The sequence below is a fragment of the bacterium genome (assembly GCA_030019025.1).
GTDB lineage: Bacteria > Hydrothermota > Hydrothermia > UBA1063 > UBA1063 > UBA1063.
Map to the genome: position 1 here is coordinate 1 of JASEFR010000004.1, position 57,671 is coordinate 57,671.

Below are 57,671 nucleotides of genomic sequence, written 5' to 3' on the forward strand. Positions count from 1 at the left end.
GCGGTTTTTATTTTTGTGCATTTATAAAGAAGTCCGTACAAAGTTTCAAGAAACTTTTGCCCGCCATTGGGATAATTGTCCCAAGGATTTTCACCATCAAGGATAATTGAGACCACCCTGTTTTCAACCTTTGAGAGTTCCCTCAACCGCTCAAAAAGATCGAGAGCGGACTCCACCTCTCCTCTCTGTGTATATTCAAAGCCTATTTTGTCTGAAAGTACTCGATCCCTAAAGAAAATTCTCAATCCGTTAATTGTATAAGGCTTATAAATCTTCTCCCGATCATAGGTTTTTAAAGATTTGAAAAGAATTTCTTCATCGGTTGCAATCCATTTTATCCCGTGTTCCTTATAAATTTGTATGGTGTCCATTGAGACTGAACCCTCTGCAGGCCACATTCCCTGAACTTCCACGTTTAATTTTTCTTTCATAAATTGAATAGCCTTAGCCACGTGCTTCCTCGCATTCTCAGGTTCAGAAAAAGAAAAATCAGGCCTACGGGTATAGGGATTTGAAATTTCTGCATTCCTGGAATCATAAATTACAGGTAAAATGGGATGGTAATAGGGGGTTGCTGATATTTCTATGCGCCCGGAATCGTATAACTCCTTGTATAGTCCTACGGTCTTTCCGATAAGAGGGAGCATCTCACTGTAAAGAATCCTAACATCTTCATCGGTATATTTATGCCCTTTTTCTTTCAACTCCCTGAGAACGGGGTGACTTTCAATAATAAATGGACTTATTCCACTGAAAAGCCAGTAAAATTTTAAATCTCTTAAATCCTGAAGGGTGAAGTATTTCCAGCGAGATTCAATTTCGTAAGGTTTACCCCTTTTTCTCAAGAGATAATAATAGCGAGGGAAGGGCCTAATCCTCGTCTTCTCGCTCACATTGAAGAAGTGGAATAGAATGAATTTAACTTCCTCTTCAGTTAAAGAATCGGCAGGTTTCAATGCGAGGTTTATGAATTTGCATTCAGCCCGCCCTTCCGCATAATCCATAAGCTGCTCAACAAGGACAGGAACTAAGTTAAAAGTAACCTTAACTTCATTAAATTTAGAGAGAATATAAGGCATCTCATAGTACTCTCTGAGAGCATGTTGAATAACCCAGGGTAGGTAATAAACCCTTCTACCATTTTCATTTACGAAATAGGCTGGCTGGTGCATGTGCCAAAGAAATAAAACTCTCATGCTTCCCTGGCTTCCTCAATTATCCTTTTGTAAATCTTTAAAACTTTTTCGAATTCTTCCCTATTCTTAAATTGAGCATACACGCTGATGGATGGATGGTATTCCTCAGGCCTTATTAAAATCCAACCGTTCTCTTTAAATATCTTTATTCCATCAACAAAGGAAACATCCTCACCCTTTATAGACTCCGCAATTTCCCTCATTACCGTTCCCTTTTTCTCGAGGGAACAAGGTACCCTTTCGTGGTAAATCTCATAGGAAGGAATACTTCTTGATAGTTCTTTGACATTGATCTTGGAAGACGCTATTATCTCAAGGATTTTTCCAAAAGCAAACATTGGGTCTGAAACGCTGTGGAGTTCAGGGAATATCAAATGTCCTTCTCCAGTACCAGCAAAAATAACATCATGTTTTCCAGCTTCTATTTCTGCTATTCGCAGAGAAGACTGGATAAACTTAACGTTTTCACCGCTATTCTCACAAACTCTGACAACTTCATCAGGAACAAAAGGTGGAAGGAGAATGGTTCCCTTCAGGCCTGCATTAATTACAAGAAATACGACAAAGACAAGTAGGTCAACGCCACTCCAAACTTTGCCATCGGAATCAATAAGGGCAAGTTTTTCTCCTCCGGGATAGAAATAGACACCAAGATCATAATTCATATTAGTAATCAAATGAGAAATCCTCTCCAAGGAACGTTTAAGATCCTCTTGATTCTTAGACTTCCGCTCAACGTCAACGTGAGCATTTAGGCTTATGTATTCTACAAGAAATTCATTAACGATATACGGGAAAAAGTCAGCCAATACTCCGTAGGCGTAATCAAAAACCACTTTCAATGGTGCCTCTTTTAACACATTTAGATTGAGTGACTTTAGATAGGATTCTCTGTAAAATTCAAAGATCCTACTTTCAACTACTATTTGCCCTGCCTCACTGTAATGAGCCCTTCTGAAATCTTCACGGTAGAAAACCCTCTCAATGGATTTAGCAAAATCGGGTGAAATATGAAAGGCATTAGAATCTAAAAAGATAATGTCCGTTGAAGGAGGATCATCTGGTGCCTGTCTAAAATAGACCCCGCCAATTTCTCCAAAGGTGCTTAACTTGAACCTAAGAATGGGTAAGGGAATCATCTGGGCATCCTTGATATTGACACCACTGGCACCAAGCCCACCAATGAAAGCACGCCGTAAATTACGCGCTGAGGGGCTGGCATCTCTTCCAAGAATAACCCACGAGTTTCTGGGCAATAACGATCCGTATGCGGAACCGAGTTTTGCGCACATCTCGGGCGTAAGTTCAACATTTGTTAAACCCGTAATTTTTGAACCTTGAAAGAGTGATCTTTTCCATTTTTCACCCCACACCACATTTGAAATCACCACCGCCGAATCTTCAACAATCTTACGGGGCCAGATTTTCACATTTTCTCTGACCACGGCCTTTCTCCCAATAATGCATTCATCGGCAATCACGGCTCCTTCATTTATTTCAGCCTCTTCCAACACACTAACCCCATTCATTAAAACTGCACCTTTCACTCTTGCACCCCTCTTTATATACACGTTGTCCCATATAATTGAATCAATTATTTCGGCACCCTGCTCTATGACACAGTTGTTTCCTACAGATGACCTCTGGATCTTACATCTGTCACCTATAGTAGTGTTTTTTCCAATAATCACCGTTCCCTTAAAATCCACATCTTCACCTATCCTAACATCTTCATCAATGCGCACGTCACGACCAACAAGGTCAAGCTTCTTCCCTTCAATGGAAATGTTTACCTTCCCATCAAATACATCGTAGTGGGCATAGCGGTAAGAATTGGGATCTCCAATATCTCGCCAGTATCCCTTTCCAACATAACCGTAGAGAGGCTTGCCCTCTTTCAAAAGCAAGGGAAATAAGTCCTTTGAGTAATCAAAGGCGGTACCTCTTGGAATAAAGTCAAATACTTCTCTATTTAGCAAGTAAATACCTGTGTTAATCGTGTCAGAAAATACTTCACCCCAGGTTGGTTTTTCAAGAAATTTGACAATCCTGGAGTCCTCATCGGTGATAACGATACCAAACTGGAGAGGATCGGTAACCCTCGTGAGGCCAATAGTAACCATCGCCTTCTTCTTCTCGTGAAAATCCATCAAGGCTTTTAGATTGTAATCCGTTAGGAGATCTCCGCTGATAACAAGAATTCTTTCTTCATCACCCAGATACTCTTCCGCCATCTTACACGCACCTGCGGTACCATAATCCTCCTGTGGTACAACATATGAAATTTTAACCCCGAAATCGGAACCGTCACCAAAGTAATTTTTTATCACCTCTGGCTGGAAGTAAAGGAGCATTATAAGATTCTCAAGCCCGTGCTTTTTTAGGTGAGAAACAATTCTTTCAAGAATAGGTCTATTCACAAGGGGTAGCATAGGTTTTGGAATAGCGGTGGTCAAAGGCCTAATTCTCGTACCAAAACCACCTGCCAAAACAATACACTTCATTTCACCACTCCTGTAATATAGTAAATATTAAAAGCAACGGCAACAATAATCAAGTAAGCGCGGTCCTTAAAAAAAGCTGCGGAAGGTTAATTTTTAACTTCTAAAGAAAAAGCATACCCCTTCATGTCAGTCAGGAATTGCTTTAAATTTCTATCATCTTGAATAGTCTATTAGATCCGTAATATGGGACCTTCACTATTTAATAAAAAAAATCCACAGGTAAGGTAAAACTTCCATTCTTAAACCAGTACACGGTATTTGGCGGTTGTATTCTATTAAGCATTCTCAATAGAAATGATCTTCACGCTCCCTATACATAACTGTTGCAAAGAGACCAGAGTTTGTTTCTGACCTTAATTGCTTTTTATCCAGACGAATTTACCTTTTTCCAGTTTTTCACGGTACTTAAACCTGTAAAAATATATTCCAGTCGGAATTTTGTTTTGCTTCAGTATATCGCTTAGTTTAATAACATGACAACCAGCCTCATACATTTCCACTAACCTTCCTAAAAGCCGACCGTCAACAGTAAATATTTCCATAATCACATTGCCTTTTTCTGGTATCATAAACTTAAAATTCAAGTCTTTGAAAGCTGGGTTTGGATAAGGCTTGGAGAAATAATAAATATTTTGCCCATTGATTTTGATATTTAACTTTTCTTTTCCGTACATCCATTGCACATTATGTTCCAACTCAATGAAATTAATGGGGCCATTATACCAGTATCCCACAACACCCCCGTAAGTAATGCCATCCCTAAAAATAGATTTTACAAGTAAGAAATCGTTATTCCAAGGCAACTCCTCCCAACTTTCATAATCTTGATTCCATTCAAAATTGATTCTGTCAAACTCTTCATCTGAAGAATTACATCCCACACCCTCATTACTAAACTCATCTGGATACTCTCCATACCCCCACTCTACCTTAAAACTTGTAAGGTGTGCATAAACTGTTGTATCGGGCGAAACGTTGTTGATAACCGTTCCTCTTATAGTTATCTTTTGCTCAACATCGTTACCTACTAAGGGTGATTTAATGAGAACTAAGGGTTCCTTTCTAATTTTACCAGCCGGAAAACCTATAACATACCTACCCTGATTATAAGTGATAAATCTTCCATCGGGCGTAACAGAAATTCCCTTTAGTATTTGTGATTCTTCTATAATAAGTGTTTCACTCCTCAGGGGATCAAAGTGTAAAATCTTCTTCCCCACGCTGTCGCTAATTAACAATAACATCCTAATTCCGTCAGGATGATAGCATGCCTCTTCTATAATCCCCCCGTCTGAGTGGAAAACAAGACTATCACCTGAAGGAGTGTGCAAAATTAAATCACCTCCTCTTGAATACAAGAACATATCATGATACGGATGAAATCCTAAAAACCTTACTTCTGAAACAGGAAAGGTCTCCAAAATCCTCCTATGCTTCCAGTCTTCCACAACAATGGAATTATCCCTATAATAGATTATTTTATCCCCACAGGGCGAAATCACGGGAAATTTGCCACAAGAATAAACCCTCGTATTTGAACTGACATCATAACAAAGTAAAGGGTTTTTTATTATAACAACACTATCCGGAACCGAAAAGATCAAAACGCTATCATTGGAGGAGAGTACTGGAGAGAACCCTAACTCCTCTCTATCTGCTTGCACCGTCTCCCAATAATGATAGTAGGGAAAGTAGTTCTTATATAAGGTTACTTTATTTAAAACTTCGCCAGTATAGGCGGTATCAACTACCCTCGTGACGTGATACTGAGTATCATGGAAAAAAGAAGCTCCTGGAACTCCACGAGAGATTATATGATAGTTCTCACTCCCGTAGACCCTAACATATAAAACAGCCGTATCAGGCGGATCTATCCCCCTGTTTCCCAATAAGCTCCTGACTACTATTCTTATCCTATACGTACCATCTGGAAGCGTCCCACTACTCCCTACACCATCAAACGCCCTAAAATGATACCCCGGAGACCCAATTTCCTCTTCTGCTAATTTAACCTCTCCAGTAGCAGAATCCATTACCTCGTATTATTAAACCCATGCACATTAACCCCTTTTTAGTAAATTTTATAAAAGAAGAAACAAAAGGTCATTAGCAAGAGCAACTGCGAAAAAAATTTCACAGTATTTCTCACGCTACACATTTTACTAACATTAATTAAAAACAAACTATTTGGTTCAATTACCTTAGAGAAAAACGGGAATCTAAAATTTACATCTAAGTTGTCACTCTCTAATGCATTTCACTTTTTTAATCCGCTGATATGTTCCTCGTCTGGTAAATTCTAAAAGCACTAACAAATTCCGGATTTCTACATAGATAAACTCTTTAATTTTCACCGTGTAAAAATCAAGTGAAAAAGTAATTCTTACTGTTAGCAAAGGTAAAACTAATTAAGGTGAAAGAATTAATAAGATCAAAAGGCACAAATTACTTAGGAGTCTCCTTTTTCTTTAGCAACCTTTTAATTTCGTTTTTCAACTCCGTTGGATCGCCCGATTTAACGACATAGGCATCGGCGAACCAAGCGGTGTATTCATCCTGATAAGAGCTGTAAGCAGTAAAAAGAATCACGGGAATGTCTTTCTTTTTCTTCTCTTTTTCCAGATTTTCCAAAACCTCAAGACCAGATTTCCCCTTCATCTTGATGTCAAGGATAACAAGGTCAATAGGCTCCGTTGAGATCTTATAAAGAGCCTCTTCTGCATTTTCAGCAGTTATCACATCATAGCCTTCCCTTTTCAGCATTTCGCCATAAACTGTACGAATATCAGGTTCATCATCAACCAGCAAGATTCTATAATTAGCCATGTCTTCCTCCTTTTAACCTTTAATAACAGCAATGGGGACCATTCTTGCCACTTTTGTGGAGATACCCGCATTATGGACGACATCAACAACTACGTCCACGTCTTTGTATGCATCTGGTACCTCCTCGCTCAAGGTCTCCATGGAATGGACTTTAACGAGGATTCCTTTTTCTCTAAGCTCTTCAATGATGTTTCTTCCCCTTGTACGCCTTATAGCCTCACTTCTTGAAAGAACTCTCCCCGCACCATGAGCGGTAGACCCAAAGGTTTCCTCCATCGCCCTCTGCGTTCCAAGTAAAATGTAAGAAGCAGTTCCCATATCACCAGGAATCAAAACGGGTTGTCCAATTTCCTTATAAACTGCAGGTACTTGAGGATGTCCCTTGGGGAATGCCCTCGTTGCACCTTTTCTATGCACTATTACTTTCTTAATCCGACCATCAACGACGTGATCTTCTACCTTTGCGATGTTGTGGGCAACGTCATAAATTATTTGCATGCCAAGTTTTTCAGCACTCTCGCCGAGAACTTTCTCAAAAGACTCCCTAATCCAGTGAGTTATAAACTGGCGGTTTGCCCAGGCAAAGTTTGCGGCACATACCATTGCCCCAAAGTAGGCCTGCCCTTCCGGAGAGTTGAAAGGAACCGATGCAAGTTGCCTATCAGGCACACTGATTCCATACTTTGCCATGGCATTTTGTAGCTGTCTCACATAATCATCGCATATCTGGTGTCCAAATCCTCTTGACCCTGTGTGAATCATTATGGTAATGGAGCCTTCCTCTATCCCGATTACGCTGGCTGCCTTCTTGTCAAAGATCCGTTCCACTACCTGAATTTCAAGAAAGTGATTACCTGCGCCAAGTGATCCGAGTTGTGGCAACCCCCTTTCAATTGCCCTCCTCGATACTTTATCAGGGTTTGCACCGCTCATAGAGCCGCCTTCTTCTATCCTCTCAAGGTCTTCTTTCCAGCCAAAACCCTTTTCAACAACCCAACGGGCACCTTGAACCATCACCTCTCTAAGTTCCCTTTCAGTCACTCTATATATACCACCTTTACCAACGCCTGCAGGTACATTGTGGAAAGCTGCATCCAGAATCTTTTCCAGATGTCTTTCAATGTCGGATTTTTTCAAATTTGTTTTTAAAATCCTAACACCACAATTGATATCGTAACCCACACCGCCAGGTGAAATTACTCCGTTTTCAACATCAAAGGCAGCCACACCACCGATTGGAAAGCCATACCCCCAGTGGATATCAGGCATAGCAATGGAATACTTCTGAATACCCGGGAGACAGGCCACGTTTGCTACCTGTTCAGGCGCATTGTCCTTTTTTATTGAATCCAAGAGTTTTTCTGAGGCATAAATAATTCCAGGAACTCTCATACATCTTTTATAATCTTGACTGATTTTCCATCTAAAATTATCAATTTTTTCCAGCCTGCCCTCCCACATGTACTCACCTCCGTGAGTTGTAAACTTCCAAAGCTTTACCCAAAATTCTTATCGCTTCTCTAAGCTTTTCTTCTTCAAGGACATAAGCAATCCTAACCTCGTCCACTCCTTTTCCTGGTGTCAAATAAAAAGACTCAGCAGGGGCTACCATCAGAGTTTTTCCATTTTCATTAAAATCCTTCAACAGCCAGACCGCAAAATCCTCTGCGTTTTCAACTGGTAATTTTACAACAGTATAAAATGCTCCCTCAGGTTTTCTCGCTTCTATTCTCGGTATCTTTGCCAGTTCGTCAAAAACCGCATTTCTTCTCTTTTCATATTCTGCTATCATTGGACCAATGAATTCATCAATATACTTAAATCCATAAACTGCACCCCATTGTTCAATGGTAGGTGGACAAAGCCTCGCCTGGCCCATTTTCATAAATGCCTCAAGAAATTCCCTATTTTTTGTAACTATGAATCCAACACGGGCCCCACAAGCACTGAACCTTTTGGAAATCGAATCAAGAACTATAAGCCGATCATGAATTTCCTCGAATCTTAAAGTAGTTACAGGTTTCCGTCCATCAAAAGCAAACTCCCTGTAAACCTCATCAACCAGGAGATTCAGCCCGTGCTCTTTTACTACTTTTATAACACTCTCAAATTCCTCATCTTCATAAATAGTACCAGTTGGGTTATTCGGAGAACAAAGAAGAATGGCTCTGGTTCTATCATTAACTAACTTTTTTATCGTTTCATAAGATGGTAAGTGAAAACCTTCTTCCACTGAAGTTGGAATGGGCCTTAAATTGATCCCAACCTGTTGTGCAAAGCCTTGATAATTCGTATAGAATGGCTCCGGCACAAGAACCTCATCTCCATAATCGCCCACGAGGAGAAAGGCAAATAAAATTGCCTCGGACCCACCAGTTGTTATAAAAACTTCAGAAGGCGAAACTTGGACCCCAAATCTTCCGAAATATTTTGCTATTTCCTCCCTCAACTCAGGAATCCCATCAGAAGGCCCGTATGGTAATACAGGATCGTTAAAATTTTTTATGCCCTCAAAAATTTGCTTAGGAGTTGGTACGTCAGGTTGTCCTATATTAAGATGATAAACAGTTACACCTTTCTTTTTTGCCTCTATTGCATGGGGATAAAGTTTTCTGATCGGCGAAGCCTGCATACCCTCGGCTCTGTTTGAAATCCTCAGAGTATTTTTTTTAATGGACATAAATAACCTCCTTTCAATTATAAATTTAAGCCAACTTTCACGAACTGTAAAGACATAAGAAAGAAACTTGAAGAGATCACTTTTAGACTTGCACTGGAGAATGTCCAGTAGTGAAAGCAATAAAGACTTCTAAGGTTCAAGAAGTGAACATTTTTTTTCACGATAAGCAAAGTGTAAGAATTCCTGTTCATGTTGTGGTTTACCTTGAAAAAGAAGGCAAAAGGTGGGGTGATAGGTGCAGTTAAAAGATTGTTAAAAGATTCAAGATGAATTTGGAAACTCACTGACTCTTGAAAATATCAGAAACTTAGAAAAACGAAGCATCCCTTGATTCCCTCACAGTAACACCTAACCGAAAACACTTGGAAAAGAAACTTAAAGAAGCTTTAAAGCAATATAAAACGACCAGAAAAAGTTTGGAATACTTTTCATAGATATTTTGCTAACTTTAAGTGTGTAAATGACCAAAACGGTCACCCTTGTGGAGATAAGTTTCTAAAGCCGTCGCACAAACGATATTAATGAATATAAAATCCATTGACACAGTGGGAAGATATGACGGAGAAGAATTTATGATAATCCTTCAGGATATAAATTTGACAAAACTTAAGAAGGTTGCAGAAAAACTGCTAAGGTTAATTAAGAGTTCATATGTAACTGTGAAAATAAGGATTTATCCGCAACAGTATCTATTGTAGGAACGATAGCCAAAAACGGCGATAACTTTACAAAATCCCTAAAGGGGCTGACAACTATCTTCAACAAGCAAAAATCCAACAAACCATCCATCCTAATTGGTTATAAAATTAAACTCCACTCTTTAAACTTTTTGCCTCGTAAAGTCGTGAATCCGCAATTTTAAGCATTTCTTCAAAGGTATGCGCCTCATCCGCTGAAGCAATACCATAAGAAAAAGACACGTAGAAATCTTGGTCATCACACTCGATTTTGTTTTCTACAAGCTTGTGTTTAATCTTTTCTAAAATTTTCTCGGCTTCCACTCTTGAAGTTTTATAAAGCAAAAGTAGAAATTCGTCACCTCCGTAGCGTATTACATAGTCATCTTTCCTAAGCATAGAAAATAGAATTGAAGTAATACGTCTCAAAACACAATCACCTATTACGTGCCCGAAGTGATCGTTGAAATCTTTAAAGTTATCCAAATCTATTAGTGAAATGCTATACATTCCTGGAATAATTTCTTTTATTTTATTTAAAAATCTTCTATTGAGCGCCCCTGTCAGTGGATCCCTCATCGACTCTTTTTCAAGAAACTCTGCTCTCCTCTTCTCCAGAATAAGCTTGCGGTAAAGAGTAATAAAATCGTTTACTATATAGGATGTATTAGCAAACACGAAAATGGGCAGAGCATACTGAGTTAACAACGGTTTGGGAAGATTATTCACAAGTACATACACATCATTGAAGACATGCGGGAGAAGGAAAATAATTGCATTCAAGTTAATTAAAAGTAATTTTTCTGGCCTCGCAGATCGTATAATCTCTCTTAAGAAGACTGAAACAATTAAAGCCATACTAACATATATTGTTACGTTCATTTTAAGGTAAGTTCTCCTTACAAGGACACTATCGTTAGGAACACTCAAAAGAACTAAGATCAAACCGATATTAACGACAAGCAAAGCCAATGCAATTTTCCGATGGACCCCCCTATACCCGAATTCATAGACAAAAGCAAGACCATATAACGCAAGAGATAAGTAAAGGGAAGCTATTATAATTTTTTTGTATACAGCGTAGTAGATTGGGAGATAAGGCACAAATGTATAGTCAATAAGATATATAGCAAAAAAGATCAAAGAAATTCCCAATAAGGCCCTGTGCAGCCTTAGTTCTATTAAAAATGGAATTAAAACAATGAAAAAACCTAAAACCAAAAACATCGCCAAATAAAACTGATTTAACACCTGATTCAAAAAACCCAGCAAAATATATCGGCCTTTCACAAATCTTAAATCACCCATAAAAATAGGCGAAAGTATGCCTAAAGTGTTTTCTGCCTTAACTAATATTCTAAGTTCATTGAACCCATCCTTTAAAAAACTTCCCGGAATAACAAAAAGCTCGGGTTTGTTCCATCGAAGGGAATTTCTACTTATGGGATTGCCCGAAACCCCTATAAGATGTCCATTCAAATAAACTTCCAAATAATTCCCGTCTATCAAAGGAATAAAAAGCGCAGGAGTATCACATTTAGGTCTTTCAAAGTTAAACCAAAAGATATGGGAACCAGAAGCCTCCATTAAAAATGGAATTTCCAAATCTCTACCTGTGGTTTTCACTTTTTTTATAAAAATGCACTTTTCACATCGGATTTTTGTTGTATCATATAGATGTTCAAATAATCTGATGGATAGTATAGATATAGAGAAAATTATGATTGAGATAACGACGTTCTTAAATTTAATCCTCGCTTCCATAGCCAAAAACTATTTAATAAATCTATCTATTTAATAAATCTATAAAACTCCTTGGCCGACTTTCTTGGAGGTGGTTCGGGTATTTCCGCGGGCCATCCAAGGGGCGTTACGGTAGCTATATAGTGTTCTAAAGGCACTCCAAGTTTGTCTTTAACCTCAGGTCTGTCCATATCCGCTATCCAGCATGTTCCCAATCCTAAGGACCACGCAGCCAGCATGAAATGATACGCTGCAATACAACCATCTTGAACATGCCGCCTTGATTTTGAAGGATCGGAACAAATAGCAACAGCATAAGGTGCAGAAAGGATCGGCCATGCAGGTTCTCTGATGTTACCAAGAAACCGTATGATTTCAGAATTTTTTATAACGATGAAGTAGTAGGATTGAGAGTTTCGTGATGTAGGTGCCCATCTACAAAGCTCAAAAAGTATTTCGAAAACCTCTTCGGGAATAGGTTCTTTCTTATACTTTCTTATGCTCCTTCTCTCTACTAATATTCTCCATTGATCCATATTTAAATTATTTACTAAAACTCGCTTAAGGTCAAAAAGATTTTAAACATTTGCTAATCTTTGAACTTCCACGCACGAGATATTAAAATTAAACCTACTCGAAGGAGGTTCAATTTGATTGAACGTAAACTACTGAGAGAGAATCCGAATTTGTTGAAGGAAGCCCTGAAAAAGAGAAATTACGACACAAACATTTTAGATGATTTGATAAATCTGGATGAATTGACACGTACTCTGAAAAAGGAAATCGATGCACTCAGGGCAGAAAAAAATAAAATAAGTAAAGAAATATCTCGAGCTATGAAGGAAAATTCAAACCCCGAGTCTCTCCTAAGCAAAGCCAAGGAAATTGATACAAAACTTAAAGAACTGGAACAAGAACTTGAAGAAAAGGAGAAATTTTTGAACGAAAAACTATTGTACCTGCCGAACGTCCCTCATGAATCGTGCCCCATTGGAAAAAGTTCTGAGGATAATGTAGTTGTAAGAGAACACGGAAAAATAAGAGAGTTTAAATTCACCCCAAAGCCCCACTGGGAAATAGCTGAAAATCTAAAAATCATTGACTTTAAAAAGGCTGGGGAAATTTCAGGATCAAGGTTTGCCATATACAAAAACGAGGGTGCAGAACTGGAAAGGGCACTTATCAATTTCTTCTTAGATCATAACAAGAAAAAAGGCTATGAAGAGATACTGCCTCCAACCTTAGTCAAAGAAGAATCCACGTACGTATCTGCACACCTACCCAAATTTAGGGAAGAAATGTATTTTATTCCGGAAGATGAGCTGTTTTTAATCCCCACCGCTGAAACGGTTTTGGCAAACATACATAGGAATGAAATCTTGACCGAAGACGAACTTCCAAAATACTACATGGCCTACACCCCTTGTTATAGAAGAGAAGCAGGGTCTTACGGTAAAGACGTCCGGGGGATTATAAGAGTTCACCAATTTAACAAAGTAGAACTTTTTAAATTTACAAAGCCAGAGGATTCTTATGAAGAATTGGAAAAAATGTTACAAGACGTTGAGGATCTATTAAAACTTTTAGAAATTCCTTACCGAGTTGTTCTGCTCTGCACAGGCGATATGGGTTTTGCTTCATCTAAAACTTATGATATAGAAGTATGGGCACCCGGCGTCGGGAGATGGCTTGAGGCTTCGTCCTGTTCCAATACAGAGGCTTTCCAGACGAGAAGAGCAAAAACAAGATTCAGAAGAAAGGATGGACGAGTTGAATATCCTCACGCCTTAAACGGTTCGGGGCTTGCAACCCCGCGAGTTTTCATAGCAATTCTGGAAAACTTCCAAAATGAGGACGGCAGTATAACTATTCCTGAAGTCCTTAGGTCTTATATGGGAGGGAAAGATGTCATCCTACCAAAGTGAGCGGGAAGAAATCATAAGAATCTTAAAAATCTTATACGAAAAAGATTTCATTCAAGCAAACGTCGGAAATGTAAGCGTTAAGGTAAGCGAAAACGAAATTCTTATCACACCGAGGGGAAAGCGTAAAGCAGAGTTAAATCCAGAGGACATTCTTCTCGTCGATATAAACGGCAATGTAATAGAAGGCACATTAGCCCCATCCATTGAACTAAAAACCCACCTTGCATGGTACAGAGTAAAGCCAAAGATCGGAGCCATAATTCATGCTCACCCCCCCTACACCACAGCCGTTTCCTTCTATACTCCTGTTGAATCAAAGCCCCTGATGGCGGAACTTTCTGATTACCTCGGACCAAAACTCATATCTATACCATATAAAAAGGCTGGTTCTGCGGAGCTTGAAGAAGAAGTTGCCGACAAAGGTGCATCAGAAGGGGTTTTTATTTTAATCCTTCAAAAGCACGGTGTACTTGTCGCCGGAAAAGATTTGATTGATGCCCTTAATCGCCTCGAACTTTTAGAATTTGACATGAAAATTAAAGTTTTAAAGGAACTGGTAATATGATGTGGAATTCCAATAAAGTTAGAGAAATCTTCCTTAAGTATTTCAGAGAAAGAGACCATGTGATAGTTCCCAGCTCTTCGCTGTTGCCAAAAAATGATCCCACGCTCCTTTTCACCAATGCGGGTATGAATCAATTTAAACTCTTCTTCCTCGGTGTTGTTAAACCACCTTTTACGCGTGCAGCCTCTTGCCAGAAGTGCTTAAGAGCCGGTGGAAAGCATAATGACCTTGATAATGTGGGCTTCACCAAAAGGCATCACACCTTTTTTGAAATGCTGGGAAATTTTTCCTTCAACGACTATTTCAAGGAAGAAGCAATCAAATTCGCCTGGGAACTCCTTACAAAAATCTATGGGCTCGAAAAAGACAGGCTCTGGGTAACCGTTTACAAAGAAGACGATGAGGCATACAACATTTGGAAAGATGTTATAGGAATACCAGAAAAGCGGATAGTAAAACTTGGCGAAAAAGACAATTTCTGGGAAATGGGAGAGCAAGGGCCAGCAGGACCTTGTTCAGAAATTCTCTATGACCTCGGAGTCGATGCAGATCCCAATCAGGCAACCCCAGAAATGGAAGGAGAACGCTTTCTTGAAATCTGGAACCTCGTTTTTATGCAGTACAATAGAAATGAGAAAGGAGAACTGGAAAAGCTCGGGACCAGGAATATTGATACGGGAATGGGGCTTGAAAGGCTTCTTAGGGTTTTAAACGGGGCTGATTCCAATTTCCATACTGACCTGTTTATGCCCATCATAGAAGAAGTTGAAAGAATTACAGGGGTCAAATATTATGGTGATGATCGAGGCAGTGCTCACAGAGTATTGGCAGACCACACCAGGGCTCTAACCTTTGCTATTTCTGATGGAATCTACCCCTCCAATTATGGGAGAGGTTATGTTTTAAGAAGAATTTTGAGGAGGGCTCACCGCTTTGCTCAAAAAATAGGATATGGTGACAAACCCATAATTTATAGACTGGTTCCCGTTGTGGTTGAAATAATGAAAGATGCTTATCCCGAACTTATTGAGAGAAAAACAGAAGTAGAGTTTATCATAAAACGAGAGGAAGAAAGATTCATTGAAAATATTGCCAAAACCCTTCCAAAACTGGAACAGGAAGTAGAAGAGGCCAAAGCTTCTGGTGTTCTTAGCGGAAAGGTCGTATTCAAGTTCTACGATACTTATGGTCTTCCTCTTGATTTAATCGAAGAATACGCTAAAGATGCAGGACTTGCAATTGATTGGTCATCCTTCGAGGAGGAGATGGAAACCCAGAGGGAAAAGGCGAGGAAAACCGAGATATTCAAGGTTGACATACCAGAAGAGTGGACCGTTTTCAAAGAAGGTCAAGTTAAATTTATAGGGTACGAGAAACTCGAAACCCTTTCGAAGATCATCAAGTACGGATTCAAAGGTGAAAAAATTTATATTGTGACCGAGGAAACCCCCTTTTACCCTGAAGGCGGTGGTCAGGTTGGTGACAAGGGAATCATAGAAGGTGAAGGTCCAGAAGGACACTTTCTTGTCGAGGTCCTTGACACAAAAAAGATTGAAAACCAAATCATTCACATTGGAAGGTTAATTGAAGGAAAGATACAGGATGTAGAAGTAAGACTCGTTGTTGACGAAAAACTCAGAAAGGGAGCTCAAAGAGCCCATACTGCCACCCATCTTCTTCACGCCGCATTGAGAGAAGTTCTCGGCGAACACGTGCGCCAGGAAGGTTCCCTTGTTGAACCCGATAGATTGAGATTTGACTTCCTCCATTTCTCGAAATTGAAAAAAGAAGAGATCGAGGAAATAGAACAAATTGTCAACACGAAAATCATCGAAAATATTCCATTGGAAATTAAATATATGAAATACGATGAGGCTTTAAAAGACGGCGCCATGGCCCTTTTTGAAGGTAAATACGGTGAAATAGTTCGAGTAATTCATATTGGTGACTTTTCAAGAGAACTATGTGGTGGAACCCACGCAGAAAGGACAGGAGACATTGGACTTTTTAAAATCATTAAAGAAGAGGCTTCCAGCGCCAACATAAGAAGAATAGAAGCTTATACAGGGCTGAAAGCACTACAATATATTCGGAAACTCGAAGATACGCTCATGACTGCAGCCGAAACCTTATCCACCACTTCAGATAAATTAGCTGAAAAAATTGTGAAAAATCAGGAACTAATAAAATCACTTGAAGAGGAGGTAAAGACTTATTTAACCAAATGGGCTGATCTAAAAGTTAAAGAAATCGTAGAAAAACAACTAAAAACCGATAGATTCACTGTTTTCACAGAATATGTTAAAAACGCCGATATAAAGGCACTACGGGCCATAGCAGACCGAATCAGGGCAACACAGGCAAAGGGACTCTTGATCTTAATCGGCAGTAAAGCCAACAATGTTTTCTTCTTGGTAGAAGTTCTTGGAAATATTGAGGATGTTGATGCAAGCAAGTTGGTGAAAACCATCGGTAAATATCTCAAAGGTGGTGGTGGCGGGAGTAAGACCAAGGCGGAAGGTGGAGGCAAAGATGCCTCAAAAATAGGCGAAGTTTTAGATATGATAAAAACAGGAAAAATTTTTACTTAGGAGGTTCAACAATGGACATATTTAAAAAATGCTATGAATTCGAGGAGGCGGAGAAAGCAAAGCAATTAGGATACTACCCTTACTTCCATCCCGTTGCCTCCGCAGAAGATACTGAGGTGGTGGTGGATGGAAAGCCCCTTGTAATGCTTGGGTCCAACAATTATCTGGGACTTACTACCCATCCTTACGTAAAGAAAAAGGCGCAGGAAGCTATTGAAAAATATGGAACAGGAAGCTGCGGTTCAAGATTTTTAAACGGCACCCTTGATATTCATGAAGAACTTGAAGAAGAGCTGGCAAAATTTGTCGGTAAAGAAAGGGCACTGGTTTTCAGCACCGGGTATCAGACAAACCTCGGAATTATGTCTGCCCTTCTTGGAAAGAATGATGTAGTCATTCTTGACAAGTGGGACCACGCAAGCATTGTAGATGGGACAAGACTCGGCCATGCACACGTTTTGAGGTTTAAGCACAATGATATGGAACATTTAGAGAGAATATTGAAGGCAATTCCTGAAGACAGAGGCATTCTAATCGTTGTGGACGGCATTTTCAGCATGGAAGGAGATATCGCCAATTTACCCGAGCTTGTTAAACTTAAGGAAAAGTATGGAGCAAGACTTATGGTAGATGACGCCCATTCAGTTGGAGTTCTGGGTAAAACGGGCGCAGGAACCGCAGAACACTTTGGACTCATAGAGAAAGTGGACTTAATAATGTCAACTTTTAGTAAATCCTTTGCGTCAATAGGTGGATTTGTAGCGGGAGACGCAAAGGTAATTGAATACATTAAACATTTTGCAAGGCCTATGATTTTTAGCGCAGCATTAGCTCCCGGTCAGGTGGCAGCCGCACGAGCTGCACTGGAAATTATAAAAACTGACCATGAAAGAAGAGAAAATCTATGGAGGAACACCAAGTTCTGGCATGAAGGATTGAAAAGCCTTGGCTTTGACATCGGTGAGACACAAACTCCAATTGTGCCAATCATAATCGGTGATGATATGAAAACTTTCATGCTCTGGAAAAAACTAATGGAATACGGAGTCTATACAAATCCGGTAATCACTCCAGCGGTACCACCAGGCAGACAGCTTATAAGAACAAGCATTATGGCAACCCACACCATAGAGCAACTGGAAAGAGCCTTGGATGCCTTTAAAAAGGCTGGAAAGGAACTCGGTATCATATCGTGAAAATTTTCTTTTTATGTCCGAATTATCCTTAGATATAGGCGCAAGAGCCAACGTAGTGAAAGCAGGTTTAATTTTCTTTGATCTGAATAGGAAATCGCAACATAAAGTTGAGATTCCCATTCGGGACAGGATTACATAAAGGATGCTATGGCTAAATCCCGCTCCTCTCTTATATAAAGAATGTGGATACATAAGCAAAAACTTGGTTGTGGGTGACGTAACAATCTTTGGTGTGAAAAAAAACAACAGTCTACCTAAAAACCAGAGCGTGTTAGGAATAGGCAAAAATGAAAGATAATAGAATACCGAGATGGGAAACTTTAGAGAGGGCGTTTCGACCAGTAAACAAATTCTTAAAGGAGAGTAGCCATTAAGTTTAAATCCATTTTACAATTTTCAATTGCAACTTTTGTTTCACGAATCCTTGGGTTTATAAGGGATGCATCAATAGCATTTTTGGTCGGAGCTGGAAGATTTGCTGACATCTTTAACATAGCTTTCAGGATCCCTAATTTCCTAAGGGATATGCTGGCAGAAAATGTTATGCAAACCGCCTTTGTGCCAAATTACGTAAAGGCTTTGGAAAAAAAGGAAGACCCTGAACACTTTTTAAACTTGATTTTTACAATTTTCCTCCTTGCATCTCTTATAATTGCTACACTTGGCATCATTTTCTCGAAACAGATCGTACTTATAACTGCCTATGGTTTTACCAGCATTCCCGAAAAATTTAACAAAACCGTTGAAGTTACGAGAATCACTTTCCCTTACCTCATCCTTGTTTCTATCTCTGCCCTTTTTCAAGCGATACTGAATTCAAAGAACGAGTTCTTTCACCCTGCACTCTCCCCTGCTTTATTTGATCTTGGAATTATCATCATTATAATCGCTTCAAAATACTTTCTTCCGGAAGAAGAATATGCCACCATTCTTGGGTATTCTGTTCTATTCGGCGGTTTGCTACAGCTACTATACCTGTCGCAGAGACTTAAAGTACACCAGGTTTTACCTAAAATTACCTTCAACTTTCACCATCCCTACTTAAAGGATTTTGGGAAACTGCTTATTCCCGTTTTCATAAGTGTTGGTTTTTCTAAAATTGCCCCCTTTATCAATACACTAATAGCCACCTTTTTAAGAGAAGGTTCCGTTTCTTATTTGACTTATGCCTACCGCATCATGCAGGTTCCAGTAGGTCTTTTCGCAGTTGGCCTTCAGACGGTCTCAATGCCTTCTTTTTCCAGACTTGTTGCGAAAAACAGCGAAATGAGGGAAGCTCTGTGGAAGTCTTTCTTTTATGCTGTATTTCTAACATTGCCTTCCTCAATTTTCATAATTTTCTATTCAGGTGAAATTGTTCAGGTACTCTTCCAGAGAGGTGCTTTCACCCATCTCGACACCCTCCAAACAGCTCAGGCTCTGATCTTTTACACTCCTCATGTTTTTGCCATAGGGACTTCAAAAATATTCCTGAACTACTACTTTTCAAGAGGAGAAATAAAGATTCCAAACATAAGCGTGATTTTGGGTACTATTGTAAACATTGCAATAGCAATCACACTTTCCAGAATAATAGACTTTCCAGCCCTTGCCCTTGCCGTATCTGCAGGCACCTTAATTCAAGCTCTCTTTTTGACCGCAATGGTATCAAAGGATAATCCAATTCTCCCAGAATACCTTAGGAAAATAATTAAGGTAGTCATTGCAAGTGTAATTTCAGTTTTACCCTGTCATTTAATCCTTACAAGAAACCTCCTTGCAAGGCTAACACTTGGATTCATCAGCTACACAGCACTATTTCTATTAATTGCCTACCTCTGGAATTTTCTACCGGAAATAAAGGGTATTAAAAAATCTGATGAATAGCATTTAAAATAATAACACTATGGATGTGACAAAATTACGTGCTAAAGAATTGAGAAAGGCTTTGCTTGCGGGAATTATTAAAGTTCAGGACCTAAAGGATGAATTAAATAGGATCAATGTCTTTCCTGTACCAGACGGAGACACTGGCACAAACCTCGCAGAGACTTTAGCAGGTGGAATTAATGTCCTCATGGAATCTTCAAGTCTCAAATTGTGCGAAGTAGTAAGAAGATTCTCAGAAGCAATCCTTTTTACAGCCAAAGGCAACTCGGGTACAATCGTATCTCAATTCTTTACTGGATTTGCTGAGGCCCTGAAAGGTAAAGAGAGTGTTACCACTTCTGAATTCGCCGAAGCACTTAAATATGCTACGAATGCCGTTTACGACTCCTTAGAAAAGCCCGTTGAAGGAACTATAATAACAGTAATAAGGGAAGTCGCAGAATATGCCGTTGAAATTTCTGAAAAGGAGAAAAACTTTATCAAATTCTTGAAACTGCTTCTTAAAAAGGCGGAAAACTCCTTAAGCAAAACCCCTGAACTTCTTCCAAAGCTTAAAGAGAAAGGCGTCGTAGATTCTGGAGCCTATGGATTTGTCTTGATTTTAAAAGGCATAGTAGAGTACATAAATACGGGTAAAATAGAACTACACAAAGTCCCTTCGAAAGAAACTTTGAAAATTATAGAAGAAGAGCACATAGAACACCGATATTGCACAGAAGCAGTTATCAAGAGTGATGGACTCGACAAGAAAAAATTGGCCCTTGTTCTTGGAGCACTGGGTAGCTCACTTTTAATTGCAGGTGCCGGTGGATTATTCAAAATCCATATACATACTAACTGGCCCCAAAAGGTATTTGAAGTTCTAAAACAAAAGGGAACTATATTGAAGCATAAGATCGACGACATGATTGAAATGAATAGAAAGGCTCGGAAAAAAGAGTTTGGCGTAATAGTCGATTCAACAGCAGACATTCCGTTAGACATTGCTCAGGAGCATGGAATAAATATTATTCCACTTCAACTTATCATGGATGGGAAAACGTATCTTGAAGGAATTGACATAGATAAAAAGCAAGTTCTTGAATTGCTAATAGAAGGCAAAACTTATATGACCACTTCCCAGCCCGACCCTATTTCCATTGAAAGAACAATAAAAGAGGCCCTCTCAAAGTATGAAAAAGTGGTGATAATTACTCTAAGCGCTAAACTATCCGGGACATACAACGCTATAAGGATAGTGAGCTCAAAGTACCCTAACGTGTACCTTTTTGATGGAAAAATGGCATCTCTTGGGACAACGCTCCTCGCATTAAGAGCACTCGAAAAGTTTGAAGAAGGTTATAACATTGAGAATATCTTAGAATATCTAAGAAAGGTTCAGAAAAAATCCTTATTCATTCTGACACTAAAAACCGTCAAATATCTTATGAGATCAGGAAGAATTTCTAATCTAAAAGGTGGAATTGCCGAGTTTTTTAACATAAAACCTTTAATTGTTGTTAACCCCGATGGCGAACTTGAAAACATCGGAACCGCAATGGGGGAGAAAAAGGCATTCGAGAAGATAATCAAAATGGCAAAAAAACAACTTAATCCTTTCCAGACTTATGACTTTGGTATTGCATATGTGGGGAAAAGCAAGTTTGCTGAAAGACTGGAGACCTTTGTGAGATCGGAATTTTCTGTCAGGAAACTAATAGTGAACGAGGCAGGGCCTTTACTTTCAATTCACGTTGGACCAGGAGCCTATGGTCTTATAGCCTTACCGGTCTTTTAGACCTGCAGGTATAAGCCTCTTTCAATTATGTAGTGAGAAACTGCCTCGGGGACAAGGTATCTTATACTCTTGCCCTGTCTAATCCTCTCCCTTATTTCGGTGGAGGAAATATCAATCAGCCTTTCATCCAGAAAGATAACCTTTTCGGTATTAATCGCTTTTAGCGAACAGTTGGGTCTTTTTAACACAATAAAATTAACCATTTCAAAAAGTCTCTTATAATTATACCAAGACGGCAAAGCCTGGTACTGATCTGCACCGAGAATTAAAAAAAATTCGGCATCCTTAAGCTTATCCTTAAGTCTTTCAAGCACATTCACTGTATAGGATGGTACAATATTTTCTATGGCTTCAAAATCTGAGGCTTCAAAATATTCAACCCCCTCAACCGCAAGTTTTACCATATTAAACCGGTCTTCAAAGGGAGCATAGACTTCCTTATGGGGTGGCTTGTAGTTCACCAAAAAGAGAATTTTGTCCAGCTCAACATTTTCCCATACATCCCGAGCAAGGATAACATGGCCAACGTGCACGGGATCAAAGGCACCACCAAAAATACCTATTTTTCGCATTTCTTTTCAATTTCTTTGACTATTTTATTTATCCCATTTTGAAAGGCCTTATCTTTTGTACCATTAATTTCGGCAAAAAGTACTTTTGCCGAATCACACTCCTTTTTTAATAAATAACTTCTCACTTTAAGTAATTTTGCCGCAGTAACAAGACTATCATCGTCGGGAAACTCTTCAAAAACCAAATTGATGTATACATCAGCCGCTTTCGGATGTCCTATCCTTAAATAAGTTTCAGCAATGTATAAGTATTTAAGACCTTTTCTTCTGTAAAGCATCTTTTCAAGTTCTTTGGCTTTTTCAACCTGGGAATTATCAGGGAAACGGTTTTTAAATTCCTCAATGTATCTCCTCGCTTCATTAATGGACTCTGTATCCCTTGAAATGGTTTTACTTTTTTCCAAATAGCATTCTGCCAACTCCAGATAAGAATTAGCAACATACTCACTGGTTGGAAAGGTATTGATCAGAAAGAGATACTCGGTTATTGCATCATCGTAGTTTTTAGCATTTTTGTAACTTTTCGCAAGGTAGTATTGTGCAAAATCCACACTGTCGCTGAGAGGATATTTAAACACAAATTCCTTGAAAAGCTCAGCAGACCGACTATACTTCCCCTTTTGAAAATATTCCATAGCTCTGCTAAATAAAGAGTCTGAAGTTTCCGGAGCCTTAGCTTTCCTTGCTTGGCAGGATAAAGAAAACAGCAATAATATAAAAACCGCTCTCTTCATAACTTCTCCTTTTTCTGAATTATAAAGGAAAGTACGCGTCAATTAAACCTTACTTTCATAAATATGAGACTGGATATAACTCCAAAAGATGCGACGGTCCCCCATATAAGAACAGGAGTTTTTAAAAAGACATCAATTAAAACCCCGCCAATAAAAGGTGCTACTGCCCAGGAAAGCCCCTCTATAAACCCGAGAACACCTATATACAATCCCCTCTTATCCTCTGGAGCCATAGCTGAGGTTATAGTGGTCAAAAGGGGCATAGCCAACATTTCTCCTGCGGTGAGAACTATGACTCCAATTGCAAAGTTGGTAAAATTATGGGAAAAAGCAAAATAAAAGTAACCCATGGAATAAAGAAGAGAGCCCAAAATCAACCCCTTTTTGTAACCCAGATAATCCACGACTTTAATAATAATCATCTGAAAGAAAACTACCATAAAACCATTGATACTGTACAAGTAACCAATTTGAACGTTATCCAGACCTTTATGCTTTGCATATACAGATAGGGTTGAAATGAGCTGACCCATGAGGAGCGAAAGAACGAAGGTACCAGCAATAAACAACATAAAATTTTTGTTTTTAAGCACTTCGCCGAAGGAAATTTCCTTTGTAAGCCCCACGTTTTTTCTTTCCTCTCCGGAGGATACAAGATATATTACAAGGAAAATACAAATTACTTGAAGTAAAAAGGATGCAAAAAAAGTCAGGGGATAAGAAAAGCGTGAAATAAATCCACCAATGGAGGGGCCAATTGCAAAACCCAGATTCCCCCCAACCCTTATAACGCTGTAAGCAAAGGGCCTATCCGGTTCATTAATATTTTTGGCAACGAAAACATCGGAAGCCGACATAAAAAAGCTGGCCCCGCCTGAATTTAAAAAAAAGAAAAAGAAAAATAATAGAGGATTTGCGTTGAGTAAAATCAAAATCGAAAAACCCAAAAAGCCTGACGCCCTTAAAAACAGGCCGAGTTTCATTACGGTATCCGTAGGCAGTGTATCAGAAAGCCTACCCGCATAAAATCTTAAAAAAGACCCCAATACAGAAGCAAATCCAATGATAGTGCCAACAAGGCTCATTGGAACACCACGCTCATTGTAAAGATAGATACTCAAAAACGGGATACTGATTGCATAACTTGCGGATTGCAATCCTCGAATAATTGCAAGGCTATATAGTTTTACTGCTGTCTGTTTCTTCACGTTGTAATTTTAAAGCAAATTGTTCGTATTGAGAACTAATTTAAATAAGGTCCTTTCATTTCGGGCTCCTTTTTTTGTTATAGGCCCTATCCAACTCTTTTTGTAACCCGATTATCACATGCGTTAATTTTACTACTTCTCACGACTCTTTTTTTAATAAAACCATCTCTCAATCTGAATAGTCTCTTTAATCTGCTAATTATGGGATTTCTCCTCCTTTATCTTTGGGAATTGAACGACTTCTGCATATCCTCACTCTATAGTTCATAAGGATGCAGTATGGTCACCTTTTTCTTTACCTGAATTTTTGAGGAGACTTAACCATTTCAAGTAGATTATTTTACGAAACACCGGTTTATTGAAAATCCAATATCCAAGCTGTATAATTTTAAAACATTGGAACTATTGGTTGTAGCTTATTTCTAATGAAATAAAGAATGTATATTTGTTACTGTTTTAAAACTCCCTTCTTTTGAGGAACACCTGCACTATTTACTTTTCAGAATAATGTAGTTATAATATACTTGCTCTTTCTCAAGGGGGTGTATTGGATTCGACAGGGCCGAATTGAATCATAGAGCGCATGCCGGGGTGTGGCCACCTCGTTAATAAGGCCACAAAAAACAACTGCCAACTACAACTACGCATACGCTGCTTAATTAAAGCAGCCGTCCCTTTTCGGGGTGCTCCTGCCCGAAAAGAGGGCGTGATAGACAGGAGCTGGACTCAAACCCATGCCTTCAGGGTTTGGGTCGAGAGCATAGAAGGCTATCCCTCAAAGCACCTGCCTGTCGGTGCAAGAGGGAGAAAAACAAAGACAGGCTAAGCATGTAGGGCTCTATGGTTCAAGGCCCCTGGACGCGGGTTCAATTCCCGCCACCTCCACCAGTCTTATTCGGAATTTTGGAATTATACCTTTTTGACAAAGAAATTTTAGCGAGTCTTTTTCAAACAAATGAGAATTTTTAAGTAATATTTTTTGAACCCCTCAAGTATCCTCATTTACAAATTTAAACATCATTGTAATTTTTTTTTGGATAAACCGAGAAAGGGCCGATATGTTTTGGCAAAACTGTCTACAAGAATTTCGACCAATAAGAGTCCTCTTATAGAATTAGACTGCTAAAAATTCGTGGTGGTCCCGCTCTGCGGGACCACCACGAATCCCGATAATCAGCTCTCCTCGCCTTTTAAACTGCCTTAGCTTTTTCTTACCTCGTCCGTATCTTCTCAAAATAGGTATAAATCACTGGCACAACCAAAAAAGCCATTATTGTAGAGGCTACAAGCCCGCCGATCATAGCAACAGCCAGAGGTTGCCTCAAAGCACCACCTTCAGTGTGTCCTGAAAGAGCCATTGGAATAAGACCAAAAATCGTGGTGAGGTTGGTAATAAGAACAGGTCTTAGCCTTGTAACGGAACCTTGAATCACCGCTTCCAGTGGATCAACACCTTTCTCCCTAAGCTCTTTGTAAAAGGTTAACATAACAATCGCTTGGTTTACCACAACACCTACGAGAATTAGTACACCAACCATAGATGGTACTGAAATCGTAGTTCCAGTAATAAATAAAGCCCAAATGGACCCGACAAATGCAAGGGGAATAGTCAGCATAATTATAATCGGATCTCTTAATGACTCAAGTTGGGCTGCCAGAATCATGTAAACAAGAAGGATAGCAGCAAAAATCGAGATTCCAAGATTCTTAACCATATCCTGAACTTGCTCAAATTCTCCTTTTATCTGGAGGCTATATCCTTCTGGTAATGAAATTTTGAATAATCTATCTCTGATTTCAGAAAATACCTCACTCTTCTTTCTTCCCTGTATATCGGCAAGAACCTTTATCACCCTTGACTGATTTTCATGATCTATCTGTACAGCACCTAAATCGTAAGAAAATTCAGCTATCTCCTTTAGAGGTATTACAGCCCCCGTCGGAGTTATTATAGGAAAGTAGAAAAGTTTCTCCACACTCTCTTTCAAATAGCTGGTATCTGCCTTTAAAACGAGGTCATAATCCTTCCCCCTTAACCTCAGTTTTGTAGTAGTTACTCCCTGAAATGCAATTTGAAGCTCCCTCTGAATCTGTATTGGAGTAAGTCCAAAATATGCAGCCTTATCTCTCAAAATGTTAATTCTCAACTCAGGTTTTGCCTTTTTAAAAGAAAGCTCTACACCTTCAATACCCTTAATTTTCCCAATTTCATCGGCCACTGTATTTGCAAGGGAAAGGAGTTCTTCCAGATCTTTACCATAAATGGAAATTTCCACGGGTTTCCCCGCACCACCGAAAAAGAGAGTATTAACAAGGTCCATAGATTTTACAGTAGCCCCTTGATAAACCGGAGTTTTTTGCAAAATTTCGTTTGCAACTTGCATTGCACTTTTTTTCCTCTTTGCCGCATCCACAAGACGAATCATTAAAGTGGCGGTATTGCTACCCTGAGAAGTACCAAACATCATACCACTTGACAAACCACCTGTGGCCATTACCCTCTCAACCTCTGGATACTCCTTTGCTATATCTACGAGCTGATCCACATAGTGTTCTGTTTCTTGAAGATTGGTCGCCGGGGGGAGTTCAATGGAAATTATTGCTGTACCCATGTCCATCGATGGCACAAACTCCCTATCAATGAACTTTAAAATAGGTATAGAGACGATGAAGAGAATTACGGTACCTACTAAAATAATCCCCCTCTTTGGCAAAACAAATCGGGTCAATATTTTATGGTATAAATCCCTTAACGGGGTAAACCAATAGCGTTTCCTCATCTCCTTTAGGGCTACAGCCTGGGTAATATAGCTTGAAGTCATAACAGGTATTATGGTCACAGCTACAAGAAGAGACGCCAAAAGTGTAACCGTAACCGTTATTGCCAGAGGCTTTGTAAACTGTCCTATCATTCCTCCAATGTAAATAAGAGGAAGAAACACCACAATATTGGTCAAAGTTGAAGCTGATATAGCTGTCCAAACTTCCTCCGCACCATTAATCGCTGCATTATACCTATCTTCTCCTTGTTCCTCATGTCTGAAAATATTCTCAACAACAACAACCGCAGCATCCACCAGCATTCCTACCCCAAGCGCTATTCCCGCAAGAGTCATCATATTTAACGAATATCCAAGAAAGTAAAGAACCGTAAAAGATATAATCACGGAAAGAGGTATTGCCAGACTAATGACAAGAGTAGGTCTCAAGTCTATGAGGAAAAGAAAAATCATTATCGCAGCCAGTATAGCGCCGATTATTCCACTATTTATTGTCTCCGAAGCAGATTTGGTTATAAAACGGGCTTGGTCAAAACCTTTTTGTAGATCCACGTCCTTATACCACTGACCAATCCTTTTAACTGCTCTATCAACGCGCTGTACCACCTGAACGGTATTTGCACCGGACCTCTTATAAACTGAAACAATTATTGCTTCGTCCTTGAAATTCTTTGCAAACCCTAATCTTTCCGACTCTGTTGCGTATACTTTTGCCACATCTTTAAGAAATACAGGGAGTCCGTTTTTTCTGAAACCAACCACTTGATTTTCCAAGTCCCTTATATTGCTGTATTCTCCTACCGTCCTGATCAAGAGGGTTTTATGCCTTACATCAACCCTACCTGATGGAAAATTAAAATTGTTGAGTTGCAACATCTGAGAAATCTGACTAAAAGAAACACCTGCTTCAAGAAGTTTTGGTACTTCCACTTCAACCCAGTACTCTATCTCCCTTCCACCTATTACATCAACCGTTGCTACACCTTCAACCCTTTCAAGATAGGGTTTAATATCATTTTCAAGAAGTTTTTTAAGTTGGGTTAAGGTGTATCTATCTGAAGTCGCAATGTAGCGAGCAACAGGCATCATTGAAGCATCAAACTTGAAAACAATCGGTTTTTGAACATCTGCGGATAAATACCTCTCTATAAGTCCGATTTTATCTCTAACCTCCTGTGCAGCAAAATCCAGATTTGTACCCCATTCAAATTCAGCAATAACCACTGAAGCACCTTCTATTGACTGAGAAGTAACCTTTTTGACACCCGAAACCGTGGAAACAACGCTCTCTATGGGTTTGGTGATCAATTGTTCAATGTCCTCCGGCGCAACATTCTCATAACTAGTAACAACCGTAACTGCAGGGTACGTCATCTGAGGTAAAAGGTCAAGTCCCATCCTTGACAGTGAAACAACTCCCAGGACCAGCAGTACGCCTATAAACATTAAAATCGTTACGGGATGCCTTACAGAGAACTTAATCATAGTTTATTTTCCTCCGATTTCCACTAAGGCTCCATCATAAAGACCTTCAGCTCCCAATGTTACAACAAGGTCCCCCGGTTTGAGATTGCCTTTCACTTCAGCTCTACGTTCACTCACAATACCAACTTCCACCGGTACTTCCCTCACAGTATTGTTCTGGACTACGTAAACGACGGTTTTATTGCCCTTCTGAACAAGGGCAGTCTCCGGAACAATTAATACCTGGGATTTTCTTCTAACTACAATTTTTACTTTAACAACTGAACCGTACTCAAAGACACTCTCATTTAATGCTATTCTTGCTTTCCCTGTGAAACTCATAGGATCAAGACCCTTAGATCTTGCAACTACCTTTCCAGGAACCACTCTATCCCTGTTTACAGCATAAGCCACTGCTCCAACCTGAACCCTTTTCAAATCCTCGGACGAGAGACCTACTTCAATAGCCTGTTGTTCAGATACAATATATGCAAACGGTTGGTTTTGCAGAGCCATTTGTCCTACTTTCCCATTTATCAGAGCAATAATTCCATCAATAGGCGCAGTAATTTGGAGGTACTCCGTTTTCACACCGGGAATCTCTCTATCGAGAAGGGCAATTACCTCACCTTTCTTTACTATATCGCCTTCGTTCTTTAAGACACTTACAACTCTTCCTGGCATCATCGGAAAAACTGGTGCCTCTTCCAGTCCCGTTACTCTTCCGAAAGTGTAGATATACTCTTCAATTCCTCCCCTAATAACCTTATCTGCCTCCACAAGAAACTTTCTTTGAGTTTCGTTTTGTGCAAAAAGGCCTCCTGAAGCTATCAAGAACATCACAACCTTTTTAAGAGCTTTCATTGCAACCTCCTATTTTATACCTTTTAAGGCTTTTTCGACTTCCATGGCTTTAAAAATACAATCTGCCAAAGATTGTAAAAGCAAAGTCCTCTGCGAAAAATAATTGGTTTCTGCATCGACAAAGTCGAGTTGCGTGGCAAAGCCCATCTCATACTGAGTCTTTACGGTATTGTAAAGAGCCTCAGCTACACGCAGGTTTTCTTTTTGAACTTCATACTTTTCAAGAGCCAACACCAAGTTTCTTTTTGCCTTTTCAAATTCAAGAACAGCTGCATTTCTCTGGTGTGCAATGGTATATGAAAGCGCCTTCTTCTGATAATATGCTTCCTTCATTTGATAATTACTCTTTAATCCGTCAAAGAGAGGGAAAGACACTCCCACCGTGAAAGCCCAGTAGTCTTTCCAAATATTCTCAAATCCAAAGGGCTTTTGCATCAAATAGTTGAAAGAATAAAAGACCGTCGGAAGATTAGATGCAGAATAATTTTTCATAGATAACTCCAAGATTTTCTCCTTCAAAGAAAGGCTTCTTAGATCATATCTGGAATCCAAGTTTAGGTTTGAGGCAACAAGGCTCTCAATATAAGCGGTATCAATTACAAGGGAATCCACAAGGATAATTTCAACAGAGTCAGAAATTCCCATTATCAACCTCAATATGTCAAGAACATCCCTATAAGACCTCTCGGCATCCATTATCTGAATTTTGTTATTTTTATACTTTGCTTCCGCTTGGAGAAGCTCAACTTCCGTAGCGGTTCCAACGGAGTATTTTCTCTTGGTGGTTTCATAGTGCTCAAGAAGCTCCTCATCCACCTTTTTAGATAGGCTAACAAATTCCCTGAGTACCAGCGCGTAGCTGTAAAGCTGTTTTATCTGAAAGGCCAAATTTTCTGAATTTACAGAATCTGAGAGAATTTTATCACGCAGGTTTAACGCAGCAATTTTGTATGTTCTTACGAGAGTACCCCAAGTAAAAACAGCCTGACTTACACCAATATTGATATTATAGTTATCCTTTTGGCCAAAGGGAATAGACACAGTGTGCCCAACGGGAATAAAGGCACCAGAGGGTGTCATCACAAGACTATCCAGATGGAAACTCTTCATCTCCTGAATGATGGAAACTCTTCTGTAACTTGCATCAATTTTGACCTGTGGAAAGAAAACCGAACGCGCCTGCATTTTCTGAGATCTTGCAACCTCAACCTGAGCCATTGAAGCCTGCAAAAGTGGACTCTTCTGAAGTCCAATTGCCACTGCATCATTTTGGGTAAGATAGAGTGTATCACTTAACGAAATTAGTAAAAATATCAAGGTAACCATAACCCGCTCCTTTTAATTTTTCAAAAATGCCCTTTTAACGATTTGAAATACTTCCTCTTCAACATCCTCTGACATAGTGCCGTTAATAAAACTATTAAAGATTGGCCTCATAACCATTCCTAAAAATGCACTCGACAAAATATTTACGTCACCTTCATAAATAAGCCCCTTTTTTAACGCACTTTCAAACAAATTTTTCAGAAACTCGGTGAACTCTTTCTGCTCCTCAAGGATTGCGTTCTTAAGCTTGTCATTCCATAAATTTACCAAAGGGATTTCATAGACCATTCGAATAATGAAATCTTTGTTTTCTTCAATGAGTAAAACAAGGGTTTTTAATAGCGCCCTTATTTTACCTTCTAAGGATTCCTCAACTTCTATGGTCTCCTTGATCCTGCTACTAAAGTACTTGATACCTTCCTTTATGAGGCACTGGTAAAGTTCTTCCTTAGATTGGAAATAAAGATAAAGAGTACCCTTTGCAACTCCAGCCTCTCTTACGATGTCTTCCATCTTTGTCTCATAAAAACCCTTTTTACCAAAGACATCCCTTGCTGCAATTAGAATCTTTTCTCTTGTTTCCATATTTTTCAACTCCTTATGACTGACCAGTCAGTCATAATTAACAGTTTAGCAGAATGAAAAGTCAAGTTCAATTTAAAATGTTGCAGCTAACTCAAAGATATGAGTAAAAAAAGTGAATTTAGAACGAACGGAATTGAAAAGCTGAACTTTGTCAGTTGTATCAATACGAAAAGCATGAAGATAAGAGAGATGAAGGTATTTTGATGGTAAGCTCAAAAATTTATAGGTAAATAGCATTATGGGGCGAAGAAGAAATTAAAAAGTTATAATTTCCAAATACAACCAAACACAATTAATGAAACATTATTTAGAAAGAACATTGCAGAGGAAAGGCTTTAGCGCAAAAAAAACAAAAAGTTGTAAAAGCTCAAAAAGCCTACATTGTTAAGTAAAATGTAAAATTAGAATGCATAGGGTAACGTTAAATAAGAGGTATGTAGCTTAGGGAAATACACAAAGGTTGTAAAATAAAGGCAGGTACTAGTTTACGGCACGCAAAATAAGCCCCACAAGAAATTAGAATAATATCACAAGCAAACCACATAGACACCATTTGCAAACTGCGAATATTAAATTAGACGCAAAAATTGGCTTTTACACTCTATCTAATAATTAAATAGCACTCTGGCTAATTAGCTCGTCCAGCTCCTGACCTGTAATGGTCTCTTTTTCCAATAGATAGTTGGCAACCCTATGGAGAAGGTCAATTTGGGCTTTTAAAATTTCAAAAGCTTTATCAAAGGCATTTTTCACGATTTCCTTGATCTCATTATCAATTAATCGAGCAGTCTCCTCGGAGTAATATTTTCGAACTCCAAGTTCCCTTCCAAGAAAGACTTCCTCTTCCTCCTTTCCAAGGGTCACGGGACCTAACTTTTCCGACATTCCCCAATCAGTAACCATCCTTCTTGCAATCTCAGTAGCTTTTGCCAAGTCATCAGCTGCCCCAGTAGACTCTTCATTAAATATAAGAAGTTCTGCTGCACGTCCTCCCAAAAGGACAGATAGTTGAGTTAAAATGTAGGATTTGGTATAGAGATATTTGTCCTCACTGGGAAGCGATTGGGTGGCTCCAAGAGCTCTTCCATGTGGAATAATAGTAACCTTATGAACTGGATCGGCACCCGGTAAAAACTTGGCAACAAGAGCATGACCTGTTTCATGATAGGCTATACGCTTCTTTTCCTCTTCAGAAATCACCATACTCCTTCGTGCAATCCCCATTATTAGCTTGTCCTTTGCTTCTTCAAAATCCTGCATTTCAACAACTTGCTTGTTTTTCCTTGCGGCAAGAAGGGCAGCTTCGTTCACAAGATTAGCAAGATCAGCACCAGTAAACCCTGGCGTTGATTGCGCTATTACCTTAAGATCCACATCAGGTCCAAGAGGAATCTTTCGGCTATGTATTTTTAATATTTCCTCCCTCCCTTTCACATCCGGTATTGGTACATAAATTCTGCGGTCAAATCTACCAGGTCTTAGAAGGGCAGGATCAAGAATATCGGGTCTATTGGTAGCGGCCATTACTATTATACCTTCAGACGAGTCAAAGCCATCCATTTCCACAAGAAGTTGGTTAAGAGTCTGCTCTCTTTCGTCGTGCCCACCGCCAAGACCTGCTCCTCTGAGCCTTCCCACAGCATCAATTTCATCTATAAATATTATGCATGGTGCATTGGCTTTGCCCTGCTCAAAAAGATCCCTAACCCTTGCAGCACCAACACCAACAAAAAGCTCTACGAATTCAGAACCAGAAATAGAGAGGAATGGAACTCCAGCCTCGCCAGCCACTGCCTTAGCAAGTAAAGTCTTACCAGTACCTGGAGGCCCTATAAGTAAAACTCCTTTGGGAATCCTCGCACCAATCCTTGAAAATTTATGAGGATTTTTTAGGAATTCAATAATCTCTTGGAGCTCTACTTTGGCTTCGTCACAACCTGCAACATCGTTAAAAGTTACCTGGGGTTTTGACTCCTTTAGAACCTTAACCCTGCTCTTTCCAAATCTAATTGCTTCTCTTTGGCTTGCATTTATCTGCCTGAAAAAGAAAAACCAGAAAAAGGCAAGCATAAGAAGCCATGGAATTGAGCCAATTATCAAATTCCACGCAAGACTCTTCTCTTTTGAGTAGACCTGAACCTTCTTTGATGCAAGAAGCCTTATCAGCTCTGGATCTTCGAAAGGCAACGTCAGTTTAAATCTTAAATATTCTTTGTTTTCAAATTTCTGAGGTTCCCGAAACAGACCTTCCACACTTTTTCCCGAAATGAGAACTTGCGAGACATTACCCTGCTCTACTTGAGTATAAAAGTCAGTATAGGATATTTGTGCCACACCCTTTTCTGAAGAAAGGTAGTTGTATAGGGTTAAAAACACTAAAAAAATTAATATCCAAACAACTAAATTTCTTAAAATGTCACTTTTCATTATTTTCCACCTCTTTTATCTCTTCTGGCAAAAGCTCCCTTATATAAGGGAGATTCCTGTATCTTTCTGCGTAGTCAAGGCCATATCCAACGAGAAACCTGTCAGGTACTTCAAAGCCTACATAACCCAACTTTATATCCACCAGCCTTTTTTCTTTTTTATCCAACAAAACGCAAACTCTGAGACTCCTTGGCTTTCTACCATCAAGTAATTCGACCAGATACTTTAAAGTTAACCCACTGTCGCATATATCCTCAACAAGGATCACATCCCTTCCCTCTATTGAAATGGATAAATCTTTCAAAATTTTCACAATTCCCGAAGTCTTTGTAGATTTTCCATAACTCGAAACGGAAAGAAAATCGATTTCCACATCCATGTCACTCAGTTCTCTTATTAAATCAGCAAGGAAAATAAAAGACCCTTTCAAAACCCCAACGAGAATTGGAACAGTGCCTTGATAGTCCCTTTTTATTTGCGAGGCAATTTCCCTCACCCTGTCCTTTATCTGCTCTTCAGTTATCAAAAATCCAGTATTTTCCCTCATCAATTTTTCTTACCTCCAAGAAGATTTCACCTCTTACTTTATCCATTCTAAAACCGGGAACCCAAACAATTTGCCCTTTACTTTCAAAAACTGGGTAATATCTCCTCTTCCAGACATTAATCCTTCTGGAGCCAAAAAGATCGGAAAGTTTCTTACCCATATAAATATCCCCCGGTCTCCAGGTTCTGAGTTTAACCGGGAAATCATCCTCAGTAAATCCCATCACAAAGAGGTTTTCAGAAAATTTCTCAGAAGGCTTTACCATGAGATTTAATTCTTCTACTGTTAAGGGCAAATTTTCCAAACTAACTTGAACTTCCGAAAAAGTTTTATTCTCAGGAGCTATAAAGACCTCTTCTTTGCTACTAAACACTTGAAATCCTTTAACTTTTCCGGATTTCTTCGTTACAATTAAATTCTCAATACTTTCAACATCTTTATAGGTCAAATTTAACCTCCGCTGAATTAAAAGTTTTTGCAGTAAATAATGATAATTTCTAAACTTCGAACAATCAATTAAAATCGCCCAGGAGAAAGCATTTTTAAGAACCTCCTTTTCCATCCTTTCCAGCTCCGTTTCGAGAAAACCAGCAAAATCCACCATGATTTCACTGGTTTCCCTTATTTTGTCAAAGGCACCCGGTCTTATCTCTTCCAAATATGGCAAAAGTTCTAATCTTATACGATTACGCAAAAATTTGGTATCAAGATTGGATGAATCTATCACATAAGAAACTCCTTTAGAACCGAGATAATTCTCTATTTCCTTCCGTGTAATATATATTAGTGGCCGGATTATTTTTCCGCGCACCGGTGGAATTCCCTTAAGGCCCATAATCCCCGTGCCTCTTAAAAGATTGATAAGAAAAGTTTCAACGGAATCGGAAGCAGTGTGGGCAAGAACTACTTTGTTAAAGCCATACCTTTGCAAATAATCCTCATATTTTTCATATCTCACCCTTCTGGCAACCTCTTCAATTGATTCTTCCTCTCTTTTTAAACTCCTCACATCAACCCTCTCTACGAACAATTCTATTTTCCTCTCTTCGCAAAATCTTTTACAAAAAACTTCATCTCGGTAGGACTCTTCCCCCCTAAGCATATGATTAATATGCAAACAACTGAAGGTTATTCCAAAATAACTCTCCACAGCCCTTAGTATTTCAACAAGAAAAACCGAGTCAGGACCACCAGAAAAGCCAACCAGTAACCTATCTCCTTCCACAATCATGTTGTACTTCTTCACCGCTTTAATAAATTTTTCGAGAAGGACAGGATCCATTAACTAAAAGACAACCTTGAATACATTATCTTTGAAATAAATGAACACACCAAAGGTAGCAAAAGACCTGTTGTATTTCCAATCTGTAAAAAGACCAGTGTAAATTCTCTTTTTCTTGTAGCCAAGCATTGTAAACAACTCCCTTTCGACCTGTCCGGATGGAAAAGGCATATTTTTCGGATATCCACTATTCTCCCAGTGTTCTTTCAGAGTTCCCTCACCTTTATTGAGCTGAGCAACCCTAATAACAAGGTAGCCATCATTTTTCAACTTTCTGAAATAACTCAAATATAAATCCAGAAGGTCATTTCCCCTTGGGTAACCAAGAGGTAAGCCCATAATCTGCCATGCGTTGGTATCAGATACATGGGTGTAAGTAAAACGGGGGATTGCTACAAAAGAAAATCTCAAAAAGGAATAAAAATCCACTGATGTTTCTAAACCGACACAAATACCGTATTTGCTTGTTCCACCTTGAAAAACAATAAAGTCATCATTTAGAAAATCAAAAAATAAACTCACTCGTTCTTTAACATCAAACCTCACAGCGAGGCCCCCTAAGAGGTTGTCCGAATTGGAAATCCCCCTCCTTTGCCTTTCGTAATAGAGGGAAATAGGATTAAAGTATTTGAAATAATCTTCGCCTGTGTGGGATACCGCTTCATAAAAGGTCACCGTTAAATTGTCTAAAGGTTTCCATTCTAAGGTCTGATATGAGATAGTCTTCTCAGGGAAAGTATCCTGTGTAACTGCAAAAGCAGTAACAACTTTGAACTTGCTGAAACTAAAACTTAGACGATATAAATGGTCTAAGGGATAACAAAGTCCACTAAAAAGAAGCGCCTCCCCTAACATCACATTGTTTCTACCTACGAGAATTTCAAAATTTTTCGTAGAATACCGAATATATGCCTTTTCAACGTTTATATCAAAAAGACTGGTTCCACCGATAACAGGCTGTTCATCAAAACTATAAAGGTTGTACCTGTTATCAGCCAGAGGTTCATAAAATTGAAATTTGTATGGTGTCACAAAATTGAAAAAGTTAACCTTAGTATAAACCTGAAATTGGTCAAAAGAAACGCCGGCATCGAAAGCAAAATTAATGTAACTATTGGTATAATTTACTCTACCTTTTGTTATGTTAATTAATTTCAGGCTCGGGCTAAATTTTATGAAGGGTCTTTCATCAGAAGTATCGGCAAAAGTCCAGACATAAGTGTCTGAACCTCTCTTTATATAGCTTTTCCTTAGCTCCAGAAACTCAACGGAGTAATCTTTAAGAAAAATGGGATCATAGAATGAAAAACTTAAAAAAAGAGCCAATAATAAACTCGAATTCATAAAAGCATGTCAAAAGGTTCAAATCCGAAATCAACAACTTCTTTCATCCTATCACTATCGGGACAAAAAACTCCAACAAACCGACCGTTTCCCAATCTGTAAAGTCTAATAAGGTCGTAGTCTATTCCTGAGTGAATGCTCAGAAAATTCCCGAATTCAACAATCTCTTCGTCAAAGTTATTGACGTTACGATTACCTGTACTGCAAAAATTCACTTTTAAGCGGTAACTATCTACAGTAAAAGACTCTACTTTCAATTTTACACCGTTTTTTTTATTAAACTCTTCAATAATTCTCTCTATCGGCACGCCACTCATTTCCTACTCCTCTGATAGCAAAATAATTGTAATGCTAAATTTTCTCAAATTCAATGTTTACGCTCAAAAATAATCACTTGAGGTGATGTTAAATTAGAAACCTCAGGCCTATGAGCCATTTTTACTAAATCTTCGTATTTAAAATATCTCTTCAAAAAAGCCATACTCTGTTTTATTATTACGCAGCCACTTTCATACTCCACATCCCTCATCAAAGACACCTTATCGTCCTCATAAGATACCGGTTGAGGTACATATTTCACCGTGTAGCCTTTAGGCAGTTTGATTATGAAGCAAACATCCTTCTTAGGCGCATCCATACGATTCAGATAGTATCCATTTTTAAATAGCTCTGGTTCAATTTTTAGCATCTCGGGAATATAAAAAATCCAATATTTTCCTATCCGTGACCCGATAGACTTATACCTGACTCTGCCTGATATAAAATAGGGTTTATCAACCACACCCCTATATTTTAAAGATGCTGTAAAACTTTTAATTATACCATAGATGGAAAACTTTGAACGTGAAATGAATTTTTCTACATCCTCAAAATCCTCTCCGCTTTCCCTTGACCAAGAATAGGATTTGAGCAGCCTACTTGATGGGACCCATTTTGAAAATGAAATTAACTTTCTCGGTATATCAATAAAAAGTGTATCTGAAAGTACATCCCTAAAACCTATTTGCTCAACGGAATAAGTTTTCAAATCAGGAGAAAGCACGATTGCAACGTGGCCTTCGTAAGGGATACTCATCACCTTTTCTTCACCCTGGAAAGGGAATAGAAATTTGATCCCATCATAGAGAATTATATTTTCTATCGCAGACAACGAGGGAATTAAATGAAGTGTATCACACCCATATCGTAGAACCAAGGCTAAAGAGAGGCCTTCAAAGGAAGAAATGATCCTTAAAACCTTTTCTGGATAAGTCATCGCATAGAGAGAAGCAGAACGATCTCTATCTAAGGGAACATAACCCTGAATTTTAAGATCTTCCCTCTCTGGGGAAATTATCCTTTTACTCAGCTCCCTCAGTTTATTTAGGTCCGATTTCTGAGGTTTTATTGTCTCAAGTTTTCTATAATGTAGTGAAAAATAGCGTATCAGAGAATCCCACGAAGGAAACGTGGTAAACATTACGAAAGGCGAGATTAAATGACGAGGTGGAAGTCCACCCCATTCGTTTATAACGATTTCTGGAACATTTTTAAATTCAATTTCGTAAACTTTATAATCTGCCGAATCCCTTAAGCTTTCAGAAAAGTTGCAAACTTCGGTATTACCTTTATAAAACCTTAAACTCGACTTTTGTGGAAAATAAAAAACCAGCCTGCTGTATTCAATAGGGATAGTGGTTCTAAAATATTCAATTCCATCCACATAATCGAAGTTCCTTATTCTTCTTTCTACGGAATATTCAATAGTTGAACCCAGCTTGATAGATAGGAATGAAATGTGAAGCTCTTTTCTATTTTTCAGAAAAGGATAAGTGTCAACTAATGGGTCTGCTACCCTGTTTATCGCGTTCTCTGTTACATTTACGGTGTCACCTTCAGGGGTAATTGTGCGAGCATAAAGGACTTCAACAGTTTCCGTTGAATCGTCGTAAGGGAAGATTATGGTACCCAAATCCTCTCTTGCCTCTTCAGTTCTAATAAGAATTTTTCGCTCTTCCTTAACAATTAGTAAACTATCATCAAGCTTGTATTCCTTATAACTCAATTTTACCAGATCGCCTTTACCTGCGAAAAATTGTCCGAACAGCAATATTGAAAGGAATAACATATCTTATTCTCCTTTTAAAGGTAACCACAAATTCTCGTTTCCTTGAAAGCTTTGATAATCCCTAAACATTGATTCGGCCTCTGTGGAAGAATATTTCTTCTTGCTGAACACGAGAGAAGTTGAAAAACTAAACCAACCACCGCTTTCTTCTGTGTTTAAAAAGTTTCCAACATTCTGTACTTGGTCTACAATACCTCCTGCTTCAAATTCAAAAATGTAAGCTTGTTCTTTGCCGAGCCTCACATGATTTTTAAAAGGTTCTACAACCTTAGCAAGTGGAACAAACTCTTTTACCTCGTAGGACTGAGGGAAAGAAATCACCAAATCCAGTTCTCTTTTAGAATTCAAATGTCTCAGAAAATAAGCAAAACTTGAAGCAAGTTTAGAACTAACAGGCCTGTAAAGTTTGAAATCTGGAGTATTAATAACAGCCTTTAATACTCTACCTGAAACCCGAATCCTAAAGTATTCAGAATAATCCTTGGGATCTGTAAACCTGATGGAATCAATTACCACAATGCCTGAATAAACCCCACTCAATATATCGTGAAGGAAGCTTTCAACTCTACGCCTTCCACTCTGCGCAACTCTGCGAAGTCTCTGATCAAAAGCCCCATTAAAATTCATCAAATAGCTAAAGTAAACAGTGTCGCCCAATAAAGTTGTATAAACGTAAATTGAGACTTTATTCTTTTCCGGTGTCGAAACTGGAATGGTTCTCAAAGTATCTCCCTCTGCCCTTGATACTAAAACCGATTGGCCTCCTTCCGATGCAGGTAAAAGGTCTCTTCCACCAGCCCCAATGGTAGGATCAAGAAATTCATAATCCTTTCCTCTCTCCAATACTACAATAGCGTGATTCGTTTGGTCCGCAGGAATGTTTTCCACTCTCATGCCAACAGCAGTGGTTGCATAATAGGCTTTAAAGCCCTTTGCTCTTAAAAGAGCTACTAATAACGCTGCTTTATCTTTACAAACTCCCGATCTTTTCTGTAGAGTTAGCCAGGCAGGGTGAGGCTCGTAGCCCTCCATTTCGGATTCAATAAGTCCAAGATACCGAATTTCATCTGCCACAAAATAAAAAAGCCTCCTAATTTTTTCATCGTCATCAATAATGCCTGAACAAAGACTGTCTGCAAATTTTTTTATCGTTTCATCAGGTGTAACATTTGGTTCTGCTCTCTGGAATTCGATGCGAGACATCTCCTTCCAAGAAGGAATGTTGGTGACGATGAGCTTTGGCACAAAATCGTATATTGAAGGTGAGAGAGATTCTACCTTGTAAGGCTTTATATTTTTAGAATAAAACATGTGAATCTTTTTTCCGTCCTTTGTTATGATGCGGTGTTTGATTTTTCCATTGAAAATTCCAAATTTAATGGGCTTTTCTGCTATTTCTTCTAACAAGTATAACTTTTTCTTAACCGGAACCGTTTCACCAAAAAGGACTATCTGATTAAAATATCCTGGATAAGGTGTCTTGTATTTTTCTTCTCCCGTAGGCCCAAGCCAGTTTCCTCCGTATTTTTTGACCTTACTCTCAAGGATATCTCCTTTTCTCAAATCCTTAATCTCAAGAACTTTCTTCCTTTCACCCCAAAAAATGGTACCTCCAAGGTCAGGTGGGGCAAGAACGTCAACAACATCCTCTGTATCAAGATACAATGTGTCCCTACCCCTTACAATCCTCACAAACTCAAAATCTGCGGTATTGTAGTAGGGGGTATAAGTGACTTCTAAAGCCCTCAATTCTTCGGGGATTTCGTCACCTAAAACTTTAATGCGTCTGTATTCAAACCTCTCACTAATCCCACTTTCGTAGTATGCTTCATAAGTGGAATCGAGTTCCACAATATATTCAAATCTCCCAAAAACTAAAAAAGCTACGATTACTTTTAACATTGTAAAGGCCTCACAGAGTTAATTAAGCAGAGAATAAGTTTCAACTCTCTGCCTTCTTCAAATACTTTTCGATAAACTGAGGCCTAATTCTCTTAAGCTCAGAAGTCGGGAACATAGAGAGTAATTCCCAACCAAGGTCAAGGGTCTCCTCGATACTTCTGTCTTCAAACTCCCCCTGCCCCACATATCTTTCTTCGAAGAGATCCGCAAATTTGTAGTAAATTTTATCAATTTCTGATAACGCACCTTCACCTAAAATTACCGCTAATTCCTGAACTTCTTTGCCTCTTGCATAACAGGCAAAGAGCTGGTTGAAAACATCAGAATGGTCCTCCCTCGTTTTACCCTTTCCAATTCCCTTGTCCTTCAATCTTGAAAGGGAAGGAAGAACATCTATGGGTGGGTAAATCTTTTTCCTGTGTAGGGTCCTGGAAAGGATGATTTGTCCTTCCGTTATATAGCCTGTAAGGTCAGGTATGGGATGGGTTTTATCGTCTTCAGGCATCGTAAGAATGGGAATTAAAGTAATAGAGCCCTTTTTGCCCTTTATTCTTCCTGCCCTTTCATAAATTGTGGCAAGGTCAGTGTAAAGGTACCCAGGGTATCCTCTTCTTCCTGGAACTTCCTTTCTTGCTGCAGAAATCTCGCGCAGTGCTTCACAGTAATTTGTCATATCGGTGAGAATAACAAGAACGTGCATATCTTTTTTAAATGCGAGGTACTCAGCAGTGGTTAAAGCGACTCTTGGAGTTGCTATTCTCTCAATTGCAGGGTCATCGGCAAGATTTATAAAAAGGACTGCTCTTCCAATAGCACCTGTATCCCTGAAACTTTTAATGAAAAACTCCGCTTCCTCAAAGGTTATACCCATTGCAGCAAAAACTACAGCAAAACTTTCACCCTCTCCCCGAACTTCTGCCTGTCTAGCAATCTGCGTAGCAAGCCTGTTATGTGGTAAACCAGAGCCAGAGAAAATGGGTAGTTTCTGCCCTCTAACGAGAGTGTTTAATCCATCAATTGCTGAAATACCCGTTTGAATAAATTCATTCGGATAATCCCTGGCATAAGGGTTTATGGGTGCCCCATTAATATCTGCTCTCTCTTCAGGGACCACTTCAGGGCCACCATCAATCGGACGACCGAGACCATTAAAAACTCTTCCAAGCATATCAAGGGAAAGGTTAATCTCCAGACCTTTTGCAAGGAATCTTACCGAAGTTTTTGGAATGTCAATTCCCGATGTTCCCTCAAAAACTTGCAATAAAACCTTATCTTCTTCTACCTGTAAAACTTCGCCTCTCCTAATCTCACCAGAAGGTAATTCAATTTCTACGAGCTCACCATACTTAACACCGCTAATGCCCTCCACGAGCATTAAAGGACCTGAAATATTGGTAACAGCGTTAAATTTTGAGAGCCTTTTTTTAACCAACAGGCTGTCTAACTTCATGATCAATCTCCTTTAACAATTTCTCAATTTCACCCAATTCATTCTCTGAGAAATATTTCATTCTTGCCACTTTCTCCCAAACGGGTTTTTTCTTTAAATCCTTGACCGTTGTCTCGCCTTTTGCAATGATCTCTTTACATACTTCGTAAAGTTTTAGTATGACTTTGAGCATGAAATACTGTTTTCTTATGGATGCAAAAGTGTCTACTTCATGGAAAGCGTTTTGATGCAGGAAATCCTCACGGATACTTCTTGCAATTTCCAGAAGTAACTGGTCATCTTGAGACAGTGCCTCTGCACCAACAAGCCTTACAATCTCCTCCAGTTCCGCCTCCTTTTCGAGAATTTTCATTGCTTCGAGAACCATGTCATAAAAGTCTGGAGCTACATTTTTCTCATAATAGGGCCTTAAATTTTCTCTGTAAAGCGAATAGCTGGTCAACCAGTTGATGGCAGGGAAATGCCTCCTGTAGGCGAGTTTATCCTCAAGACTCCAGAATACTTTAACAACTCTGAGGGTTGACTGAACCACTGGATCTGAAAGGTCACCACCAGGCGGGGAAACTGCACCAATCACAGTAAGGGTTCCTTCTCTGTTATCCTTTCCAAGGCAGGTTACTTTCCCAGCCCTTTCGTAAAAGCTGGCAACCCTTGCCGCGAGATATGCGGGATAGCCTTCTTCTCCTGGCATTTCTTCAAGACGGCCTGAAATCTCTCTCATAGCTTCAGCCCATCTTGATGTTGAATCTGCCATAAGAGCAACGGAGTACCCCATGTCCCTGAAATACTCTGCAATAGTGATTCCGGTGTAAATGGATGCTTCTCTCGCTGCAACAGGCATATTTGAAGTGTTAGCAATCAAAACCGTCCTTTTCATTAGAGGCTCACCGGAATAGGGGTCTTTCAACTCTGGAAATTCTATTAGCACATCAGTCATTTCATTACCGCGTTCACCACAACCTATGTAAACGACAATGTTAGCATCAGACCACTTAGCGAGCTGGTGCTGTATTACAGTTTTACCTGATCCAAAAGGTCCGGGAACACATGCAGTACCGCCTTTTGCAATTGGGAAAAAAGTGTCAATTACTCTTTGCCCTGTGAACATAGGAGTATCAGGTAGATGTTTTTCTTTATATGGTCTTGGAATTCTTACAGGCCACTTTTGCATCATCTTGATCTCGTGAAGTTTTCCCTCCTTATCCTTAACTACCGCAACTACATCTTCCACTGTGAAAACGCCCTCTTTGATTTCATCAATAACGCCGTTAATACCAGGCGGAATCATTATTTTGTGCTTTACGAGAGTAGTCTCATCAACCTCGCCTATGATATCTCCTTCTTCAACAACATCACCCTTTTTCACCTTTGGAACAAAGAACCACTTCTTGTCTCGAGGCAATCCAGGAACGTGAAGACCACGGGAAATAAAATCACCCGATAAAATTTTAATTTTATCAAGTGGTCTTTGAATTCCATCAAAGAAAGATTCAATAAGCCCAGGGCCAAGTTCAACCATCAGAGGGTATCCTGTTCCATAAACAGGGTCCCCAGGACCTATACCGTGGGTATCCTCATAAACTTGTATGTAAGCCCTATCACCTTTCAATTCAATAACTTCGCCCAAAAGTCTTATCTCTCCAACGTAGACAACGTCGTACATCTTAGTACCAAGCATACCTTCGGCCACAACGAGGGGACCTGAAACTTTTACGATTCTCCCGGACTTCATTTTCTGCCTCCTAAAAGATGTCAATTCCAATGGATTTAAGCAAAATTGCTCTCAATTTTTCCCTTGCCTGGCCGGTACTTCCCCCCGCACCAGGAATGAACATTACTGCAGGGTAAGCCTGCTCTTTTAAACTATCAACGATATCCTTAACACTTTGAAAATAATCCTCTTCAATAAAAATCAAGCCGTAATTCTCCGAAATAAGACTCTTAAGAGCTTCTCTGGCTTCTTCACCAGTATTACAAACCTTATACTCCATTCCTATAGCCTTTAAAGGAAATACAGTTTCATACTTACCCAGACAAATTACCCTTTTCATACAACCTCCGGAATCCGATCGATAACAAGTTCCTTGGGAAGTTGGTTAACCTTAGACACCATTATCATTCTGAGCAGGGAAATCTCGCTTCTCTTTCTGAAGAAGTACGATATTAATACTTCTACTGAAAGATCCTTTTTAGAGGCCTCTTTAACAAGACCGTTGAAGTAATTAGCAACATCCTTTTCCATCTTTACGAAACTTCCAGTTTTTTGATATTGTACATATCCCGGTTGAAGAACTTGATAATAAACTGTATGCCTTATCTCGTATAGTAGGGTGTTAAAATCTGGGACTTTATAGAAGAGTTCCTGAGGTAAATATCCTGCAGGAAGTAGAATATGTTTTAGGGCTTGCAGTCTTCCCATTCTCTCAAGTCTCAAAAAGGAAATTAAATTCTTTAGGTCTGCATTCAAATTGTAGTAGATCCTTAGAAACTCAAAAAGTGAAAAGTTGGCAAAATATTTATACATCGCATTATCAACCGCTGTGTCAATTCTGAAAACTTCCCTCGTTTCATAGTAAGAGGAAATCGCACTCTCATAAGCATCATAAATTTCTTTAACGAGCATATCACCTTTCCCAGTTTCAAGATTATGTTTGAGCAAAGACGCAGGGTAATACGAGTATTTAGAAAAGGTGTGAGAAAAGTCTCGTTCGAAAATAAGGGATTTCACAAGTATTTTCAAATTTAAAAAATCGTAAGGTAGTCTTAGATCCTTTTCCAGGGCTGACTCAACGGACAATTCAGAAATTAAAGAGAAAAGTCTCTCAAGCTCTCTTCTCAGCAGAATCTCAAAGTCAGAAGGTTTATGTACTTCATTTAGATATCGCGAATAGTCTGTATCCTGAAGCATCTTAAAAAGTTCCTCAATATCTCTTGAAGTGGCAAGGCGCTCAAACCTCACACGATCCAGCAGTTTTGTCTCGAGAGCCTTTACCCTTCCACATGCATAAGCGTATTCAGGATCATCTCTTCCAAAAGAAGGATACCTATTAAATGGTAATCTTAACATAAGCTAACTTAGGAAAACAAAATGTTTGAGACATGAACTTCAGTCTCTTCTTGTAAAACTTCGATAAGTTTCTCTATTGAAGCATCTATAACCGATTTGGGACCCTTCGCAAGAAATCCGCCATTGATCTTAACAGGCTTCTCGGAGAGTTTCAACTTCCATCCCTTTTCCCTGTTCATTTGCTCAATGAAATCCCTGCTAATTACAGACTCACTTTCTGAAACAAATATCTCCTCATCGCCATTCAGTTCAACCAGTTCAAATAGCTTTTTAACTATTTCACTGTATATCTGCTTATTTTCGATTATGTATCTCTGGACCTTGTCGTAAACCCCTTTCAAAATTTCCCTTTTTATTTTGGCAATTTCAACATTTGACTTTATTTCATAATCTGCAATGAGAGCATTAAGCTTTTGAATTACCAGCTTTTCTTTTTCCTGCTGGGCTTTGCGCTGAATTTCCTCCACCCGGGCATCCGCTTCTTTCAGGATTCTTTCTCTTTCGGCTATCGCTCTATCAAGAATTTCGCGTCTTTTAAGTTCCGTTTCTTCTTTAATTTTATTTATTATCTCCTGAAGGCCCAATATCGACCTCCTTAAACCTTTATACCAAGCAATATAAATATAGTTGCAAGAAGACCAAGAACGGCGTAAGTTTCAACTAAACCCGCATAAATAACGGGTTGCATTGAAGATTCAGGCTTTTTAGCAGCCATCTCAACACCCGCAGTACACACCTTACCCTGGTGTATAGCTGAAAAGTATCCAAGAAACGTTATCGGAATAGTGGCGAGGAAAATCTGGAGCCCCTGCATGAAATCAAGAGGTTTAACTTCTCCCAAAAGGCCTACTTTAATTATGACAAGAAGAGCCGCAATAAATCCGTAAAATCCCTGAGTACCTGGAAGGGCTACCAGAAGGAACAACCTTCCAAATTTACTCGGATCCTCAGAGAGAACGCCTGCAGCGGCCCTCGCTGTCGTACCAACCCCTATAGCTGAGCCAAGACCTGGCAAAAAGGTCGCCAGTCCAGCACCAAGTATTGATAACCAAAGTCCTGCGGTCAATTTACACCTCCTGTTTATTAATTTCAACAATCTCAGTGTACTTTCCTTCCCACCTTAAAGGAAGGAATGGTGTTCCACCGTCGTCATAAAACTGTTTGAAAAACTCAACGTATTGCAAGCGCAAAGGATGCACAATTGAGCCAAGAATATTTATTGCAAGGCTGAACAAATGCCCAAAAATAAAGACCAAAGGTCCAAGAATATACCCGGCAATGGGAATTTGCCAAACGAGCAAAGTTAAGATATTGATCGCCATTGCAATTCCGGAGGAAGTTAGGCCAAGAGCCATTAAACGGACATAGGAAAGAAGATCCCCTATAAAGCCAACGCCATTATACACATTATAGGCACCTTTTACAATGCGAATAATAAAATTCCTGCTATGTCTTGAGCTGAACAAAACCATTAAGAGGACAAAAAATAATGCCAGTGCTTTCACGGCGTTATTAAGCAGTGGATTTGAAATTTTACCTGCAAAAAGACCAAGAAAAACAAGGGAAGATAAAATAACTATCCAGGCAATAGGCTGAGAAAGGGCTCCAAGGATATCCCCCTCTTTAATCCTCTTGTAAGCATTTACTGCAAGCCCCACATTGACTTGGATGAAACCAAGGGCAATCGTTAAACCGAAAAAGGTCATCACATCGTTCATGGGATCAAAAAGCATCATCTTCCTCCGAAACCCATTAAGAAGACCTATATTTGCCCTTTCAAAGAAATCGCCAAACCACCCGCCCGTGATAGCACCGAAAATCATGGAGGCAATCCCACCAGCAAAAAGAATCCATAAAAGAGGCGCTGAAATTTTTAGTTTCCTCATAAACCAGATAGACAACAAGGAAAGGAGTAATCCGTAGGCGGCATCCCCGTAGCAAATCCCAAAGAATAGAATAAAGAAGGGCGTAATGATCGCTGTGGGATCAGGGTCAACATGAGAGGGAAGCCCGTACATCCTCACCAAACCTTCAAACGGTTTAAAAACACCCTTGTTTTCCAGTTCAACGGGAACTTCATCACCATCTTCTGGCTCAATTACTTCATAATAGGCAGTTTCAAATTCGGAAAAGACTTTTTCAAGTCTTTCACGATCCCTTTCCCTCACGTATCCCTGGTAAGCTGAGATGCAAGCGGTCTTCAGGCCACGGTTATCTATCAATTCTCTATTATAAACCGCCTGATAATAATCGTACAATATAGTAAGGGCATTATAGTGTTTGGAAACCTCCTCAATTGCCTGCTTTAAATTTCTCTTTTCCTCTTCAAGGATACTAAGTTTCTCATCCAATTCTCTTAGAATTTCAGCAGGACGACCATGGTAACCGTGAAACTCAACGGGTTCAAACTCTTTTTCCTGTAGTGCCGGTCGGATTAAATCCTCATCCTTTTCGTGGTAAATTATAACACCATAAGCCCTCTTGCCATCATCAGATACAAGTTGAAATGCTAAGGGGAGTTCCTCAAGTTCAGAAATTTTACCGCTGGGAAGTGAACCCGGTGCCATTATCAATTCATCAGTACTCTTAATATCTTCGAGATTATATTCCAGATTAACCCAAGGTAAAATGAAATTTTTTTGAGCCAAAAGGTTGGACTCTTCCTGGGTTAACTGAGCCAACTCTTGCTCAAAGGTCTCAACCTGAACAAGAATTGTACCAGGTTCAACACAATGGGCAATCCTAAAAAATTCCTTTTTCTCAACGGGCCTTTTCGCTTCGTATAAGCTCTCGATGAAGGATCTTTTACGGGTATAACCTTCAAGAAATCTTATCGCATTAGAAAGCCTCGTTAAGACGGACTCGAGATGGGATTCAAATTCAACTTCAGAAAGATGAGTAACTTCAAATTCATCTTTTAGATCCTGCCTAATTTCGACAAAATGAACGAGCCCTTCGTCCTGAAGTCGTTCCAGCAGTTTTTCTCTTTCGGAATAGTGTACGTAAAAAACCACTTTCTCTAAAGGTACTTTTGCCATGGGTCTATGTAAGTTTACTTATTAAAAACTCAATGGCTGTCTTTTCCTTCTTCTCCGCCTTACTTTTCAGTTCCTCAACTTTAGCCGACAACTCTCTTTCGTATTCTTTTATCTTCTCCTGCACCAGCTTTTGGGCTTCCTCATCAACAGTCTGAAGAATTTCCTTCCGCTTATTTAACGCTTCTTCAATTTTCTGGGACGCGAGTTTCTGAGCTTCGCTTATTACAAGATTCGCCTCTTCTTCAGTCTTTTTAACCAATGTCTCAGCTTCCTTTTCGGCTTCTTTAACCTTCCTGATAATGTCTTCCATAAGTCCTCCTGTTTTAAATTTTACAACATATAGTCAGAAAATCAAAAAGCACAGGTCCAATTAAATAAGATGAGTAAAAATAAATCCTTATACCTAACAGCTTCAAAAAAATAACAGGAGTTTGAATTTTTATAATGGGTATAGGATAATAACCTTATGTTGGTTGCGGTAATTATTATTAAATTTTTGCTTTTAGGCGGAACCGCAAAAATCGCCTTTTTACATCATGGAAACCAACATTTCTCAGACAATGGCTCTTACGCATTGAGACCTGGGGACTACGGATACAATGGTAACTCTTTCCACCGCACCCTCGATACCCATGAATATTACAACTGCCCCATTGACATACACATTTCGGGAACACTAACTCAATCTTATACATGGATGCAAAACGATCGCGGCTTACTTAATAGGCTTCGCGGAGATTTGGTTTACCTCGTCGGCGGTACTTATGCAGAACACATTATGCCTTATGCAGAGAGGAACATTAATAAATTTTCACTCTGGTATGCAAAAACCTTATATGAAAACTCAATCAAAGGGGTTGGATGGCCTGAGTATCCGAATGTAATATGGATCCCAGAACGAGTTTTCAAATCAGAGCTCCTTATGCCTTATTCCTTAATTAAGGTTTTAAACGAAGAATACGGTAAATATGATTCTCAGGGTAGATACCTTGCACCCTGTATTGTCCTGGATGATAATGTCCACGAGTGGTTTTCTCATACTTATCCCGACGGCAGCACCTGTAACAACTCACGGAAGGTTCACAGAATTTTTGATAGTGAAGGCAATTATGTCTTCGTTGTATTTATTCAAAAGGTTGCCAGAGATCAGATGGTCTGGAACGACATATCCAACCCTTCAAATCCTCTACATCAACTCCTGTCCTCCCTTGCAAACGATTCAGATCAAGAACAGATAGTAATCTATGGCGACGACTGGGAAAAGGCTGCAGGAGTTGCAGGTTGGGATTTCGGTCAAGCGGGGGCACCCGCTTCAAGTTATGATTGGAATATAAGGTTCATAAAAGAGCAAAATTGGATACAACCAATCCACATCGCTGAGGCTGTAAAATGGTGGGGGGTTGATAAAATTTACGACAGTGATCCATATAACGACCCACCTATCATAGACATAAACTATGCAACTTATCAGGAACTCAACGATTGGACAGGTGGAACTTACGACAACTGGTACAACGACTTTAAATCAACCGTAGGATGGGGATGTGAAACCGGACCTGACTTGAACGGAAATAGTGTTAAAGGTGATTATGAAGATCTGTGGAAATTTGCTTACAACTACCTCATGAATGTCTCAGATAATGAGTTTGCAAAACTGGGCTGGATCACTTTATCCTCAATGCTTTACGAAACGGCCTGGCATACAGGCCCTGGTGGTGAACTGGTTTACTGGGGAAAAAATCTATGGAACCACACAAGATATGGAGCAATTTTTGGTTACGGCGCAATTTGGCTTGATTCTCTCAGATTTCAAGAAATCCCCAGAATTGACAGTATGGACTTGGATGCAGATGGAATTAGAGAATATGCAATTTACAATGATAAATTGTGCTTAATTTTCGATCGAAGAGGAGGTCGAGCCCTTGTAGTATTTACTTCTGATACTTCTTGTGTTGTTGGAAATCTTATGAGTAACTGGAATGGTGAAGGCGATTACAACGATGGCGGACATCCCGGCCTTTTCAATGATTCACAAGGTGAGAATTCATGGTTTGACGTAAATATGTCCTACTCAGTTGACACCGCAATTATTACTTTTACTGAGAGCTATGCGTGGGACGGAAACCCGCAAAGTGACCTAACAAAAATAATAAAACTAACACCTGGTAAAAACTTTGTTTCAGTATCATATAACTCCCTCTACTCCAACTGGACAAAGGCTGGTGTAACACCTTCACTCTATAGACAGATTCTTAGTGGATACAACATGAGGCCCCTATACGGGATTAGTGGAAATGGATGGACCTATGGTGGATACGAAAGCCTTTACGATTCTGTCAAAGCGGTATTCCTCTACCCATCCGGGACTGGATTGACCTTTAATTTCCTTGGCAAAATGTCGTCGGGAGCAGAGCTCATAGAAGTTGGAGGCAAAAATGGAACTTACACAATTTACTTTTACGCAGGAAAGGGTGTTCCGGACATAGACTTACCGGGTCCTGGAGACAGGGAAGGTCCAAGAATTTGGAATACAACCTTTAGCCCGAATTACAACATACTTGAAACGGATAGTGTGCTTGTGACCTGTAACATTCTCGATCCTTCTGGTATATTAGGTGCTTGGGTAAGATACACAAACAATAACTGGCAATCCTACACAGATATCCCAATGCTTCCCGATGATGGTCAAAACCGGGATTATAACGGAAACCACGAACCAGATTCTACCCTTTACGGTGTCTACCTACCTCCTCAACCTACTGGTACCAGGGTATACTTCGCTATTCGTGCAAAAGACAACTCACCTTATCAAAATGAGAACTGGGATAACAACAATGGCCAGAATTATTCATACACTGTTGGATTCCAGGATTTCGTCTTAGACGGCATCCTTGATAGAGTTGCTTTTCTTTTAGCCCAAAATGAAAATATGCATCTTTACGGTTACTATGATCGAAACACAAAAAGGCTTACGTTGCAACTGAATCCGCAGGTAACGCCTCGGCGAACCAGTCAGGATACTTTTTCAATGATCATTTCATTTTTATATCTTTTGATCCCTCTGCTATGGTAAATGCACCATGGGCAAAGCTGGGAGAGGTTGGAAGATATCAGTTCTTCCTGGCTGACGAAGATAACAACGATTTTGTAGGCTGGTTCGATTCAACTGGTACCTTAATAGCAGACACAATCCATTTTAAATGCACCTCCTATTACAGTGACTTTGGTTATTTAGAAGGAGTCATCGATTTATCACCCTACGGAAATTTACAGGTTATTTACATCGCTGTGGGTTCCTACTCAACAGAAGACGGTGGCGCTTTGCAATGGCAGGTTCCGAGACCTTTGACACAAAACGGAAATATTGAGGGTGAAGAATATTTCACTTATATTATTGATTCATCAGTTGTAAGAGACAGTTTGAACCTTAAAAAGATTGTCATCAACAGCATTATAAAAGCAGAAACGCCTATAAAATTAAAAATTCCTCCAGGAATTTCCGGAACCTTTAAAATTTTCATTTACAACATTTATGGCAGCCTTTTTACTAAAACAGAAATCCAAGCAGACACAAATGACTCTACCATCCAAATTCCTTTTGAAAACGCAGTTCCTGGAGTATACTTTATAAAAGTAGAAGCTAAAGACCTTAGAACGATCCAAAAAATAGTGGTGGTAAAATGAGAAGAAACCTACCAAACATAGTAAGCATATTGAGAATACTGCTCAGCTTTTTTACCCTTTATCTTCTCGACCTTGGGAGGTATGGTACTACCTTTGCAGCTTGCATTCTAATCGTAGTAATAATCTTTACAGACTTCCTTGACGGCTTCCTCGCAAGAACCCTTAATGCAGAATCGGAGATTGGTGCTATACTTGATATAACAGGCGATCGAATTGTTGAATTCATATTCTGGATCTTTTACGCGGCAAAGGGACGAATCTCCTTTTGGTTTCCAGTAATTGTAATAACCAGAGACGTTTTGGTGGATACAATAAGGAGTTCGGCTTTCAAGAAAGGTGTAAAACCTTATGAAATGCATACTAATAGGATCGCCAGATTTATTGTTACCTCAGGCTACTTCAGAACCGGCTACGCTATTTCAAAGGCCATCGCCTTTACGCTTCTTGGGGTTGACTTATTAACCATTCATGGAAAATTATCTTTCAACATTCACGGAGTTGCCCTTGCCTTCGCCTGGATATCACTAATAATTTGCATAGTACGAGGTCTTCCAGTGATTTTAGATGCCTGGCCCTACCTCAAAAACAAATGAACAAAGCCTGCTTCTTTGACTTAGATGGAACATTAATACCAAATCCCTCTTCAGAAATAAGATTTTTGAAAATTCTTTTCAGAAACCTACAAATTTCGCCATCGGGTGTAGTATTATGGCTGCTCGAATCACTTTTTAGATACAAAAATTTCAAAAATTCTAAGGCTTACTATCACGGGTTAAAAGTTGAACACGTTTATAAAGTGCTTAAATCAACCCAAAATAAGATTATTAAGGCTATCTCCCAAAAAGCAATAGACCATATAGAACAAAGAAGAGAAGAAGGTTATAGGCTTTTTCTCATTACCGGGGCCCCCGACTTTATTGCCCAAGTGGTAAGTGACTATTTAAAACTTGAAGGATATTATGCATCGTTTCTTGAAACAAGAAATGGTAAATTTACCGGAAAACTAAAGGGGAAAATTCCCTTTGGTAAAAATAAGGAATTTATTTTGAAGGAGATCGCAAAAAAGGAGGGGATTGAGCTGAAAAATTCAATCACTTATGCAGATCACCATAAAGACATTTACTTCCTTAAAGCTTCGGGAAATTTTTTTGCGGTGAACCCGACGAGAAAATTGAGAAAAAAAGTTCCTCAAAATCAAATTTTGATCTGGGATTAATTAAGTTTTTAACCTTTTCTTCTGGGCTGAAGGCAAAAAAATGTTGTTCAAAATCAACCTGTACCCTGGAGAATTCTTATATTTTGCCACATCCGTAGGTGGATCCCCTACAAAATGCTGAAAATCTTCAGGGTCATGCCCTCCCAGAAAAGTAAAAAAACCCTTTCCCAGTTCACCATAAATATACTTGACATACTCAGTTCCAGGAACATCACCAAGAATCACTGTGTTTTTTTTCAATTTACTTCTTCTAAAACCGGTGTCCTGCCCCAGAAAGTCTTTTATAACCGTCTTGTGATTCTGAGTAAGAATACAGGGAATAAGGTCAATCTTGGGGGAAAATTGGTGCAGGACAAAGTAAGCATTCTCCTCTCCCAGCTGTGCTACTTCCTGAGTCATGTCCACATCGGAGTGTTCATATACATAAAATTGTGGAAAAAGTTTAAAGTCTCTGAAAGCAATAGTTTTTGAATAGTCGAGTTTGAAATTACAATTTGGATCAAAGGGCGTTCCATCGAAAGGAACATCCAGAATATCGACGCCTTCTGATGCAAGTGCGATATCTAAGGTTATGGGGGCAGAACACATAGCAAATAAGTATTTACCCCCGCTGATATAATTATAAAAGGTCTTAGCAATCGCCCTCTCCAATTCGGCCACATTTCTAAACCCAAGCTTTAAAGCAAGTGACTTTTTAAATTCCACCTGCTTTTTGTACCAATCAGCGTTTCCATAAGAAGCATAAAACTTCCCAAATTGCGCTGTAAAATCTTCATGGTGCAAGTGAAGCCAGTCAAAATCCTTGAGACGTCCGTTTAAGACCTCTTCGTCGTATATCTGTTCAAAAGGGATTTGTGCATATTCAAGTACCATAATAACAGGGTCATCCCACGGCTCATAATAAGGTGGCGCATAAACACCTACCCTTGGCGCATTTTCGAGAATAATAAACTCAAAATTCTCGCTTTTGGAACGTTCTTGGAGTTCTACCACTTTTTCTTCGGGGATCAATTCATATGATACTCCTGTAATTGAAAGGAGTTCATGCACGATCTTTGCATCATCAAGGAGAAAGGACCCCCCTCTATAATTAAGAATCCATTCTGCTTTTACTCCAGCTCTTAAAGAGTTATAGACCACCCCATAAGCCCTAAGATGGTCAAATTGTGTATCATCCATTGGGATAAATATGTAATAGCTAACGACAATTTTTAAAAGAAACTTCATCTCTTTTTTCTATCTCTCCAGTGAAGGGCAAGCCCCCCTTTTGCAGTCTCTTTATAAGCCGAGGGAAGGTCTCTTCCCGTTTCCATCATCGTTTTAAGGACCGAATCAAAGGAAATCATATGTCTCCCGTCAGAATAGAGAGCATAAACTGCACACTCTAAAGCCCTACCGGCTGCAACCGCATTTCTTTCAATACAGGGGATTTGTACATATCCAAGAATTGGGTCACAGGTAAGCCCGAGATGATGTTCAATCCCCATTTCGGCAGCATACTCAACCTGAAAGATTGTTCCACCAAGAACTTGAGTAGCTGCAGCAGCAGCCATAGCACAGGCAACTCCAATCTCGCCCTGACAACCCACCTCTGCTCCGGAAATGGAAGCATTCTCCCTAACAAGCGCACCAACAAGACCTGCAGTAGCAAGGGCTCTAAGAATCTTATCTTCAGTAAGATTATACTCTTCCTTTAAAAAGTAAAGCACAGCAGGGACAACTCCACAGGATCCACAGGTGGGCGCTGTTACAATAAGCCCTCCTGCTGCGTTCTCCTCAGCCACCGCAAGGGCATAAGAAAAGACTTTACCCTTATTGTATTTAATATTTTTAGAATTCACTGCCTTAATGTAGTATGACCAGGCCTTTCTGGGAAGGTGTAACTCTCCAGGGAGAACACCTTCATTATTCAAACCCCGAGCTATTGAATCCTCCATTACCTTCCATACTTTTTTTAAATAATTCCAGATCTCTTTTCCCTCGTGAAATTCAACAAACTCCCAAAAGCTCCTACCCTCTGATTCACACCAATCCAGAATCTCCTCCATAGTGTTTAACGGATAGACGTCTTCTTTTTTAAAAATATCTTCTTCGGTCTTTACTATGCCTCCTCCAATGCTGTAAAAAACCTTCTCGGCGATAAGATTTCCTGAACTGTCAAAGCCCTCGAACTTTAATGCATTGGGATGTAGAGGTAAATACTCATCAGGTTTTTCCAAAACTTCTAGTTTACCATCAAAGGACTTTCGCAAAGCCTCCTCAGTGAGATGACCCTTACCGGTGGCAGCAAGACTTCCAAAAAGCGTAATCTTCAAAGAAACCACTTTGGGGAACTTTCTTAGAAACACTCTGAGGGCTTCAACGGGACCCATTGTATGGGATGAAGAAGGACCATAACCCACATTAAAAATGAGTTTGATTGACTCCATATTGAATGTAATTATAAAACTCACAGTTTGAAATAGAAACTTAGAAATTAACGCAAAAAAGACTAAAATATGAGCAAATTTTGACTGACCACCATTTTTCACATAAAATAGTTAGCAATACGAACAGGAGGTTTAGTTATGATAGAAAGAGATGTTGAAAGGGTAATGAGGGAAGTCTATTCCCAGGTAACGAAGGAAGGGAGAACTGCGTTAAAGGAGATTAATCTCACTCCTCCCCAGTTTAACCTTATGGTACACCTCTACTTCTGTGGACCACTTAACCAGACCAACCTGGCAAAAGACCTCTACCTTGCAAAAAGCACCATCTCAGGAATCGTTGAAAGATTGGAAAAGAGGAGATTCGTAAAGAGAGCAAAGGTTGAAGCAGATAGAAGAAGCGAAATTGTAGTGTTGACCCCACAGGGTGAAGAAGTAATTCAGAGGGTTATTGACAAAAGAGTTGAATTTTTAAGAAAATTAATGCTTGACTTCACAGAAGAAGAAAAAGAAAAATTCTTAGAACTGCTGAATAAAATGAAGGATAAATTACCGGAATATTCATCCCCTAAAAATGCTAAAAAACAATAGACTTCTTTCCACTACCATTTTCATTCTTGCGTTAGCGATCCTATTTTTTATATTCGGTCACTTCAAAATTTCTGAAACTCCTAAAATTTTCAACTACACCTTTTTCAATCTTCTTGCTCTCGTCGTTTTAGTTCAGGCGATTACCACTACTTTCAAAATAAAAAACTTCCATCTTAAAGTTCTAAAATTAATTTCATCCCTATCTGGAGACATTAGATATTCGCTGGTTGTACCACCCCTAATTTTCGGGCTCTTACCAATGCCAGCAGGAGCAATGTTAACAGCAGATCTAAGTGATAAAGCGGGAGAAAAGTTGAATGCAAGAAAAAAATGGATATTCTTCTTCAACTATTGGTTCAGACACGTTTGTGAATTTTCTTGGCCTCTTTACGGCGCCTTAATAATTGCAGCAGGACTTGCCAATATACCCGTAAAAGATTTCATTATTTCTACTCTCCCTTACACTGGCCTCGCTTTTATCATCGGTCTGTTCTTTCTATTCACAAAGGTAAAAGGTAATAGCAACGGTCATAAAATAAAAGCCAATAGTGTTGAAATAGTTAAGTACCTACTTTCAGCACTCTGGCCTGTTATTTTGATAATTCTGTTAACGCTTCTAAAAGTTGATATGAAATTCACCCTTCTCACCGTCTTGATTTTACTACTTCTAATCGAGAGAGCAAAGATTAAAGAAATCTTTACAACAATTAAAAACTCAATTTTTTCAGAAATTACCCTTATCGTGTTCGTTGTTTTGATTTTCAAAGGAGTGGTAGAAAACACCGATATTCTTACCAGCTTTGCAAATCTATTAGAAAGACATAATGTTCCACAAATTGTTCCTGTAATCATTTTACCAATGATTATGGCCTTTCTAACTGGCATCACCTCTGCAGGGATTGGCTCCACTGCACCAATTTTATCCATATTGTTTGCACAGAATTCTGCATTCCCATATTTAGCATACATTTCTGCAATTAGCGGCGTCCTGCTGTCGCCTTTCCATCTCTGCTTAATTACTACGAAAGAATACTACAAAATTTCCTTTAGAGAAGTTTACTCAACTGTTCTATTACCAGTTTTGCTAATTCAGGGGGGTGCAATAATTAGAGCAATTCTATGAAAGGAATACTAAAAAGACTCTGGAAGTACAAACTTTCCGTTTTTCTCGGCATACTTAGCCTCCTTATCGTTGATGGAGCACAACTGATAATACCGCTCATAATAAGAAAAAGTATTAACCTTTTACAATCTGGACAGGCTACCTTTAAGATTCTTGGTAAATATGCCCTTTACATCCTTGGACTGACCCTCATTATTGCAATCCTGAGATTTTTCTGGCGATACTTCATAATGGGAACAGCGAGAAAAGTAGAGAGAGACATAAGAGAAGAAATATATTTCCACCTTGTAAGGCTCTCTGCAAGCTTTTTCAACAGAGAGAGAACAGGTGAATTAATGGCCCTGATAACAAACGACACCGATGCTGTAAGAATGGCAACAGGAAT

The 57,671-nt window shown here is 39.3% G+C and carries 47 protein-coding genes, 1 other RNA gene and 1 pseudogene (1 of these 49 running past the window's edge); 17 read left to right on the top strand and 32 right to left on the bottom strand.

Annotated features, from left to right (window positions below):
• From QMD82_01620 to QMD82_01645, 6 genes are all read right to left on the bottom strand, one after another.
• Positions 1-1,196: glycoside hydrolase family 57 protein (locus tag QMD82_01620; GenBank protein MDI6850624.1), on the bottom strand; the 1,196-nt coding region annotated here is incomplete at its 3' end.
• Positions 1,193-3,700 (bottom strand): sugar phosphate nucleotidyltransferase, encoded by a 2,508-nt coding sequence (locus tag QMD82_01625; GenBank protein ID MDI6850625.1) that lies wholly within the window; start codon positions 3,698-3,700, stop codon positions 1,193-1,195. The genes QMD82_01620 and QMD82_01625, both read right to left, overlap by 4 nt.
• Positions 3,701-4,053: 353 nt before the next feature.
• Complete coding sequence (locus QMD82_01630) at positions 4,054-5,733, bottom strand: T9SS type A sorting domain-containing protein (GenBank protein ID MDI6850626.1); 1,680 nt, start codon at positions 5,731-5,733, stop codon at positions 4,054-4,056.
• Positions 5,734-6,145: 412 nt separating this feature from the next.
• Positions 6,146-6,526, bottom strand: a complete 381-nt coding sequence (locus QMD82_01635; GenBank protein MDI6850627.1) for a response regulator — start codon at positions 6,524-6,526, stop codon at positions 6,146-6,148.
• A 12-nt stretch (positions 6,527-6,538) separates the two neighbouring features.
• Complete coding sequence (locus QMD82_01640) at positions 6,539-7,987, bottom strand: RtcB family protein (protein MDI6850628.1); 1,449 nt, start codon at positions 7,985-7,987, stop codon at positions 6,539-6,541.
• A 4-nt stretch (positions 7,988-7,991) separates the two neighbouring features.
• Positions 7,992-9,206, bottom strand: coding sequence for a pyridoxal phosphate-dependent aminotransferase (locus QMD82_01645; GenBank protein ID MDI6850629.1), 1,215 nt, complete (start codon positions 9,204-9,206; stop codon positions 7,992-7,994).
• A gap of 110 nt (positions 9,207-9,316) precedes the next feature.
• On the opposite strand from QMD82_01645, the gene QMD82_01650 reads away from it, so the two are divergent.
• Both QMD82_01650 and QMD82_01655 read left to right on the top strand, forming a co-directional pair.
• Positions 9,317-9,451, top strand: coding sequence for a hypothetical protein (locus QMD82_01650; protein ID MDI6850630.1), 135 nt, complete (start codon positions 9,317-9,319; stop codon positions 9,449-9,451).
• A 267-nt stretch (positions 9,452-9,718) separates the two neighbouring features.
• Positions 9,719-9,904 (top strand): annotated as a pseudogene (locus tag QMD82_01655) (diguanylate cyclase).
• Between the two features lie 108 nt (positions 9,905-10,012).
• Here the strand turns inward: QMD82_01655 and QMD82_01660 are convergent.
• Complete coding sequence (locus QMD82_01660) at positions 10,013-11,647, bottom strand: diguanylate cyclase (GenBank protein ID MDI6850631.1); 1,635 nt, start codon at positions 11,645-11,647, stop codon at positions 10,013-10,015.
• A gap of 26 nt (positions 11,648-11,673) precedes the next feature.
• Positions 11,674-12,162, bottom strand: a complete 489-nt coding sequence (locus tag QMD82_01665; GenBank protein MDI6850632.1) for a nitroreductase family protein — start codon at positions 12,160-12,162, stop codon at positions 11,674-11,676.
• Positions 12,163-12,276: 114 nt separating this feature from the next.
• On the opposite strand from QMD82_01665, the gene serS reads away from it, so the two are divergent.
• The 7 genes from serS (at position 12,277) to QMD82_01700 (ending at position 21,549) form a co-directional block, all read left to right on the top strand.
• Positions 12,277-13,551 (top strand): serine--tRNA ligase, encoded by a 1,275-nt coding sequence (gene serS / locus QMD82_01670; protein ID MDI6850633.1) that lies wholly within the window; start codon positions 12,277-12,279, stop codon positions 13,549-13,551.
• Entirely contained in the window at positions 13,532-14,116 is a 585-nt protein-coding gene (locus QMD82_01675; protein ID MDI6850634.1) for a class II aldolase/adducin family protein, read from the top strand. Before serS ends, QMD82_01675 begins: the two co-directional genes overlap by 20 nt.
• A complete protein-coding gene (gene alaS / locus QMD82_01680; protein ID MDI6850635.1) occupies positions 14,113-16,707 on the top strand; it encodes an alanine--tRNA ligase in 2,595 nt (864 codons plus the stop codon). Before QMD82_01675 ends, alaS begins: the two co-directional genes overlap by 4 nt.
• Positions 16,708-16,718: 11 nt before the next feature.
• The gene (locus tag QMD82_01685) at positions 16,719-17,903 is read left to right on the top strand and encodes an aminotransferase class I/II-fold pyridoxal phosphate-dependent enzyme (protein MDI6850636.1); all 1,185 of its coding nucleotides are present in this window, start codon (positions 16,719-16,721) and stop codon (positions 17,901-17,903) included.
• A gap of 13 nt (positions 17,904-17,916) precedes the next feature.
• Positions 17,917-18,042 (top strand): hypothetical protein, encoded by a 126-nt coding sequence (locus QMD82_01690; GenBank protein ID MDI6850637.1) that lies wholly within the window; start codon positions 17,917-17,919, stop codon positions 18,040-18,042.
• Positions 18,043-18,287: 245 nt separating this feature from the next.
• Positions 18,288-19,769, top strand: coding sequence for a murein biosynthesis integral membrane protein MurJ (murJ, locus tag QMD82_01695; protein MDI6850638.1), 1,482 nt, complete (start codon positions 18,288-18,290; stop codon positions 19,767-19,769).
• Between the two features lie 19 nt (positions 19,770-19,788).
• Positions 19,789-21,549, top strand: coding sequence for a DegV family protein (locus QMD82_01700; GenBank protein ID MDI6850639.1), 1,761 nt, complete (start codon positions 19,789-19,791; stop codon positions 21,547-21,549).
• Here the strand turns inward: QMD82_01700 and nadD are convergent.
• From nadD to QMD82_01715, 3 genes are read right to left on the bottom strand one after another with little or no spacing between them, the layout of a single operon-like run.
• Positions 21,546-22,121 (bottom strand): nicotinate (nicotinamide) nucleotide adenylyltransferase, encoded by a 576-nt coding sequence (gene nadD / locus QMD82_01705; GenBank protein MDI6850640.1) that lies wholly within the window; start codon positions 22,119-22,121, stop codon positions 21,546-21,548. The genes QMD82_01700 and nadD overlap by 4 nt on opposite strands.
• Positions 22,109-22,855, bottom strand: coding sequence for an outer membrane protein assembly factor BamD (gene bamD / locus QMD82_01710; GenBank protein ID MDI6850641.1), 747 nt, complete (start codon positions 22,853-22,855; stop codon positions 22,109-22,111). The genes nadD and bamD overlap by 13 nt, the downstream gene beginning before the upstream one ends.
• Before the next feature lie 38 nt (positions 22,856-22,893).
• The gene (locus tag QMD82_01715) at positions 22,894-24,063 is read right to left on the bottom strand and encodes an MFS transporter (protein ID MDI6850642.1); all 1,170 of its coding nucleotides are present in this window, start codon (positions 24,061-24,063) and stop codon (positions 22,894-22,896) included.
• A gap of 538 nt (positions 24,064-24,601) precedes the next feature.
• On the opposite strand from QMD82_01715, the gene ssrA reads away from it, so the two are divergent.
• Positions 24,602-24,951: a transfer-messenger RNA gene (gene ssrA / locus QMD82_01720) on the top strand.
• 323 nt (positions 24,952-25,274) lie between these two features.
• Here ssrA and QMD82_01725 read toward each other — a convergent pair.
• From QMD82_01725 to QMD82_01815, 19 genes are all read right to left on the bottom strand, one after another.
• A complete protein-coding gene (locus tag QMD82_01725; protein ID MDI6850643.1) occupies positions 25,275-28,328 on the bottom strand; it encodes an efflux RND transporter permease subunit in 3,054 nt (1,017 codons plus the stop codon).
• Between the two features lie 3 nt (positions 28,329-28,331).
• Positions 28,332-29,171, bottom strand: a complete 840-nt coding sequence (locus QMD82_01730; protein MDI6850644.1) for an efflux RND transporter periplasmic adaptor subunit — start codon at positions 29,169-29,171, stop codon at positions 28,332-28,334.
• 9 nt (positions 29,172-29,180) lie between these two features.
• The gene (locus tag QMD82_01735; GenBank protein ID MDI6850645.1) at positions 29,181-30,497 is read right to left on the bottom strand and encodes a TolC family protein; all 1,317 of its coding nucleotides are present in this window, start codon (positions 30,495-30,497) and stop codon (positions 29,181-29,183) included.
• Positions 30,498-30,509: 12 nt separating this feature from the next.
• Positions 30,510-31,082 carry a TetR/AcrR family transcriptional regulator gene (locus QMD82_01740; GenBank protein ID MDI6850646.1) on the bottom strand — a complete coding sequence of 191 codons (573 nt, stop codon included), beginning with the start codon at positions 31,080-31,082 and terminating at the stop codon, positions 30,510-30,512.
• A gap of 612 nt (positions 31,083-31,694) precedes the next feature.
• Entirely contained in the window at positions 31,695-33,509 is a 1,815-nt protein-coding gene (ftsH, locus tag QMD82_01745; protein MDI6850647.1) for an ATP-dependent zinc metalloprotease FtsH, read from the bottom strand.
• A complete protein-coding gene (hpt, locus tag QMD82_01750; GenBank protein MDI6850648.1) occupies positions 33,499-34,056 on the bottom strand; it encodes a hypoxanthine phosphoribosyltransferase in 558 nt (185 codons plus the stop codon). The genes ftsH and hpt overlap by 11 nt, the downstream gene beginning before the upstream one ends.
• Positions 34,025-35,338: a tRNA lysidine(34) synthetase TilS gene (gene tilS, locus QMD82_01755; protein ID MDI6850649.1), complete on the bottom strand. Its 1,314-nt coding sequence runs from the start codon at positions 35,336-35,338 to the stop codon at positions 34,025-34,027. Before tilS ends, hpt begins: the two co-directional genes overlap by 32 nt.
• 3 nt (positions 35,339-35,341) lie before the next feature.
• Positions 35,342-36,664: a hypothetical protein gene (locus QMD82_01760; GenBank protein ID MDI6850650.1), complete on the bottom strand. Its 1,323-nt coding sequence runs from the start codon at positions 36,662-36,664 to the stop codon at positions 35,342-35,344.
• Positions 36,665-36,678: 14 nt separating this feature from the next.
• The gene (locus QMD82_01765) at positions 36,679-36,999 is read right to left on the bottom strand and encodes a hypothetical protein (GenBank protein ID MDI6850651.1); all 321 of its coding nucleotides are present in this window, start codon (positions 36,997-36,999) and stop codon (positions 36,679-36,681) included.
• Positions 37,000-37,049: 50 nt separating this feature from the next.
• The gene (locus tag QMD82_01770; protein MDI6850652.1) at positions 37,050-38,789 is read right to left on the bottom strand and encodes a DUF3857 domain-containing protein; all 1,740 of its coding nucleotides are present in this window, start codon (positions 38,787-38,789) and stop codon (positions 37,050-37,052) included.
• 3 nt (positions 38,790-38,792) lie between these two features.
• Positions 38,793-40,691 carry a DUF3857 domain-containing protein gene (locus tag QMD82_01775; GenBank protein MDI6850653.1) on the bottom strand — a complete coding sequence of 633 codons (1,899 nt, stop codon included), beginning with the start codon at positions 40,689-40,691 and terminating at the stop codon, positions 38,793-38,795.
• Between the two features lie 40 nt (positions 40,692-40,731).
• Complete coding sequence (locus tag QMD82_01780; protein MDI6850654.1) at positions 40,732-42,141, bottom strand: V-type ATP synthase subunit B; 1,410 nt, start codon at positions 42,139-42,141, stop codon at positions 40,732-40,734.
• Positions 42,116-43,873: a V-type ATP synthase subunit A gene (locus tag QMD82_01785; protein ID MDI6850655.1), complete on the bottom strand. Its 1,758-nt coding sequence runs from the start codon at positions 43,871-43,873 to the stop codon at positions 42,116-42,118. Before QMD82_01785 ends, QMD82_01780 begins: the two co-directional genes overlap by 26 nt.
• A 10-nt stretch (positions 43,874-43,883) precedes the next feature.
• On the bottom strand, positions 43,884-44,192 hold the full coding sequence (locus QMD82_01790) for a V-type ATP synthase subunit F (protein ID MDI6850656.1): 309 nt from the start codon (positions 44,190-44,192) through the stop codon (positions 43,884-43,886).
• Positions 44,189-45,208: a V-type ATPase subunit gene (locus tag QMD82_01795; protein ID MDI6850657.1), complete on the bottom strand. Its 1,020-nt coding sequence runs from the start codon at positions 45,206-45,208 to the stop codon at positions 44,189-44,191. Before QMD82_01795 ends, QMD82_01790 begins: the two co-directional genes overlap by 4 nt.
• 8 nt (positions 45,209-45,216) lie before the next feature.
• The gene (locus QMD82_01800; protein MDI6850658.1) at positions 45,217-45,792 is read right to left on the bottom strand and encodes a V-type ATP synthase subunit E; all 576 of its coding nucleotides are present in this window, start codon (positions 45,790-45,792) and stop codon (positions 45,217-45,219) included.
• 11 nt (positions 45,793-45,803) lie between these two features.
• Positions 45,804-46,274, bottom strand: coding sequence for a V-type ATP synthase subunit K (locus QMD82_01805; GenBank protein ID MDI6850659.1), 471 nt, complete (start codon positions 46,272-46,274; stop codon positions 45,804-45,806).
• A 1-nt stretch (position 46,275) separates the two neighbouring features.
• Positions 46,276-48,246: a V-type ATP synthase subunit I gene (locus tag QMD82_01810; protein ID MDI6850660.1), complete on the bottom strand. Its 1,971-nt coding sequence runs from the start codon at positions 48,244-48,246 to the stop codon at positions 46,276-46,278.
• Positions 48,247-48,250: 4 nt separating this feature from the next.
• Positions 48,251-48,556, bottom strand: coding sequence for a hypothetical protein (locus QMD82_01815; GenBank protein MDI6850661.1), 306 nt, complete (start codon positions 48,554-48,556; stop codon positions 48,251-48,253).
• A gap of 156 nt (positions 48,557-48,712) precedes the next feature.
• Between QMD82_01815 and QMD82_01820 the strand changes: the two genes are divergently transcribed.
• The 4 genes from QMD82_01820 to QMD82_01835 are packed head-to-tail and all read left to right on the top strand — an operon-like array spanning position 48,713 to position 53,146.
• Positions 48,713-51,319 carry a carbohydrate-binding protein gene (locus tag QMD82_01820; protein ID MDI6850662.1) on the top strand — a complete coding sequence of 869 codons (2,607 nt, stop codon included), beginning with the start codon at positions 48,713-48,715 and terminating at the stop codon, positions 51,317-51,319.
• Positions 51,313-51,930 carry a T9SS type A sorting domain-containing protein gene (locus tag QMD82_01825; GenBank protein MDI6850663.1) on the top strand — a complete coding sequence of 206 codons (618 nt, stop codon included), beginning with the start codon at positions 51,313-51,315 and terminating at the stop codon, positions 51,928-51,930. The genes QMD82_01820 and QMD82_01825 overlap by 7 nt, the downstream gene beginning before the upstream one ends.
• Positions 51,927-52,523, top strand: coding sequence for a CDP-alcohol phosphatidyltransferase family protein (locus QMD82_01830; protein ID MDI6850664.1), 597 nt, complete (start codon positions 51,927-51,929; stop codon positions 52,521-52,523). Before QMD82_01825 ends, QMD82_01830 begins: the two co-directional genes overlap by 4 nt.
• Positions 52,520-53,146: an HAD family phosphatase gene (locus QMD82_01835; GenBank protein ID MDI6850665.1), complete on the top strand. Its 627-nt coding sequence runs from the start codon at positions 52,520-52,522 to the stop codon at positions 53,144-53,146. Before QMD82_01830 ends, QMD82_01835 begins: the two co-directional genes overlap by 4 nt.
• Here the strand turns inward: QMD82_01835 and QMD82_01840 are convergent, their stop codons facing one another.
• Together QMD82_01840 and QMD82_01845 are read right to left on the bottom strand one after the other, a co-directional pair.
• Positions 53,147-54,373 (bottom strand): asparagine synthetase B, encoded by a 1,227-nt coding sequence (locus QMD82_01840; GenBank protein MDI6850666.1) that lies wholly within the window; start codon positions 54,371-54,373, stop codon positions 53,147-53,149. It abuts the gene before it with no gap.
• A complete protein-coding gene (locus tag QMD82_01845) occupies positions 54,370-55,575 on the bottom strand; it encodes an L-serine ammonia-lyase (GenBank protein MDI6850667.1) in 1,206 nt (401 codons plus the stop codon). Before QMD82_01845 ends, QMD82_01840 begins: the two co-directional genes overlap by 4 nt.
• A 138-nt stretch (positions 55,576-55,713) precedes the next feature.
• Between QMD82_01845 and QMD82_01850 the strand changes: the two genes are divergently transcribed.
• The 3 genes in view from QMD82_01850 to QMD82_01860 are tightly spaced (each overlapping or abutting the next) and all read left to right on the top strand, a layout consistent with a single transcriptional unit that may run on beyond the window.
• Positions 55,714-56,163: a MarR family transcriptional regulator gene (locus tag QMD82_01850; protein ID MDI6850668.1), complete on the top strand. Its 450-nt coding sequence runs from the start codon at positions 55,714-55,716 to the stop codon at positions 56,161-56,163.
• Complete coding sequence (locus tag QMD82_01855) at positions 56,147-57,286, top strand: DUF401 family protein (protein ID MDI6850669.1); 1,140 nt, start codon at positions 56,147-56,149, stop codon at positions 57,284-57,286. Before QMD82_01850 ends, QMD82_01855 begins: the two co-directional genes overlap by 17 nt.
• Positions 57,283-57,671, top strand: the beginning of a protein-coding gene (locus tag QMD82_01860; protein MDI6850670.1) for an ABC transporter ATP-binding protein. It continues 1,345 nt past the right edge of the window; the window shows 389 of its 1,734 coding nt (coding positions 1-389); the start codon lies at positions 57,283-57,285; its stop codon lies beyond the right edge, outside the window. Before QMD82_01855 ends, QMD82_01860 begins: the two co-directional genes overlap by 4 nt.

Bases quoted from the DNA above. Each gene is read 5' to 3' on its own strand.
- QMD82_01625 (MDI6850625.1), bottom strand. From the start codon at position 3,700: ATGAAGTGTATTGTTTTGGCAGGTGGTTTTGGTACGAGAATTAGGCCT.
- QMD82_01630 (MDI6850626.1), bottom strand. From the start codon at position 5,733: ATGGATTCTGCTACTGGAGAGGTTAAATTAGCAGAAGAGGAAATTGGG.
- QMD82_01635 (MDI6850627.1), bottom strand. From the start codon at position 6,526: ATGGCTAATTATAGAATCTTGCTGGTTGATGATGAACCTGATATTCGT.
- QMD82_01640 (MDI6850628.1), bottom strand. From the start codon at position 7,987: ATGTGGGAGGGCAGGCTGGAAAAAATTGATAATTTTAGATGGAAAATC.
- QMD82_01645 (MDI6850629.1), bottom strand. From the start codon at position 9,206: ATGTCCATTAAAAAAAATACTCTGAGGATTTCAAACAGAGCCGAGGGT.
- QMD82_01660 (MDI6850631.1), bottom strand. From the start codon at position 11,647: ATGGAAGCGAGGATTAAATTTAAGAACGTCGTTATCTCAATCATAATT.
- QMD82_01665 (MDI6850632.1), bottom strand. From the start codon at position 12,162: ATGGATCAATGGAGAATATTAGTAGAGAGAAGGAGCATAAGAAAGTAT.
- QMD82_01675 (MDI6850634.1), top strand. From the start codon at position 13,532: ATGTCATCCTACCAAAGTGAGCGGGAAGAAATCATAAGAATCTTAAAA.
- alaS (MDI6850635.1), top strand. From the start codon at position 14,113: ATGATGTGGAATTCCAATAAAGTTAGAGAAATCTTCCTTAAGTATTTC.
- QMD82_01685 (MDI6850636.1), top strand. From the start codon at position 16,719: ATGGACATATTTAAAAAATGCTATGAATTCGAGGAGGCGGAGAAAGCA.
- QMD82_01690 (MDI6850637.1), top strand. From the start codon at position 17,917: ATGTCCGAATTATCCTTAGATATAGGCGCAAGAGCCAACGTAGTGAAA.
- QMD82_01700 (MDI6850639.1), top strand. From the start codon at position 19,789: ATGGATGTGACAAAATTACGTGCTAAAGAATTGAGAAAGGCTTTGCTT.
- nadD (MDI6850640.1), bottom strand. From the start codon at position 22,121: ATGCGAAAAATAGGTATTTTTGGTGGTGCCTTTGATCCCGTGCACGTT.
- bamD (MDI6850641.1), bottom strand. From the start codon at position 22,855: ATGAAGAGAGCGGTTTTTATATTATTGCTGTTTTCTTTATCCTGCCAA.
- QMD82_01725 (MDI6850643.1), bottom strand. From the start codon at position 28,328: ATGATTAAGTTCTCTGTAAGGCATCCCGTAACGATTTTAATGTTTATA.
- QMD82_01730 (MDI6850644.1), bottom strand. From the start codon at position 29,171: ATGAAAGCTCTTAAAAAGGTTGTGATGTTCTTGATAGCTTCAGGAGGC.
- QMD82_01735 (MDI6850645.1), bottom strand. From the start codon at position 30,497: ATGGTTACCTTGATATTTTTACTAATTTCGTTAAGTGATACACTCTAT.
- QMD82_01740 (MDI6850646.1), bottom strand. From the start codon at position 31,082: ATGGAAACAAGAGAAAAGATTCTAATTGCAGCAAGGGATGTCTTTGGT.
- ftsH (MDI6850647.1), bottom strand. From the start codon at position 33,509: ATGAAAAGTGACATTTTAAGAAATTTAGTTGTTTGGATATTAATTTTT.
- hpt (MDI6850648.1), bottom strand. From the start codon at position 34,056: ATGAGGGAAAATACTGGATTTTTGATAACTGAAGAGCAGATAAAGGAC.
- tilS (MDI6850649.1), bottom strand. From the start codon at position 35,338: ATGGATCCTGTCCTTCTCGAAAAATTTATTAAAGCGGTGAAGAAGTAC.
- QMD82_01765 (MDI6850651.1), bottom strand. From the start codon at position 36,999: ATGAGTGGCGTGCCGATAGAGAGAATTATTGAAGAGTTTAATAAAAAA.
- QMD82_01770 (MDI6850652.1), bottom strand. From the start codon at position 38,789: ATGTTATTCCTTTCAATATTGCTGTTCGGACAATTTTTCGCAGGTAAA.
- QMD82_01775 (MDI6850653.1), bottom strand. From the start codon at position 40,691: ATGTTAAAAGTAATCGTAGCTTTTTTAGTTTTTGGGAGATTTGAATAT.
- QMD82_01780 (MDI6850654.1), bottom strand. From the start codon at position 42,141: ATGAAGTTAGACAGCCTGTTGGTTAAAAAAAGGCTCTCAAAATTTAAC.
- QMD82_01785 (MDI6850655.1), bottom strand. From the start codon at position 43,873: ATGAAGTCCGGGAGAATCGTAAAAGTTTCAGGTCCCCTCGTTGTGGCC.
- QMD82_01790 (MDI6850656.1), bottom strand. From the start codon at position 44,192: ATGAAAAGGGTAATTTGTCTGGGTAAGTATGAAACTGTATTTCCTTTA.
- QMD82_01795 (MDI6850657.1), bottom strand. From the start codon at position 45,208: ATGTTAAGATTACCATTTAATAGGTATCCTTCTTTTGGAAGAGATGAT.
- QMD82_01810 (MDI6850660.1), bottom strand. From the start codon at position 48,246: ATGGCAAAAGTACCTTTAGAGAAAGTGGTTTTTTACGTACACTATTCC.
- QMD82_01815 (MDI6850661.1), bottom strand. From the start codon at position 48,556: ATGGAAGACATTATCAGGAAGGTTAAAGAAGCCGAAAAGGAAGCTGAG.
- QMD82_01820 (MDI6850662.1), top strand. From the start codon at position 48,713: ATGTTGGTTGCGGTAATTATTATTAAATTTTTGCTTTTAGGCGGAACC.
- QMD82_01825 (MDI6850663.1), top strand. From the start codon at position 51,313: ATGGTAAATGCACCATGGGCAAAGCTGGGAGAGGTTGGAAGATATCAG.
- QMD82_01830 (MDI6850664.1), top strand. From the start codon at position 51,927: ATGAGAAGAAACCTACCAAACATAGTAAGCATATTGAGAATACTGCTC.
- QMD82_01835 (MDI6850665.1), top strand. From the start codon at position 52,520: ATGAACAAAGCCTGCTTCTTTGACTTAGATGGAACATTAATACCAAAT.
- QMD82_01840 (MDI6850666.1), bottom strand. From the start codon at position 54,373: ATGAAGTTTCTTTTAAAAATTGTCGTTAGCTATTACATATTTATCCCA.
- QMD82_01845 (MDI6850667.1), bottom strand. From the start codon at position 55,575: ATGGAGTCAATCAAACTCATTTTTAATGTGGGTTATGGTCCTTCTTCA.
- QMD82_01850 (MDI6850668.1), top strand. From the start codon at position 55,714: ATGATAGAAAGAGATGTTGAAAGGGTAATGAGGGAAGTCTATTCCCAG.
- QMD82_01855 (MDI6850669.1), top strand. From the start codon at position 56,147: ATGCTAAAAAACAATAGACTTCTTTCCACTACCATTTTCATTCTTGCG.